The sequence below is a fragment of the Prauserella sp. PE36 genome, from assembly GCF_003311655.1.
Lineage (GTDB): Bacteria > Actinomycetota > Actinomycetes > Mycobacteriales > Pseudonocardiaceae > Prauserella_A > Prauserella_A endophytica.
In genome coordinates this window covers 113,742-171,412 of the sequence record NZ_QEQT01000064.1, presented here as the reverse complement: position 1 = coordinate 171,412, position 57,671 = coordinate 113,742, and the positions used below count along the sequence as shown (strand labels likewise).

Genomic DNA, 57,671 nt, shown 5'->3' with positions numbered 1-57,671 from the left:
CCAGTCGGCAGCGGCCTGGTCGGCCAAAGCGAGGTAGTAGGTCGCGTGGCGCAGGCGCAGCTCCTCGGTTGCGTCCTGCAGCATCAGCGCGCCGAACTCGCGAACGGTATCGAGCATCACGTACCGCGAAGCGCCCTCGAACTGGACGTGCTGCAGTACCGAGCGTTGCACCAAGGACTCGACCAGGCGGAGACCCTTCTGCCGGTCCAGATCGGCGACCGCGATCACGGCGTCGAGCGGCGCCGATCCACTGAAAACCGCGAGCCGCGACCAGAGGCGCTGTTCCTCCGGCGAGCATTGGTCCCAGCTCCACGCCAAAAGGGCTCGGAGGCTCTGGTGATGCGGGGGAAGGTCGCGGGGCCCGCTGTCGAGGAGATCGAATCGCGCCTGCAGGCCGTTGATGATCTCTGGAATCGACAGGGCGCGGGTTCGCAGCGCGGCGAGCTCAATGGCCAGCGGGAGACCATCGAGTCGGCGGCAGAGTTCGTTGACCTCGGGTGCAGCGAAGTCGATCGCGGTGTTGCTGTCCAGTGCGCGGACGCGGTCGCGGAACAACGTGGCCGCCTCAGAGAGGTCGCCTGCGGGAGCGTCCAGGCCGAGCGGGGTCACCTCGTAGACTTGTTCACCGCTGACACCGAGCGACGACCGGCTGGTGATCAGTGCGCGCATCCCGGGGCACCGGAGCAGGAGCTCGGTGATCACCGGACCCACAGCGTGTGCGAGGTGGTCGCAGTTGTCGAGTTCGAGCAGCAGGGTGCGCCGGCCGATCTGTTCCCATAGCGCTCCTGCGCTCGGTGACCCGGGCAGGACGTCGCGGATCGCGCTCTCGATCAGGTCCGGACTGGTCAGTGGCGTCAGGTCGACCAACCACACGCCGGCGTCGAATGCCCGCCCAAGGTCGGCGGCGACGGCGCGGGCGAGGCGGGTCTTCCCGACGCCCCCGACGCCGACCAGGGTCACCATGCGGGACTGTCGCATGAGGCGCCGAATCTCGCGTACCTCGACGCCACGGCCCACGAATGTCGTGATGTCGGCAGGTAGGTTTCCGCGCACCTACATCCTCCTTCGGCGCCGCATCAGCTCCCGCGGGCATGGCGAGTGCGGACAGTGTAGGCCGGACCAGGGGGCCCGAGCCAAGCCACGACTCGCGGTTACAGGGCCGCTCCGCAACGGAGTCCGTAGTTGCACTGATCTGCCAGTGGACCGGCCGCAGCACACTAGTGCGATCAGGTTTTCGGTAATCGGAGTGATACATGGACCTTGTCACCGGCACGTTCGGCGGGAAGCAGGTACGGACGTTCTTCGGCCAGGTGCCGTCGGGGGTGCTTGCCCTCGCCGCGGAGTCGCACAATGAGTCTGCGGCGATGACGATCTGTTCGTTCACAACGGTGTCGATCGAGCCTCCGCTTCTCGTGGTGTCGATCCGCCAGGAGTCGTCCACGTGGCCACTGCTGAAGCGAGCTCCACGGATCGGCGGCTCGATCCTGAGCGAGGGCCAGGCGGGCCTTGCGCGCCGGCTCTCGTCGGGTGAGCCTCGCACGCGGATTGCCGACAGTCCCGTGACCCGGCTCGACTCGGGCGCATTGCTGTTCGAGGGAGCTTCCGCATGGTTCGAGGCGGAGCTGGCCGACGAGGTCCCCGCAGGAGACCACTGCCTCGCGGTCCTTGAGATCAGCGCGATCGCGCAGCAACTGCATGCCTGGCCTTTGGTCTTTCACCGCAGCACCTTCGCCACCGTTGCCTCAGGGACGTGAACCTTGATCACGATCGATTTACGCGGGAAGATCGCCGCCGTCGTCGGCGGGACTTCGGGCATCGGCCGCGCGGCCGCCTGCCGGCTCGCCGAGGCCGGCGCGCGGGTGGTAACGCTGTCCAGGCGGGCGGTTGCGCCGGACCCGGGATGCTCGCCGGAGGCCGCCGAGCGCATCACCCACCGGCGGCTCAACATCACCGACAGCGCGGAGACTGCCGAGGTGTTCGCCGAGCTGGCCGGTACTGAGGGGCTCGACCTCGCCGTACACAGCGCCGGTGTGCTCGCCCCTGGGGCCACGTTGGATACCGACGACGAGCTGTGGCGGCGGCACATGGCGACCAACGCCGATGGGCTGTTCTTCTCGGCACGCGAGTCTCTCCGTCAGATCCGGGCGAGCGGGCGAGGCGGGAAGGTCGTCATTGTCGGTTCTGTTTCGGGACAGGTCGGCAATCCGGGATTTGCCGCGTACTGCGCGACCAAGGGGCTGGTGGTCAACCTGACCAGGCAAATGGCGCTCGACTATGCCGCCGAGGGCATCAATGTCAACTCCGTACTGCCTGGATTCACCGACACTGAGATGACGGCGATCTACGACTCCGCTACTAAGGAAGAGATCGCCGCCACGATCCCGGCGAAGGCGTGGGCCACCCCGGAGCAGATTGCGAACGCGGTGCTGTTTCTCTGCTCGCCGCTGGCCGACTACGTCCACGGCGCGAACCTCGCCGTCGACGGCGGCTACCTGGCCGGCCGACCCGCCTGAGCCCGGAAGGAGCCTTCCCATGACCCATCTTCCCGTGCGCGCGTACACCGATTCCCTCAGCTACGAGCGGGGTCAGATGATCCGGGTGCACGTCAGCGCCGAAGGTCCGGTGGACATCAGCTTGATTCGGCTGGTCAACGCCAGTGCCGACGACACGACACTTGACACGGAGGTGCCGTGGATCAACGCAGGCACCTACGACGCGTCGGTGCAGGAGACCTGCGTCGGCTCGTACCTCGTCGGAGAGCCGAGCGCAGCCTCGCCGGCTCAGTCGTCAACGGTTTCCTTCGGCGCGTTCATCTGGTCGGGCGACTTCGCGGCGGCGAGCACGCAGACTCTCGTGGCGCTTCCCGACGGGACCGCTCTCCAACTCCTTGACGGTCGGCCGGCCATCGTGTTGTCGACCGGAACGGCCCCGGTGGTTATCGGCCCTCGTCTGGAAGACCACGAGTGGCACCTGGTGGTGGCGAGTCTGGGGGACGACGCGGCGATTACCGTTGTCCCGGTCGACAGCTTGCGTGGTGCAGCAGGTCACGAGACGGCACCGTGGTGGCCGGGAGTGGCCCAGCTCACCGGTTCGGTGACGGTGGGGGCGCGCAACTCCCGGCGGGTCGCCAAGGGGGAGAACGGGGCGCACGGTCTCGCCGAAGATCACTTCAACGGCAAGATCGAGGACCCGTTCGTGACGACGGCGGTGATCACCCGCGCGGAGGCCACGGCTATCGCGCGCGGGGAGGTCCGGGTCGGTGACCTTCGGCTGATCGCCGGCTGGGATCTGTCTTTCCGTCACGGCTCCGACCCGGCGGTCGCAGCTGCTGTCGCCGACGGGCAGCCGGACGGTGTGCTAGTGAATGGTCCTGCGCGCGGAGTGACCGGGCGGCATTTCACCGGTCGCCATCTCGATTTCAACGATGCTCCGGCCGAATACGCGGCCGTGCACTTCCATTCCACGGATCTATTCGACGCCGGGTGGGACACCGTGCTTTCCGCGCCGCTGCCGGATGAACTGGTCAGCGGTGTCTACGGCATTGTGGTCCGGAACGAGCTCGGTTCCGACACGGTCCCGATCACCCTGGTCCCCCGTCCTGCCGATGCGCGGAACAAGGTGCTGGTGGTGCTGCCCACGTTCACGTATCTCGCATACGCCAACGAGGCACTCTTCAATGGCCTGGACGCCAGTGCGATGACCGACAAAGAGGTCTCCATCGAGGTCGAGGACCAGGCCCACGTCGGCGATCCGTCGTTCGGGCTGTCGGCGTACGACACACATCCCGACGGCAGCGGGGTGACCACGTCGTCGGCGCGGCGCCAGATCGTGAACATGCGCCGTGGCTACCGCATGTGGCTGGTCGACGCCGGGCGCGCGTTCTCCTCGGATATGTATCTCATCGAGTGGCTCGCGCGGCGCGGGATCGAGGCCGACGTGGTCACCGACTACGAGATCCACAGCCGCGGCGCCGGATACCTCGTGCCGTACGCCGCCGTGATTTCCGGCTCGCATCCCGAGTACACGTCGGAGGAAATGCTCGACACGCTCACGGAGTACCGGGACAGCGGCGGCGGGCTGCTGTACCTCGGCGGGAACGGATGGTACTGGGTGACCGGAGTCGCCAGCACCGGGCCGCTCGTCGTCGAGATCCGGCGTGGCCAGGCTGGAATCCGGTGCTGGGAATCGTTGCCGGGCGAAGTGACGTTGACGTCGACCGGTCTCCCCGGCGGGCTGTGGCGACATCGGGGCCGGCCGCCGCAGGCCTTGTGCGGCGTCGGGTTCGCAGCGCAGGGCTGGGGGAGTTCGGAACCGTACTACCGATCGGAAGCGGCCGCGGACCCGGAGTGGGCGTGGGTCTTCGAGGGTGTTGACGAAGAACCGATCGGCGACTATGGCGAGGTGATGGGTGGTGCGGCCGGTGACGAGATCGACCGTGCGGACCGGGCGCTGGGCACCCCATCGCACGCGGTGATCCTGGCGTCGTCTCGTGGGCACTCCAATTTCTACCAGCGCGTCATCGAAGAGATCCCAATGAACCTGCCCGAGCACGGCGGAGGCGAGCAAGACCCCGAGGTGCATGCGGACATCGTGTACTTTCGGACGCCCGGCGGCGGGGAAGTCTTCTCGACCGGGTCCATCGCATGGTCGGGCGCTCTGCTGCACAACAAGACCGAGAACGGGGTGTCCCGGATGACGGAGAACGTCCTCCGCGCTTTCGTGGCCAGGAGGTCTGGATAGGCACGCGGTGGCTCGCTACTGCCCATCGTGTCTGGGTATAGGCACAGTCAACTCGTTATCGCAGGTGATGTTCCCTCATTCCGCTGGCACACGGAGCACGTGCAGTTCGGAAGGACCAGGCCGTGTATCCCCCCGACAGAGATCACCGTCGCCGCGTCGGAACTTCGCTGCGCCCTTTGGCCACTGGATAGCTTGCCGATCTTCGGCCGCATGATCAAGTTCGAACGGCCCGGCGGGCGCGAGTCTATTCGTCCTACGACGGCGAAGGATTGCGACATCTCCCCGGCACTCCTGGGACCCGAGCCGGATCAGGTCGTACCGCACTCCGACGTCTGCCGTCACACCCAACGCACCCAGTCACCTGTAGTTTCGCTCATAAAACGATCGATCTTCCAATCGCGTGACTTCGTGTTGCAAGATATTGCAACTCTGAGGGCGCAATGCATACGGGATCGCGAGAAGCGCACCTCTGGTATGCCGACCGAGCAAGTAATGCGGTGTTGGGTATTTCGCGCGGGTACGGAGCCGGCCCTCCTGTCACCTCCCCGAGGGGACCTGCGGCTGAAGCCGCAGGTCGAGGCCTTCGTGGCACGGCACTTCGTGGGCCCCGAGATGAGGGTGGGCGAGGGCCTCGACCGCTCGCAGCCGGGGTGGGCACCACCCGCTTCGGCAAGCTGCCCGGCCACTCCGCCTACGACCTGGCCGGTTGGGCGCTGCGCGAGGCGCTCGCCGACGCGGGAATGGACGTGCGGGACATCGACGGGCTGGTCGCCAGCCGGGTCACCGGCTACGAATCCTTCGCCTCGGCCCACGGCCTGCAGCCCCGGTGGTGCGTGCCGCTACCCGCAGAGGGTCGGATGTGCGGGGCGGCGATCGAACTGGCGGCCGCCGCGCTCCGCGCCGGGCAGTGCCGGGTCGTGGCGCTGGTCTACGGCAACGACGGCCGCTCCGCGGGCGCGACCTACGGCGCCGGCGGCACCGGCTACACCGCCGCAGGGGAGGGCTACGGCACCGCGCCGGAACTGACCCGGCCCTACGGCATGACCTCCCCGGGCGCGTTCTCGGCGCTGATGTTCCAGCGGCACCGCCACCAGTACGGCACCACCGAGGAGCAACTGGCCGAGGTGGCGCTGATCTTCCGCAGGCACGCCGCCCTGAACCCGGCGGCGGTGATGCGCGACCCGCTCGACCTCGAGACCTACCTGGCCTCGCGCTACATCGTCGAACCGCTGCACCTGTTCGACTACTGCCTGATCAACGACGGAGGCGTGGCGATGATCCTCACCACCGCCGAGCGCGCCCCGGACCTGCCGCGGCCGCCGGTCTACGTCCTCGGTGCCGCCCAGCGGGCCCAGTTCCTCGGCTCCGACTTCCCGCCCGAGGACTTCTGGGCCGGGGCGATCGGCGAGGCCGGCGCGGAGTCGCTGCGCCAGGCCGGCATCGGCCGGGCCGACGTGGACGGCCTGATGCTCTACGACAACTTCAGCCCCAACGTGCTGTTCACCCTGGAAGGCCTGGGCTACTGCCCCCGCGGGGAATCCGGACACTGGATCCAGGACGGCCGGATCGGGCTGGGGGGTGAGCTCCCGGTGAACACCTCCGGCGGGCACCTGTCCGAAAGCTACCTGCAGGGGTGGGGTCTCAACGTGGAGGCCGTGCGCCAGCTGCGCGGCGAATGCGGCGCACGGCAGATCCCCGGCGCGACCCACATCCAGTACGCCTGCGCCGCGCCGCTGGTCTCCTCCGTCGTGTACGGGAGCCGGCCGTGACCACCGACACCATCGACCTCACCCCGCACCTCGCCGGCCTGGAAGCCGGGCAGCTGCGCGTGACGCGATGCCGGGCCTGCGGGGCGTCCCGCTTCCCGCCCAAGCCCGTCTGCCCGCACTGCCGCGTCCACGGCGACATCGAGTGGTTCACCGCGGCCGGCACCGGCACGGTGTGGTCGTTCGCCGTGTTCCGCAAGGCCTATTTCCCGCCACCGGGACCGCAGCCGCCGTACGTCGTCGCGGTCGTACTGATCACCGAGGGCGTCAAGATCATCAGCAACGTCACCGGCGACGACGTCCACGTCGGCCTGCCCGTGACGGCCATGTTCGAGCGCGTGAACGGCACCCCGCTGGTGCGGTTCCGGCCCGCCTGAAGGAGTCCACTGTGGATCACTACCGGCTTCTCGACCAGGACACCCTGCCCGGGGTGCTGCGTGCCCTCGGCGAGCATTTCGGCGACCACGAAGCCGTGGTCGCCGCCGACGGCCGCGCCACCTTCGCCGGCTTGCTCGGCGCATGCGAGCGGATGGCCGCCGGTTACGCGGCCGCGGGCCTGCGGCCGGGGGGACGGGTGGGCGTGCTGATGCCCAACGGGCTGCGCTGGCTCACCGCGACCCTCGGCGCGCACCTCGCCGGTCTGGTCGCGGTCCCGGTCAACACCTGGTACCGCTCCTCCGAATACGCCTACGTGATCGAGCGGGCCGGGCTGCGGGCCATCGTCACCGACGGCAAACTGTTCGGCCGCGATGTCCTCGCCGACCTGGCCCAGGCCGGGTACGGCGAGCTCTACGGCGAGTCCCGCCGCGACTACCTCGGCGCGCTCACCTGGCCGTCCGGCGCCGAGCTGCCCCCGGCCCTGCCTGCTGGTGAGCCCGTGGACGTCCCGGTCGGGCCGGACGACCTGGCGGCGATCCTGTTCACCAGCGGCAGCACCGCCAAGCCGAAACCGGTCCCGCTGCGGCACGGGCCGTTGGTCGCCAACCCGCGGGAGATCGGCCGCCGCCAGCACCTGCGCCCTGGCGACCGGTTGTGGATCTCGGCGCCGTTCTTCTTCGGCTACGGCACGGCCAACGCCCTGCCCGTCGCCCTCACCCACGCCACCACGCTCTGCCTGCAGGAACGGCTCGACGGCGACGAGGCGCTGGCCTTCATCGAGCGTGAGCGCTGCACCGTCTACTACGGACTCGCGCTGACCACCCGCGCGCTGCTGTCCGCGCCGTCGTTCGGCAAGCGCGACATCTCGTCGCTGCGCACCGGCACCTGCGGGTTCACCGCGGAGGACAAACGGCTGGTGATCGAGGAACTCGGCGTCAGCCAGGTCTGCAGCATGTACGGGCTCACCGAGGGCTACGGCCACTCCGCGGTCAGCGACGCCTTCGACCCCGTCGACGCCAAACTCCAGACGTGCGGCACCGCGTTGCCCACCCAGCGCATCCGGATCGTGGACGACGCCGGTGCGCCGTGCCCGGCCGGGGTCACCGGCGAGATCGAGCTGTCCGGCGCGGCCATCGACGGCTACCTCGACGCGCCGGAACTGGACGCCGACGCGTTCCGCGACGGCTGGTTCCGCACCGGCGACCTCGGGCGGCTCGACGAGTACGGCCGGCTGCACTTCGCCGGGCGGCGCAAGGAGATGATGAAGGTAAGGGGGATCAACATCGCCCCCGCGGAGGTCGAGGACATCCTCATCAGCCACCCGGCGGTCGACCAGGCCTTCGTCATGGGCGTGCCAGGCGATGCGGGCGAGGAGGTGATGGCCTGCGTGTTGGTGCCGCGCGACCCCGGCACCGACCGGGAGGGCCTCATCGCGGACGTGACCGCCCACATCCGCGCCCGCGCCGCCAGCTACAAGGTGCCCGGCCGGTTCCTGCTGATGGCCGCGGCCGACCTGCCGCTCACCGACACCGGCAAGGTCAGCAAGCTCAAGCTCCGCGAGGTGTTCGATGCCTGACATTCGGTTGCTCACCAGCGGGGTCGGCTTCACCGAAGGTCCCTTGTGGACCAGCGACGGCCGCCTGCTCGTGACCAGCGTGTCCCGCGGCCAGGTCCTCGAACTCGACCACCGCACCGGCGCCGTGGTGCGCCGCGTCGAGACCGGCGGGGGCCCCAACGGGCTCGCCGAGGACGAGCACGGCCGGGTGTGGGTCGCCCAGAACGGGGGATCGGTGCGGCGGAGCAGCTCGCACCGCCCGGCCGCCGCGGGACTGCAGACGCTGCTCGGCGGCACGGTCCTGGACGCGCTCACCACCGGGGTGCGCGCACCCAACGACCTGGTCCGCGGCCCGGACGGGCGGATCTGGTTCACCGACCCGGGCAGCCCCCACGAGGAGGGCCCCGGCCAGCTGTTCGCCTACGACCCGCGGGACGGCCGGCTCGAGGTGATGGCCGACGGGATCGGCTTCCCCAACGGGCTGGCCTTCGACCTCGACGGAACCCGCCTGATCGTCGCCGCCACCCGCGAACGCCGTCTGCTCGGCTACACCTGGGACGGGGCGTCCCTGCGCTTCGATGGCGTCCTCGCCGCGCTTCCCGGCGGGCCGGACGGCCTGGCGTTCGACTCCGACGGACGGCTCTACGCGGCCCTGCCCGACGCCGACCGGATCGCGGTACTCGACGCCGGTGGCACACCACGTGCCCCGATCCGCTTTCCGGACGGCACCTTTCCGACCAACCTCTGCTTCGCGGGCCCGGCCCGCGACACACTCGTCGTCACGGCGGCCAAGGGCGGCCGGGTGCTCGCTCTCGACGGCGTCGCCACCGGACCCCGGCACCTCGTGCCGTCCCACCACCGCGAGGACACACCCTGCCTGAGCTTGACCACCGAAGAGCAGTTCATCGTCGGCGCCGTCCGAGACTTCGTGGACCGCCAGGTCCGGCCGGTGACGCGGGATCTGGAGCACGACTACACCTAGCCGAGAAGCTCATCGAGGCGATGAAGGTCTTCCTCCGCCACCAAAGCGGAGTGCCCAAGGATGCTCGTCCCGGTGTGCTGGGAACAGCACCGCGGGCGCGGGGACGACAGCGTGGCCCCTGCACGAGTTGCGAGCGGGAGCGGCGGAGGAAGCTCCCGGCTTTACTTCAACACCGTTGTAGCCAAGGCACGCTCACCACGGGCGCGGAGCTTACATCCCACAGATGGTGGATCGGGTCTCCCTGTTGCTGATGCGGCCAAGTCGCAGGGAGCCATGGCTGCGCTGGTAGCAGCATCTGGAAATGGTCCGTTCGGTCTCTTGTCCAATGACTGGCTATGCCCATTGGGCGAAGGTCGGACGAATGTTGAGCGTTCTTCGATTCTGGTGTCCTCTGTTAGCGCGGAAACACGATACGAATGACGCTAGAGAAGAAGGCCTCCATCCGCCCCGGCCTCAACAACCCACCACGCGGACAGCCGAAGAAGTCCACCGTGATGGAGATCGCGCTGTCCTCGCCCCGGAGCGGCGCGTCCTGCTGTGGAGCACCGGTGCCCTGCCCGCGGAACTCAGCGCACCGCGTCGCGCCACGATGCCGGTGCGGGGCTCGTCAGCGTCCCGATGTCCAGGTCGTCCTCACCCGGTACGCGGATGCGCAGGAAGCGCATGGGTTCGGCCCCGGCCGGGACGGTGGCGTCGAAGCCGAGCCGCGCGCCAACCCCGTCGACCGTGGAAGGGTCCAGTTTGGACCCTTGGGTGCCCTGCACGACGACGAGGTCGCGGTCGGCCTGGAACCGTGTCGCCACCGCCCACTCGACCTCCGTCGGGTCAGTGACGTCGACATCGGCGTCCACCACGGTCACGTGCTTGACGTCGTAGTGCACGGCCAGTGCGGCGAGCAGGACGTTCTTCGCCTCGCCCGGCGCTGGACCGTCGACCTGCACGTACAGGTGGTACCGGCACGTGCCGCCGAGGGAAAGGTGCACGCCGGTGACGCACGGGAAATTGCGGCGCAGCTCGGAGAGGAACGAGCCTTCCCTCGGGATGCAGCCGAGCAGCAGGTGCTCCCTGCCGCCGCCGACGATGGTGTGGAACAGCGGGTCCCGGCGGTGGGTGACGGTGCTCAGCGCGATCACGTGCCGATCCGCGCGCTGCCCGTAGTACTGCGGGAACTCGCCGAACGGGCCTTCCGGCTCGCGGACGTCGGCCAGCAACTTGCCCTCCAGCACGATCTCGGCGTCGGCTGGCACCATGATGTCGCTGTCGAGGCAACGCACCACGGGCAGCGGTTCACCGCGGAGCGCTCCGGAGATCTCCAGCTCGTCCTGTCCGAGCGGCACCGCGGCCTGCGAGGCCATGAGGGTGAGCGGGTCGGCGCCGATCACGATCGCCACGTCGAGGTCTTCGCCGAAGCGTTCGCGGTTACGGAAGAACGCGAGGGTGTGCCGGGGCAGCAGCAGCGCGCCGAGCCGGTCGGGTCCGCTGACCTGGAGCCGGTGGATCGAGACGTTCTGTGTGCCCGTCTCCCGGTCACGGGTGATCAGCAGTCCCGCCGTGAGGTAGGCGCCGTGGTCGTGTTCGTTGTGGGTGGGCAGGGGCAGCAGCCGGGCGAGGTCAACGTCGGTGTGCACGACCTCCTGGCACGCGCCGTCGGTGACCGGCGCCGACGGCACCGGTTCCCGGCACGCCTGCTGGAAGCGGCCCACGAGGTCGGGCTCGGCTACTCCGGCGGCCTCGGCCATCCAGCCGCGCTGGGACAGCAGTCCCGAAACCACCGGCACCGGATGCCCGCCCGGCTTCGGGAACAGGGTGGCCTGGGTCCCGTCGAGCCGGTTCGCGACACCGGCGACGCCGAAGCGGAGATCGACTCCGCGCTCGGTGAGCGCGAGCCGTCCGGTTTCCTGCAGCCTGTCGAGCCATGTGCGCAACCGCGCACCAGGTGGAAGTGCCATGCTGTCCTCTCAGCCGAAGTTCCATGCGGTGGGATGACGGATGTCGAGCTCGCGCAGCCCTTTCGGGCCCGCGACGCCGGACTGGCCGAGCGCGGTGCGCAGCTCCTCGGTGAGCAGCGCGGCAACGTGGTCGGAGCCGGTCCTGCCCGCGGCAGCGAGCCCGAGCAGGAAGGCCCGCCCGCAGAACACCGCGTCGGCACCGAGCGCCAGCGCCTTCGCCGCGTCCAGTCCGGAGCGGATCCCGCTGTCGAAGAGCACCGTCGCGGCAGAGCCGACCGCGCGGGTGATGGCGGGCAGCACGTCGATCGCCGCGGGCGCGGCGTCGGACTGCCTGCCACCGTGATTGGACACGAGCACGCCGTCCGCGCCCGCCTGCAGCGCGCGCTCGGCGTCCCCGGGATGCAGCAAGCCCTTGATCACCAGTGCCCGTGGCCACGCCTGGCGCAGCTCGGCGATCTCGGGCCAGGTGAACCCGCCACGCAACCCGCCCTGTACGAAGCCGGCGACCTCGTCGAGCGTGGGCGAGGCGCCCACGTAGCGGCCCATGTTGGCGAACACGGGAACGCGGCTGCGCAGCGCGGCGAGCGACCAGCCGGGCGCGCTCGCCACCTGCAGCGCGGTCGAGAACGATGGGCGGAAGGGCACGACGAGGCCGTGCCGCAGGTCCCTTGGCCGCTTGGACCGCACGGGCGCGTCGACGGCGACGACGAGTGCCTCGGCTCCCGCGTCGGCGGCGCGGCGCACCAGGTCGAAGGTGACGCGGTGGTGCTCGGCGGGCAGGCCGTAGAGCTGGAACCAGGTGCGGCCGGGGGCCCGGGCGACGACCTCCTCGATGGACGCGGACGCCAGCGTGCCGGTGATGTAGGGGATGCTCGCGCGCGCGGCGGTGGCCGCGAGGTGCCGGGTCGCGTCCGGCCAGGCGAGCCCGTCGAGCCCGGCGGGGGCGATGCCAACCGGGCTCGCGTAGGTCTGGCCGAACAGGGTCGTCTCGGTGCCGACGGCTGGCAGCTCGCCGTAGCGAGGGACGATCTCGATCCCGTCGAGCGCGGCCCGGTTGCGCCGCACGCCGAGATCGTCGCCGGTGCCGCCGGCCACGAAGTCGTAGGCGAACCTGGGCAGCCGCCTGCGGGCGGCGCGTTCGACGTCGCTGAGCGAGGGCAGCCGCCGCTTCAGCGTGGCCTCCCTGCCGACGCCGCTGCCGGGCCCCCAGGCCGCGCCGCGCCGCCGCCGTAGCCGGACGGTCAGTGCTCGGGGAGTCTCGTCGCTCATGCCATCCTCTCGCGTAGGTCTCCGATGGTGTTCCAGACCGAGATCTGCCCGGGGTCGGTCACGATCTCCACGACGGCAGGGCGGTCCGCGCCCAGCGCGGCCTCCAGCGCGGCGGGGAAATCCGCGTCGGCGGCGACCCTGGCGCCGAAGGCGCCGAACGCGCACGCCAGCTCCACGAGGTCCGGGTTGCCGAGTTCCGAGCCGATGACGCGGCCGGGATACCGGCGTTCCTGATGCATCCTGATCGAGCCGTACATGTTGTTGTTGAAGACGAGAGATACCAGCGGCAGGCGCAGCCGGACCGCGGTCTCCAGCTCCTGGACCGTCATGAGGAAGCCGCCGTCGCCGGACACCGACACGACGGTGCGGTCCGGATCGGCGAGCTTCGCTCCGATCGCGGCGGGCAGCGCGTAGCCCATCGCCCCGGAGGCCGCCCCGACGTAGGTGCGGGCCAGCGGGAACCGGAAGAACGTGTGGAGCCAGCCCGCGAAGTTGCCGGCGTCGTTGGTCACCACGGCATCGGGCGGCAGTCCCGCGCGCAGCGCGCGGACGATCTGCCGGTTGTCGACGTGCCCGCCGTTCTCGGCGGGGTCCACTGTGGTCACCCGCCGGTACACCCGTTGACGTTCGTCCGCCCAGCCGGGATCGCGGCGTTCTCCCGGCTTGCCCAGCGCCCGCAATGTGGCGAGCGCGTCGGCGTGCACGGCGAGCTCGACCGGGTAGGCCTTGCCGAGCTGGCCCGGCTCGATGTCGACCTGCACGATGCGCTGGCCCGCGGCAGGGGCGGTGTAGCCCTGCGTGGTGATCTCGCCGAGCCGCGTGCCGAGCGCGACGACGAGGTCGGCCTCGCGCACCGTCGCGACCAGGTCGGGATGGGTGCCCATCTGCAGGTGACCGGCGTAGCGCGGGTGTTCGTTGGGGAACACGTCGTGGCGCCGCCACGCCGCGACCACCGGAACCTCCCATGCCTCGGCGAAGGCGACGAGGTCGTCCTCGGCCCCGCTGAGCTTCACCCCCGCCCCGGCGATCACCACGGGCCGCGCGGCGCCGAGCAGCAGCTTCCGCACCGCGGTGACGTCCTCGGGCGAGGGTGCGGGGCGCGTGCCGGCTCGGGGGAGTGCGGGCGCGGCGGCGGTCTCGTGGTCGAGAACGTCCTCCGGCAGCGACAGCACCACGGGCCCAGGGCGGCCGGTGCGGGCGAGTGTCAGTGCGCGCGCCACCGCGGGCGGAACCCGGTGCGGATCGGACTCCTCGACGGCGTGTTTCGCGACCGGGCCGAGGAACGCGGGCAGATCGGTCTCCTGGAAACCTTCCCTGCCCCGGTGGCGCGAATGGAGCTGACCCACGAGCACCAGCATCGCGGTGGAGTTCTCGCGCGCGGTGTGCACACCGATCGACAGGTTTGCCGCGCCAACTGCCCTGCCGCCGAGCACCACGCCGATGCCGCCGCTCGCGGCGGCGTGCGCCTCGGCCATGAACGCGGCGCCGCCCTCGTGCCGGGCGGGAACGAACGTGATCTCGCCGTCGGCGTAGAGCGCGTCCAGCAGGGTCGTGAAGCTCTCTGACGGCACACCGAACACGTGGCGCACGCCGTGCGCCTTGAGACTGGCGACGAGCTGCGTCGCGACGGTCGCGGTCATCGGGCGACCGGTTCCGTCGACGTGGCTTCGGCGGGTGCGTCGGCGCCGCGGCGGCGGAACAGCTGGCTGAGCGTCATCACCACGATGGGTACCGTCACCGCCACGTAGGCCTCGTCGACGCCGAACGGACTGCCGGCGAGGAACCAGCCGATGGTCGCCACGAGCGCGATCATGATCGTCCACAGTGCACCGTTACGGGTGCCGTAACGCGGCGCGTAGAACATGAGCAGCACCAGCACGGCGAGGGTGGCGCGCAGTGCCTTGGCGAGGAACGTCACCGCGAGCACGTCGGAGGCGTAGAGCGCGAGCACGATCGGCAGCAGCCCGGTCACGCCCGCCGCGACGCGGATGAACACCAGGTTCCTGCGCTCGTCCGCCTTCGGGTTGAAGTAGGGCTGGTAGAAGTCCTTGAACAGCAGGGTCGACGCGCCGATCGAGAGGGCCGCGATGGTGCCGAACATCGCACCGGCGAGCCCCGCCACGACGACACCGGCGAGCAGCGGGTCGAGGTCCACGATCAGCGAAGGCAGCGCCTGAATGCTGTCGATGTGCGGGAACAACACCGCCGTGCACACGCCGATGAACGCTGCCAGGAACCCGTAGCAGATGAGGAACAGCGACGAGTAGAAGCCGGCGCGCTGGGCCTTGACGCTGTCGCCGACCGTGGTGATGGCCTGCACGATGTACTGGGTCGCGAAGGTCGCCCCGACACCGGCGAGCATCCAGGCGAAGATCTGGGAGAGGCCGACGCCGTCGAGGGAGAACATGCCGGGTGGCAGCTTGGCGGTGAGCTCGCCGAGGCCGCCGACGCGGGTCGTGGCTACCACCACGAGCACGACGATGCCGACCAGCATGACGATGGCGTGCAGCAGGTTCGTGTAGACGACCGAGCGCATGCCGCCCACGCTGACGTAGGCGGTCGCGAGTACGCCCACGAGTGCGATGGCGAAGGACTTGTCGATGTCGAGCAGGCTGGCCAGGACGGCGCCGCCGCTGGCATAGACGGAGACGGAGACGATGAGCAGGGCGCAGATCATCACGAGCGACGTCGCGACGCGGACGCGGTTTCCGAAGTGGCTGGCGAGTGCGCCGGAGATCGTGATCTCGCCCAGTTTCCGGTACTTGCGGGCGAGCAGGAGTGAGAACAGGATGAATCCGACGCCGAGGGAGACGACGTTCCAGGCCGCCGAGATCCCGGACTCGTATGCGGCCTGCGCCGTCCCCACGCTGGCGGTGGTCCCGATGAACTCCGATCCCATGAGGAAGCCGATCACCACGGCGGGGAACACCTTACCGCCGCTGGCGAACGAGCTGGACGTCCGTGCGGACCGGCCGGACAGGAAGCTGATGGCGGCCAGTATCGCGATGTAACCGCCGACGATGAGTAGTACTAGCCACGCTGACTGCATGGATTCCTCCGGTGTCGCGTCGTTGCAACGAATGGGGACCGAGTGGGGGCCTCAGCGGAAGCCGGGCCCGTCGAGAAGGGGGTGCGCTGCCAGGAACTCCTCGTCGATGTCGACGCCGGTGCCCGGTGCGTCCAGCGGCCGTACGGTCCCGTCCTGGCCTGGGATGAACGGGGCAGAGGTGAGGTCGGTATGCAGCGCCGCGTTCGCCGACACGTCGGCCTCGAAGTAGCCCGCGTTGTCGATCGCGGCGAGGAAATGCACGGTGGCGGCCATGTTCACCCCGGTGCTCGCCGTGTGCGGGTGCACCGGCAGGTGCCACGCCGAGGCCAGCGCCGCCACCCGCAGTGCCTCGGTCAGGCCGCCCACTTTGGACAGATCCGGCTGGAGCACGCGGACGCTGCCTGCGCGCACGAGCTCGGCGAACTCGTAGCGGGTGAAATGGTTCTCGCCTGCGGCCAGCGCCACCGCGCCGCGACGAGCCAGCTCGGCGTAGCCCTCGGGGTCGTTACGGGGCAACGGTTCCTCCAGCCACCCGACATCGTGTTCGGCTAGCACGGGGAGCACCGCCAGCGCCTGTTCCCGTGTGTAGGCGGTGTTGGCGTCGGTGAGGATGGTTGTGTCCGGGTGGGCCTCGCGGACGGCCGCGACGCGCTCGGCGTCGACACCGGGGCCGTCACCGACGCGCAGCTTCACGGCACGGAACCCGCGCTCGCGAAGGCGATGCACCTCGTCGGTGAGCGCCGCCGGCGGCTGGTAGCCGAGCGCGACCCCGCCCGCGTAGGCGGGGATCGCGCGCGGGGCTCCGCCGAGGAGCCGGTGCAGTGGCCAGCCCGCCGCCTTGGCGCGGATGTCCCACAGCGCGAGGTCGATGCCGCTCATCGCGATGGCCGCGGCGGTGCCGAGACCGAGCCCACGCAGCTGTGCGCTGGCGAGCGTGCCGCCCGCCCCGGTGACGTCGGCGGCGTCGGCGCCGGTGAGCAGCGGCGCGAGCGCGGTGTTGATCAGGTGCGCCACGGTGCCCGGCGCGCGGCCGTGGTGCGACTCGCCCCAGCCGGTGATCCCGGCCTCGGTCTGCACACGCACCAGCACCGCGTCGCGCTTGACCGAGCGGCCGAAGCCGAGGTCCACCTGGGCGTGCGGCGGGGTGGGCACGGAGACACCGAACGCGGTCACCTCCGTGATGCGCAGGTCGTCGCCGGGCAGCCCCATCGCTCGTCCTCTCTGGTGGTAGCGGTCGTAGATGACCCTGCGACCGGGGCTCGTTCGCGGCAATGCGCAAAGCGTGATGGCAACGATAGGGACCGGCTATGTCGCCTTGCGCGCCCTGCGCCGCGCCGCCTCCCGCGCCGGGGGCGCCGGGAACTCACCGCGTTCGACCCGGCCGGCCACATCGCGCCAGAAGTCCAGGGCGGCGCGTTCCATGCCGAGCCCGAGTTCGAGGGTCACCATGCGGCTGGCGACATCGTCGATGTCGCTGTAGCGCTTCTGCATGGACTCGTACTCGGCGATCCGGCGTTCGTGCTGCTCGATCTGCCCCGAGGCCAGGCGCGCGACATCGGCGGGGGTGGCCAGCTCGTTGAAGAACAACTTGATCTCGGCGACGTCGCGCAGCTCGAAATGCGCGTTCACCGGTTCGCTGAGCCAGTTCCGCAGCGCGGTCTCACCTTCGCCGGTGATCGTGTAGAGCTTGCGCCTGCGCCCGTGTTGCTCTTCCTCGAGCTCCAGCAGGCCGGCGTGCTCGAGCCGCTTCGGCTCCGAGTACAGCTGCGCGTGCGGGAAGCTCCAGAAGTATCCGACGGAGCGGCCGATTGCGCGTTTGAGGTCGTAGGGCGTCGACGGACCGCGCAGGGCGATCATGCCGAGGACCACGTAGGACGTCGTGGACAGCCGGACGCTTGACATGCCCCGAAGGCTATCGTACGTTCTGGACAGTCTGAAACGGACGATTTCAATCAGATGATCGTCGACTGGTTCCCCTTCCCGTCCCCGAACTGTTGCAACGGAGAGCAGTCATGGATCTGGGCACAGCGCTGCGCTGGACCGCCGAGCGATATCCGGATCGCCGCGCCGTCGGTGGCCCCGAGCCCCTCAGCTACGCGGAATGGGACGACCGCACTGACCGGCTCGCCCGCGCGCTGGCCGAGCAGGGTGTGAGTCCCGGCGACCGGGTGGTGCTCGTGCTGTCCGGCGGGCTTGCGCTGGCCAGCCTGCACCTGGCCGCGCAGAAGCTCGGCGCCGTGTCGGTGCCGCTGTCGTTCCGGTTCGGCCCCGAGGAACTCGCCTACTGCGTCGCCGACGCCGCTCCTGTGCTGGTGATCCACGACGAGGCCAACGAGCGGCTGGTGACGGCCGCGCTGGACGCCGTGCCCGGGGTGCCGCGCCTCCGCTCGGGTCCGGGTGCGGGAACGATCGAGCAGCTCGCTGAACGCGGCGGCGCGGGCACGCCGCCGATCGCGGCCGATCCGGCCGCGACCAGCGTCATGCTCTACACCTCGGGAACCACCGGCAGGCCCAAGGGCGTCCCCCGCAGCCACTCCGCCGAGCACTACGCCGCGCTGGCCCACCTCATCCAGAGTGGACAGTCCTACTTCGACACCACACTCGGTGTCATGCCGCTGTTCCACACCATGGGCATGCGCACGCTGCTCGCGACGGTGCTCTCGGCGGGCACGTGGGTGCCACAGGCGCGGTTCGACGCGGACGAGGCGCTGGAGCTGATCACCCGCGAGCGCGTGAGCTGCCTCTACCTGGTGCCCACGATCTACTGGTCGCTGCTGCACACCGGCAGGCTCGGCGAGGCCACGTCGGTGGACAAGCTCGCCTACGCCGGCGCCGCCATGACCACAGCGCTGGCCGAGCGGCTGACGGAGACCCTGCGGCCGTCGCGGTTCGTCAACCACTTCGGCAGCACCGAGATCTACACATTCACGATCGGTCCCGACGTCCGCGCCAAGCCCGGTAGCGCGGGCAGGGCCGGGGTGTTCTCCCGCGTCCGGCTCGTCGCACCCGAGCCCGGTGCGAGCCCTGGGGACCTGGTCGCGCCGGGAGAGCAAGGGCAGCTCGCCGTGTCGATGTCGGGTCCCGAGGCGTTCGCCGGGTACTGGAACCGCCCCGACGCCGACGCCAGGTCGATCCGGGACGGCTGGTACTTCCCCGGCGACCTCGCCGTGGCCGACGAGGACGGCGACCTGTGGGTCGCCGGCCGCGTCGACGACATGATCAACTCCGGCGGCGAGAACATCTACCCCGACGAGATCGAGGACGCGCTCGTGCGCTGCCCCGTCGTGCGCGAGGTGGTCGTCGCGGGCACGGCCGACGACCGCTGGGGCCAGGCCGTCACCGCGTTCTTCGTGCCCGAGCCGGGAACCGAGCCCTCGAGCGCCGTCGAGGCGCTGTCGGAGTTCGCGCGGGACGGCGCGGGCCTTCCCTCCCTGAAACGGCCCAAACGCGTCGTCGCCGTCACCGAGATCCCGAAGTCGGCCGTGGGCAAGATCCTGCGCCGCGAGCTTGGAGCGGGGCACTACGAGGTGCTCGCCGAACATGACCTGCAGGAGCGGACATGACGCGCACCACCGCCAGGATCGAGGACCCGGCGCTGCTCACCGGCCGCGGCCGGTTCCTCGACGACCTCGACCCCTTCGCGGGCACGCTCACGGCCGCGATCGTGCGCAGCCCGCACCCGCACGCGCGGATCCGCGGCGTGGACCTCTCCCGCGCGCGCAGGCATCCCGGTGTCGCTGCCGTGGTCGGGCCCGAGGAGGTGGCCGCCGAGCTCAAGCCCTTCCCGCTGGCGGTGAAGACCCCGATGCCGTACTACCCGACGGCGGTGGACAAGGCGCGGTTCGTCGGCGAGCCGGTGGCGATCGTCGTCGCGGCGGACCGCTATGCCGCCGAGGACGCCGCGGAACTGGTGGACGTCGACTACGAGCCGCTGCCGCCCGTCGTGGAGATCGACGACGCGCTCGAGCCGGACGCGCCGCTGCTGCACGACACCGCCGACAGCAACGTCGCCACCGACCGCACGTTCACCTTCGGCGACGTGGACGAGGTCTTCGCCGGCGCCGACCGCGTCGTCGTCGGCGAGTACGACTTTCCGCGCTACTCGTCGACGCCGATGGAGTGCTATTCGGTGGTGGCCGAGTGGCAGGACGAGGCCGACGGGCCCGCGATCGAGGCGTGGGCCAACTTTCACGGACCGTTCTCGATGGTCGCCGTGCTGGCCGGGGCGTTCGGCCTGCCCGCGTCACGGATCCGGCTGCGCATCCCCGCGGACAACGGCGGCAGCTTCGGCATCAAGGCCGGGATCTACCCCTACGTCGCGCTGCTCGCGCTGGCCAGCAAGCACGCGGGAAGGCCGGTGCGCTGGACCGAGGACCGGGTGGAGCACCTGCTGGGCAGCTCGGCCGGTTCCGACCGCAGGATGCGCTTCGAGGCCGCCGTCTCGGCCGACGGTCGCGTGCGGGGCCTGCGCGCGGACCTGGTCGACAACGTGGGCGGCTACCTGCGCCCGCCCGAGCCGAGCACGCTCTACCGCTGCTTCGGCAACATCACGGGGGCGTACCGGATCGACGCCGTGTCCATCCGGTCCCGCGCGGTGGTCACCAACAAGACGCCCACAGGCCTCAACCGGGGGTTCGGCGGGCAGCAGCTCTACTTCGGCCTCGAACGGCTCATGGACGAGATCGCGCTGCGCTGTGACCTCGACCCGGGGGAGCTGCGCAGGCGCAACTTCGTCCGCGGCGCCGACTTCCCCTACGCGACGCCGACCGGAGGCATCTACGATTCCGGCGACTACCACGCGGCCCTGGACATGCTGCTGAAGAACGCCGACTACCAGGCGTTGCGGCAGGAGCAGGCGAGGGCCCGCGAGCGGGGCGAGTACCTGGGCATCGGGCTCGCCACGATCGTCGACCCCTCGGCCACCAACATCGGCTACGTCGGGCTCGCCACGCCCGCCGAGCAGCGGGCGAAGGGCCGCGGCAAGTCCGGCTCCACCGAGCACGTGCGGATCTCCGTCGACCCGAACGGGTTGGTGTCGGTGCTGCTCGGCACCGTCCCCCAGGGCCAGGGCCACGCGACGGTGGCGCAGCAGGTGGTCGCGGACGCACTCGGCCTGCCGCGCGAGCAGGTGCGGCCCGTCGTGGAGATGGACACCGCCACCACCCCGTGGACGATCAGTTCGGGCAGCTACTCGTCGCGCTTCGCGCCGCTGCTCACCAGCGCGCTCGTGGAGGCGAGCGAACGGCTCGCGGAGACCATCAAGATCGCGGGCGCGACCCTGCTCGGCGCCGACGCCTCCGCCGTCGAGCTCGCCGAGGGGGCGGCGCGGCTGCGCGCGGACCCCGCGCGGTCGGTGCCGTTCCGGCACGCCGCGGGCGTCGTGCACTGGGACCCGGGTTCGCTGCCGCCCGGCGTGCCCGCGCGGCTCTACGAGGAGGCCGCGTTCACGCCGCCCGAGTCGAAGGCGCCGAGCCGGACGGACCAGATCAACTCCAGCCTGTGCTACGGATTCGTCGCCGAACTCGCCGTGGTGCGCATCGACGCCGAGACCCGCGAGGTGCGGCTGGAGCAGGTGTTCACGGTCCACGACGCGGGCACGATCCTGAACCCGGTGCTGCTGGAGGGACAGGTGCACGGCGCGCTGGCCCACGCGCTCGGCGGCGCGCTGTACGAGGAGATGCGCTATTCCGAGGCGGGACAGCCCACCGCCACGTTCATGGACTACCTGTGCCCCACCTCGGCGGAGACGACCTACGCGCTCGACAGCGACCACCTGGAGACGCCGTCACCGCTGACCAGGCTCGGCGCCAAGGGATGCGGCGAGGGCAGCTGCATGAGCCTGCCCGTCGCCATCGCCAACGCGGTCGCCGACGCGCTGCGCCCCGAGGGCGTGGAGATCACGAGCCTGCCCCTGCACGGCAACGTCGTGCACCAGCTGCTGGAAAGCGGCGCACTCACCACGGAAAGGAAGAACTGAGCATGGCACTCACCGGAGGCGAGATCCGGCTGGAGCGCGGTCACGACGGCCGTGTCGCCTACCTGACGCTCGACCACGGCAAGTTCAACATCATCACCTGGGAGACGCGGCAGGTGATGGCCGACCGCTTCGCCGAGATCGACGCCGACGACGACGTCCAGGTCGTGGTGATCCGGGGCGAGGGCGAGCACTTCTCCTCGGGCGGTGACATCCCCGGCTTCATGGAGGTCGACCCGATCGACTTCACCGACCTCGGGCACAACGTGACCGCACCGGCGCGCAGCCCCAAGCCGGTGATCACCGCCGTCGACGGCTACTGCTTCGGCGTCGGCCTGGAGCTCGCGCTGTCCACCGACATCCGCGTGTGCACCGAGCGCAGCGAGTTCGCCCTGCCCGAGATGCGGCTCGGCATGATCCCCGGCTCCGGCGGAACCCAGCGGCTCGCGCGGCTCATCGGCCTTTCCAGGGCCAAGTACCACATCATGACCGCGAGCAGGATCAAGGCGCGGCAGGCCGGAGACTGGGGCCTCGTGGCCAATGTCGTGCCCGACCGGGCGGCGCTGGACGCCGAGGTGGAGCGCGTCGTCGGCGTGCTGCTCGGCTTCTCGCCGCTGGCCGCGCGTACCGCCAAGGAGGTGCTCGACAAGGGCGTCGACGCCCCGCTCTACTCCGGCATCGAGCTGGAGCGCAAGGCGTACTCGATGCTGCGCTCCAGCAAGGACTTCGCCGAGGGCGTCGCCGCGTTCACCGAGAAGCGCGCGCCGAAGTTCCAGGGCCGGTGACCAGCGAGTGAAGGCCGCGCCGTTCGCCTACGCCCGCCCGGCCAGCCTCGCCGAGGCGCTGGCCGAACTGGCCCGTTCCGACGGGGGAGGCAAGGTCATCTCGGGAGGGCAGTCACTGGTTCCCGTGCTCGCCATGCGCCTGGCCAGGCCGGACGTGCTCGTCGACATCAACGGGATCGCCGAGCTGGGCCGCGTCGACCGCTCGGGCGGCTTCGCCGAGATCGGCGCCACCGTGCGGCAGCGCACGGTGGAGCGGGACCCGGTGAGTGCCGAGGTTCCCTTGCTGGGCATGGCGCTGCCGTGGGTCGGCCACCGAGAGCTGCGCAGCAGGGGCACCGTGTGCGGAAGCCTCGCGCACGCCGACCCTGCGGCGGAGCTGCCCGCCGTGGCCTGCTGCCTCGACGCGTCGCTGACGCTCACCGGGCAGGACGGCGAGCGGCAGGTGGCGGCGCGGGACTTCTTCGCCGGAGCGATGATGACCGCCCTCGGTCCAGGCGACGTGCTCACGTCCGTCCGGTTCCCGCTCGCGGGGCCGGGGGACGGGTACGGATTCGCCGAGATCGCCCGCAGGCACGGCGACTTCGCGCTCGCCGGGGTCGCCGTGCACGTCAACGCCGCGGGCCGCGAGCCGAGTGCCGTGCTGACCGGTTTCGGGATCTCCGACCGGCCGGTGACGCGCTCGGTGGGCCGGGAGCTGGCCGAGGCACTCGATTCCGGTGACCTGGAGACGGCCCTGCGGTCCCGGCTCGCGGACGCGGTGCAGGACATGGTCGACACCGAGGGCGACGTGCACGCCTCCCGGGACTACCGGCGCCGGCTGTTCGGCGTGCTGGCGAGCCGCGAACTCACCAAGGCCTACACGCGGGCACGGGGAAGGGATGCCGATGACCACGAGTGAGCGCCCGCTGCGGCCCGTGCGGGCTGAAGCGGGCGAACCGGTTGAGGTGAGCTTCACCGTCAACGGCACGCCGGCGACGCTGGAGCTGCCCGCGAGGGTGACGCTGTCGGACGCGCTGCGCGACCACCTCGGTCTCACGGGCACCCACGTCGGCTGCGAGCACGGCGTGTGCGGCATGTGCACCGTGCTCGTCGACGGGCAGGCGGCGCGCGCGTGCCTGCTGTTCGCCGTGCAGCTCGACGGCGCCGACATCGTGACCGTCGAGGGCCTGGGCAAGCCGGACGCACTGCATCCGTTGCAGGAGTCGTTCGGCCGCAACCACGCGCTGCAGTGCGGGTTCTGCACGCCCGGGTTCCTCATGAGCTCCTACGACCTGCTCACCGAGAAGCCGGGTGTTCGGGCCGAGGAACTGCCCGAAGAGCTCTCCGGCGTGATCTGCCGGTGCACCGGTTACCGCAACATCGTCACCGCCGTGCGGGAGACGCAGGAGCGGTTCCCCGACGGGATGCCCACGCCGGGCAACTGCGGAGCCAGAGCGCTCGCCGGGCGCGCCACCGGCCGCGTCGGCGGAGGGCCGGACAGCGAAGCGGCCCCGGACGACGCGCCGAAGCCCGTCGAGATCGTGCTGCCCGGCGGGGAGCCGACGATCGCGGTGCGGATCACCACCGAGCTCGCGGTGGCCGTCGAGCAGGTGTGGGACGTCTTCGACGACATCCGCCTGCTCGCGCGCTGCCTGCCCGGCGCGGAGCTGACCGACGAACTCGGCGGCGACCAGTATGCGGGCAGGGCCAGGGTCTCGGTCGGACCCGTCAAGCTCGCCTTCAAGGGCGTGGCCCAGATCCTGGAGCACGACCGGGCGGCTCGCCGTCTGCGGGTGCTGGCGCAGGGCCAGGACAGCGGCGGTGCGCAGACGCAGGCCGGCATCGAGCTGCGCACGGAGCCCTCCGGCGAGGGCACGGTGCTGCACGCCGATGCCGAGGTGTACCTCACCGGCCGGATCGCGCAGTTCGGCCGCGCGCTCGCCGGCGACATCAGCAGGCGGATGTTCGAGCAGTTCGCGGCCGCCGTCGCGGAGGCGGCGACCTCCGGAGAGGCCCCGTCCGGTCCCGTGCGCGCGCCAAGCGCGTTGCGGCTGATGCTGGGCTCGCTGCTCGACCGGCTCCGCCGCCCGCGGAGAAAGGGGAGTGGTGCCGCTCGTTGACGTGGCAAAGCTCAGAACATACTGTTTCCACAGTCCGAAACATATGGTCCGGTTCGGCGGGCCGTCGGCGATCAGGAGGGTGGCATGGGCAAGACTCACGACCACCCGCGCCCTCGCTAGTCCCATGGAACTCCACCAGCTCCGGTACGTGGCGGCAGTGGCCGACGCGGGCAGCTTCACCCGCGCCGCCGAGGTGCTCTACCTCGCGCAGCCGTCGCTGTCGGTGCAGATCCGCAAGCTGGAGAAGGAACTCGGTGTCGCGCTGTTCGAACGGCTGGGCCGAAAGGTCACGCTGACCACCGCGGGTGAGGCGTTCCTCGAACACGCCCGACCCGCGCTGTTCCACCTGGAGCGCGCGCGGGACGAAGCCGTCGCGGTGCGCGACCTGCAGCGCGGCCGGCTCGCGATCGGGGCGCTGCCGAGCGTCGGGGCGACACTCCTGCCGAAGGTGCTCGCGGACTATCGCGCCGCCTACCCGGACGTCGAGCTGCGGCTGATCGAGCACAACGTCTCCGCAGAGTTCGAGCGCATGGTGCAGGTGGGCGAACTGGACCTCGCCGTGGTGCGGGCGCCGTGGGAACGGCCGGGCATCACCGGCAGGGTGCTGATCCGCGAACCGATGGTGGCGATGCTGCCGCCGGGGCACCGGCTCGCCGACCGTGCCGAGCTCGACCTCGCCGAGCTGTCCGGCGACGACTTCGTCGGCATGCAACAGGGTTCGGGCCTGCGCAGCATCATGGAGACTACGTGCCACAGGCACGGCTTCAGCCCGAAGGTGACCGTGGAGACCGAACAGCTTTCCGTGCTGTGCGGGATGGTCCGCAACGGCGTCGGCGTCTCGGTCGTGCCGCGGCTCGTCGCCTCCGGCTACGAGCCGACGGTCCGGCTGAATGATCCGCGGGAGTCCCGCGAGCTCGGCGTCGTGTGGCGCGCGGGCGGCCAGCTCGCCCCCGCCGCGCTGGCGCTGCTCGACCTGCTGCTCACCGAGGTCAGGCGGTTCGGCGCCGACACCGGCGGTAGTGACGCCACAGTGGACGGTCTCGACCTGAGCGTCTAGCCGCGGCCCAGCTCAGAAGCCATAGCCATAGCAGTTGCCTACCGCCGCGGTAGGCAACTGCCCATCGCCGCGCGTCGTGCGGCGCACTGTAATGCCTACCAGGCGCGATTCTCACAAGGAGGTGGATCATGTCGGCTCCCGCCACGGGCGGGCTCTCCCGCCGTGCCACCCTGTACGCAGCCTTCACGTCGGTTGCGGGCTGGGCGTTCGATCTGTTCGACCTGTTCATCCTGCTCTACATCGCGGGAACGGTCGGCGAGCTGATCTTCCCCGCGCACAGCCCGACACTCAGCCTCGCCGCCGTGTACGCCTCGTTCGCGGTGAGCGTGCTGCTGCGCCCCGCGGGTGCGGCGATCTTCGGCGCTGTCGCCGACCGCAGCGGGCGCAAGAAGACGATGGTGATCGTGCTCGCCGGCGTCGGGCTGTCGACCGCGGCGATGGGCGCCGTGCCGACCTACGCCGCCGCCGGGCTCGCCGCGCCGCTGCTGTTCCTGGCGCTGCGCCTGGTGCAGGGTGTGTTCGTCGGCGGGGTCGTCGCGGCCACGCACACGCTGGGCACGGAGAGCGTGCCGCCGCGCTGGCGCGGGCTGATGTCCGGGCTCGTCGGCGGTGGCGGTGCCGGGCTGGGTGCCGCGCTGGCCAGCGGGCTGTTCATCCTCGTCAACCACCTGTTCCCCGGCGACGAGTTCGACGTGTGGGGCTGGCGTGTGATGTTCTTCGCCGGGCTCGTCGCGGCGATGCTGAGCTACCTGGTGGTGCGGGGCGTCGAGGAGTCTCCGCTGTGGAAGGCCGCCCAGCGGGCGGGCCCGCCCGCGAAGGTGCGCATCAGCGACCTGGTGCGCGGTGGCCGGGGCAGGATGTTCGCGCTCAACATCGTGCTCGTCGCCGGAGCCGGGTCCCAGTACTACCTGACCTCCGGCTACCTGCCGACGTTGCTCGGTGAGGTCACCGGCGTCAGGGGCACGGTGCAGGGCGTGATCCTGCTCGTCTCCAGCCTCGGCGTGGTGGTCGCGACGATCATCGCCGGTGAACTGTCCGAGCACCTCGGCAGGCGCCGCACGATGCTGCTCTTCGGCGGCGTGAACCTGGTGGCGCTGCCGCTGCTGGTGTGGCTGATCACGAGCAGCGATCCCGGCGACACCACCGCGATCCTGTGGTACTCGATCCTGCTGGCGTTCCTGGCCAACGCCGCCTACTCGCCCGTGATGGTGTTCCTGAACGAGCGTTATCCGACGTCCTTGCGCTCTCGCGGCACGGCGGTCTGCTGGAACCTCGGCTTCATGGTCGGCGGACTCATGCCCACGTTCGTCAACCTGGCCAGCCCCGGGCTGTCCGACGTGCCCAGCAGGCTCATGGTGTTCCTCGTCGTCATGGTCGCCGTGTTCCTCGTGGCGAACGTGATCAGCCCGGAGACCAAGGGCTCCATGGAGAACGAAGAAGTCCCCAAGGCGTCCGTTCTGGACAGAGAGGAAGCCCGATGACCGCACCGGACCTGCGTGGCAAGGTCGTGTTGCTCACCGGCTGCACGGGAGATATCGGCGCCACCTACCTGCGAGCGCTCACGGCGGCCGGGGCCGACGTGGTCGCCGCCGACCTCGCCGACGGCGCGGAGCAGGCGGAGAAGGCGGACGCCGACGGGCCCGGCAGCGCGGTATTCACCCGCTGCGACATCACCGATGACTCCGATGTGGACAGAGCGGTGCGGCTGGCCGTCGACCGTTTCGGCGGCCTGGACGCTGTGGTGAACAACGCCGCGGTCTACAAGGCGCTCGGCCACAAGCGCCCGCTGGAGGAGCTCACCGCGCAGGACTGGGACACGGTGCTGCGCGTCAACGTGCGCGGCACGTGGCAGGTGATCCGGGCGGCACTGCCGGCCCTGCGGGCACGGGGCGGCGGTCGCATCGTCAACGTCGCCTCCGTGGTCACACGCACCGGTGCCGCCGGGTTCGCGCACTACGTCGCCTCGAAGGCCGCGGTGGAGGGGCTCACGAGGGCCGCGGCCAGGGAGCTCGGCCGCGACGGCATCGGCGTCAACGCCGTCTCGCCGGGCCTTGTCGACGACGAGGCGACCCGCACGATCAACGACGACGGCTACGTCGCGAACGCCGCCGCGAGCCGCTCGCTGCCGAGGGCGATGCGGCCCGACGATCTGGTGGGCGCGGTGCTGTGGCTCGTGAGCGACGCCAGCGCGTTCGTGTCCGGGCAGACCGTGGTCGTGGATGGCGGCGGGGTGTTCGTGTGATGGGCACAGAGTGGAAGATCCCGCAGGACGCGACCCCGGCCGACCCGGCGACCCTGCGTGTGCTGGGTGAGGTCACCGCGGTCACGCCGGGGGAGCTCGACCAGGCCGTGCACACGGCCGACCAGGCGATGCGGGGCAGCTGGCCGGTGGACGCGAAGCTGCGGCAGGTCGCGCTCTGGCGCTGGGCGGACCTGCTCGCCGAGCACGCCGACGAACTGGTCTCCGCGCTCGTCGCCGAAAGTGGCAAACCGGTCCGCGAGGCACGCATCGAGGTCGCGGGCGCCGTTGACTCTCTGCGCTACAACGCCGGGCTCACCCGGCTGGTCAACGGCAGGGCCGGGACCCTTCCGGACGGCTCGCAAGCACACCTGGTGCGGGAGCCGGTGGGGGTCACCGCCCTGATCGTGCCGTGGAACTGGCCGCTGCTGCTGCTCCTGCGGGACCTGGCGCCCGCGCTCGCGGCCGGCGTGACCACGCTGGTGAAACCCGCTCCGCAGACCACGCTGGTCACCCAGCGGGCCGTCGGGCTCGCGCACGAGGCGGGTATCGGCGAGGACGTGGTGCGGGTCGTCGCCGGGGACGGGCTCGTCGGCGAGGCGCTCGTGACGCATCCGCTCGTCCGGGCCGTCGCGTTCACCGGCTCGACCGAGGTGGGCGCGGCGATCCGCTCCTCGGCCGCGCCCGACATGACCCGTACCCTGCTGGAACTCGGCGGCAAGGCGGCGATGACGGTGTTCGCCGACGCCGACGTGGACGCCGCGGCCGAGACGGCGGCGATGGCGTCGGTGATCACCACCGGACAGATGTGCATGGCCTGCACGCGGCTGCTCGTGCAGCGCGGCGCGTTCGACCGGGTTCGCGACCGCGTGGTCGACGTGCTGCGGTCGCTGCGTGCCGGTGACCCGCGCGACGAGAACACCGACCTCGGCCCGCTCATCTCCGCACCCGCGCTGGAGCGGTTCACCGGGTACGTCGACCTGGCGCGCACCGGGGCGAGGCTGCTCACCGGTGGCGAGCGCGCCGACGCCGACGGTCTGCCGGGGCACTTCGTCACCCCGGCGGCGGTCACCGGCGCCGCGCTGGACTCGCCGCTGGTGCAGCACGACCTGTTCGGCCCGCTGCTCAGTATCGAGCCGTTCGACGACGAGGAGGACGCCGTCCGGCTCGCGAACGCGACGCCCTACGGGCTCGCGGCGGCGCTGTGGACGAGTGACCTGCACCGGGCGTGGCGGGTGTCGCGCCGGCTGCGCGCGGGCACGGTCTGGGTGAACGGCTACAACCGCTCGTACGCGGAGATGCCCAGCGGAGGCCACGGCGCCTCCGGCCTCGGCCGAACCCGCGGTGTCGAGGGCATCGAACAGTTCACCGAGCTCAAGCACGTCCACTTCGGAGCAGGGAGGTAGGCACATGGAAGAGGAGCGGTTCCCGCCCAGGATCGTCGTGGGCATCAGCGGCGCCTCGGGCGTGCTCTACGGCGTCCGCGCCCTGGAGCTGTTGTCCCAGCTCGGCGTCGAGACGCACCTCGTGTTCACGAAGGCGGCCCGCGCGACGCTTGCCCAGGAGACCGACTTGAGCGTCGCCGACGTAAAGGCGCTCGCCGACCAGGTCTATTCCGAGCACGACCTCGGCGCCGCCATCTCCAGCGGATCGTTCCCCACCGACGGCATGCTCGTGGCGCCCTGCAGCATCAAGTCGCTGTCCGGAATCGCCAACAGCTACGACGACACCCTGCTGGTGCGCGCGGCCGACGTGACGCTGAAGGAGCGGCGGCCGCTGGTGCTGATGGTGCGCGAGACGCCGCTGCATGCTGGACACCTCCGGCTGCTGGCCCAGGCGTGCGACGTCGGCGCCACGATCATGCCGCCCGTGCCCGCGTTCTACACGCGGCCCGGCTCGCTCGAGGAGATGATCACCCAGACCGTCGGCAGGGCACTCGACGCCCTGCGCCTGCCGCACCCGGCGACGGCCCGCTGGACGGCGGAGTCGCGCGGCTGACCCACGTGCTCGCCTCCCCTTGTACCGTGCATTTGGTACAAGGGGAGGCGGCCCGGTGGCCTGGGACAACACGCTGGCCGTGGCCCGGGTTCTGGACTTGTCCGGCCACGCGATCCTTGTTGCTGCTGTGGCCCGGTGAGCGGCAGGGGCGGCGGCTGCTGCGGCGCTGGAGTGTCGACCGACCGTCCGATGAGGACGCCCCGGGTCTGGTATCCGTGGGTGTTCTTCCTGATGCCCGTGCTGAGCCAGCACCGTGCTGCTGGGCGGGCTGCTCGCGCTGTGGCCGGCCAGGTCGGCCAGCAGGCAGGCGGTCGTGCGCCGGCGACGGATCGCCGCGGTGGCCCCGGCCTGGGTGCTCGTGCTGCTCGGGATCGCGGCGGTGGGTGGCCTCGCGCCACGGCGTGGAGGGCAGTGGGCGGCGTTCGGCGTGACCGCGGCGTGCGCGCTCGTCGCCGTCGTCGTCATCGTGCTGGCCCTCGGCGGGCGATCCTGCGGTCGACCGCGGTGCGTGGGCGAGGATGCGGTCGGTCAGGTCGATGGTGGCCAGGTACCACCAGAACACCCAGTCGAGGGAGACCAGGTCGTGATCCGCCTGCTGTGACGCGTTCTGATGCCGGATTCCCAAGCGGTTCGCGATCTGGAAGAGGGCTTCTTCGTCCTTGTTGGGCAGCTGTCCTTGATCCGATTCGACGCTCCTCGAGGATGTCGGCCAGCGTGACAACGGCGGCGGATTTGATCGCCGCCCTCGCCGTCGTCGCGGGAAGTCGTCGCGTGGAACAGTTCCGTTCGCTCATCGGCGGGTGCGGTGACCATGCGCCCGGTGTCGATCGAAAACTCAGAGGCTTGGTTACAAGTCACTACTTCTCCTGAAGCCGATCATCGCTGTGACTACTCCTAGACCAGCGAGAACACCGATGGCGGCGAAGGCGGTGTGGAAGCCGTCGAGGCCCGTTCCCGCGACGAGGACTGTCGCGACGACGGCCACGCCTGCCGCGGCACCGATCTCACGCGTCGTTTCGATCAGGCCCGAGGCGACTCCCGACTCCGCCTCGGTGACGCCGGACAACGCGCCGATCTGCAGCGAGGGGACACAGAGCCCGAAGCCGATTCCGGCGAGCAGGAACGCCGGAAGCAGGCCAATGAGGTAGTCGCCGTCGGCGGAGACCTGAGTGAGCCACGCCATCGCGATGGCCAACAGTGTCAGACCGGTTACCAGCATGCGGCGGACGCTCATGACGGCGGTGAGGCGGCCCGCGGCGGATGCGGTTCCGAATTCGGTCATTGTCGTGGCCAGCCATGCGAGACCTGTTTCCATTGGCGAGTAACCGAGTCCCTGCTGCATCAAGAGCGACCCGAGGAAGATGAACGAGAAGAACGCACCGAAGGCGAGCAACGCGGTGAGGTTCGCCGCGACGAGTGTGCGGTTCCTCAGTGTTCTGCCCGGCACCAACGGGGCGGGTGAACGCCTCTCGATCAACACGAACGCGGCCATCAGCGCACCTGCCGCGAGAAACCATGCCAATGTGGAGACGGAGGCCCATCCGTGGGTGGCGGCGTGGTGGAGCGCGTAGACGGATGTCAGCAGTCCACCGGTCGCCGCGCTCGCCCCCGCGACGTCGAGCCGCCCGGACCGGCCACGGGCAACATCGGCATTGAGGCAGGTGATGGCGAGCGCGACGAGCACGAGGCCGACAGGAACGTTGATGAAGAACGCCCACCGCCAGCCAGGGCCGGCGGCGATGAGACCGCTCGCGACGACGCCCACCGTTCCGGCCGCTCCGCCGACGGCTGCGAAGATGCCGAAGGCCCGGTTGCGTTCCCGCCCCTCCTGGAACGTGGCAGCCACCAGCGAGAGCGCGGCCGGCGCGATGAGTGCCCCGCCCAGCCCCTGAAGGCCGCGCGCGGTGATCAGCACGCCGCCGTGCTGCGCCAGGCCCGCCACGAGCGACGCAGTGGTGAACAGGCTGAGGCCGGCGAGAAAGATGCGGCGTCGTCCCAGCAGGTCGGTCATCCGGCCGCCGACGAGGAGGAATCCGCCGATGACCAGGCCGTAGGCAACGACCACCCACTGCACGGTGCCTTGGCTGACGCCGAGGTCTCGCTGGATCGAGGGCAGGGCCACGTTCACGATGGCGATGTCGAGGCCCACCATTGCCTGGGCCGCGCATGCCAGGCCGAGCACGAGCCCTTGGCGAGTATCCGTCGCCTTCCGGCGCGCGACGGTGTTCACGAGATTCATGGCTGGACTTCCCTTCGACCCGCGCCGGATCAGCGGTGGTAGCTCGGCATGGGCTGGCCGACGCCGGTGGTGATCAGCTGCGGCAGGCTCTTGGTGATATAGAAGGTCCAGCCGGCCGAGCACGCTTCGAAACAAGCGGATTCGGCCGAGGTGAGACCCTCATGTGTGAAACGCACCGTCGTGCCCTGATCCGTGACACCGATGTCGAAGACGACGGTGGTGCCAGTCCACTCGTCGGGGTCGTCGACGAAGGTCAGCAGGGAGTCCACGCAGTGCCAGACCATCCGCCTGCCTGGCACGACCTCGGTGAGCTGAAACCGGGCGAAACGGATGCCCTTCTTGGCTCGGGCGGTCTCACCGGCGTATTCGCAGTCGTCGGTGAATACGAACTCATCGTGCAGCGCGGCCGAATGGCCGATGAGGTTCTCGCTCCACCACCCACGCACGTTGGTGACGGCCTCGAAGACCTCCTCCGGCGTCCGGTCGACGGTCATGGTGGCGGTCAGGTACTCGGTGTTCGACATGGGTTCTCACTTCTCTCCGTTTGGCGGCTTTGCCCACCGACGAAGGAGAACGCCCAGGATCGACATCGGCGCTGAAGAACTTGAGAAAAATCTAGGACAGACGTGAAGACGCTGGTCAGAGGCTATGAAGACGTGCCTTCAGGTAACGACGCTCGGCGTCGGTCGGCGCCAGTTCCAGCGCTTCCTCGTAGGCCGTGGCTGCCTCGGTGAGGCGGCCTTCCCTGCGGAGGAGGTCGGCCCGGGTGGCGGGCAGGAGATAGTAGCCGTCGAGTCGGCCGGACTCGGCGAGCTTGTCGACGAGCGCGAGCCCCGCGGAGATGCCCTCGGCCATCGCTACCGCCACGGCGCGATTGAGGTCCACGACGGGAGACGGCGCCAGCCGCGCGAGCTCGGCGTAGAGTGCGGCGATCTGGGGCCAGTCGGTAGCGTCCGCGTCCGGAGCGGTGCTGTGACAGGCGGCTATCGCAGCCTGCACCTGGTACGGCCCGAAGCTCCGCATGGCCAGCGCTTCGTCGAGTGTCGCGACACCTTCGGCGATCAGCGCGTGATCCCACAGGGACCGATCCTGGTTTTCCAGCGTGACCAGGACGCCGTCCACGGTGCGACTCGCGCGACGGGCCTCCAGCAGCAACATCAACGCCAGCAGGCCGCGCACCTCGGGCTCGCCGGGCATCAGCCGGACGAGCGTCCGTGCGAGGTGAATCCCCTCGGCGGCCAGCGCCCTTCGCCCGTCCTGCTCGTCGTAGCCCTCGTTGAAGATCAGGTACAGCACCGCGAGGACAGCGGTCAGCCGCTGTGGCAGGAGCTCCGCGGGTGGGACCCGATACGGGATCCCTGCCTCGACGATCTTGCGCTTGGCGCGCACCAGGCGTTGCGCCATCGTCGGCTCGGCGGTCAGGAACGCCTTGGCGATCTCACCCGTGCTCAATCCCGCCAGCGTGCGCAACGTGAGGGCGACGCGGGCCTGGAACGGCAGCGCGGGATGACAGCACGTGAAGATGAGCCGCAGCCGCTCGTCCGGAATCTCCTCAGACGCGGGCTCGATCGGCACCCGCTCCAGCACAGCGAGCTCCCGCACCTTCGCCGCGCCCTTCGTGTCCCGCCGCAGCTGGTCGATCGCCCGGTGACGGGCCGCGGTCGTGAGCCACGCACCCGGACGGGACGGAACGCCGTCGCGCGTCCACGTCGCCAACGCGGCGGCGAACGCCTCCTGCGCGCAGTCCTCAGCCAGGTCCCAGTTCCCGGTCAGCCCGATCAGCGTGGCGACCACCTGGCCCCACTCGTCCCGGTACGCCGCGTCGACCGCGGCACGAACCGTCTCCGGTGCGGTCACTCCCATACGGGGCGGACCTCGATACAACCCCGGCTCGCGTAGGGGTGCAGCGCCGCGAGCGCGAGCGCGTCGTCGAGATCGGCACACTCGACAATGTCGATACCGCCGACGAAGTCCTTCGTCTCCGCGAACGGGCCGTCGGACACCATCGTCTCGCCGTCCCGCACGCGGACTGTCGTCGCGGCCGCCACCGGCCGCAGCCGCGCGCCGCCGAGGCTGCCTCCCCGCCGGTCCACCTCCGCGTCGTACGCCTGGAACGCCGGGTCCGCCCTTATCTCCTCCATGGACGGCGATGTCGTCTCGTCGTCACAGATCAGGAACACATACTTCATGGGCTACATGATGCCCGAACCGGCGCGGGCGTCATCGGCACTGCGGGAATCGACCATCACCTGGATCGCAGACAGCGGTGCACCCAGCCAGCACGCGGAATCACCCTCGCGGCTCCTCCGGGACTGTTCCAACTTCGGTGTCTCTGGCCGACACGCCGGGCCGAGGTCCGGCGGGATGGGCACTGTGAGTGATGACGTCGGACGCTGTGAGTCCGCGCAAGCCGAGAACGTGCTGGAAACGGCGCTGAACGAGGAAATGACCAAGTACCTCGGACACGAGAAGAATCAGGCGGATCCGGGTCGGGACTCGATTAAAGTGCGGAAACGGTGCGAGGACAGCGCAGCCCATTGTGTGTAGCCCACATAGGACAGTCCGGTCGTTCCGACACGACCGTTCGCCCACGGCTGGTTCACGATCCACTCGATCGTGTCGTAACCGTCGAGGGCTTCGTTGACCCACGGGACAGTATCGCCTTCGGAGCGGAACTTGCCGCGGCGATCCTGCGCGGCCAGTGCGTACCCTCGCTCGAGGAGCGCCTCAGCGAAGACGTCGACGCGGATGATCCCGCCGTTCTTGCCATAGGGCAGGCGCGTCAGCACGACCGGTACGGGGCCGTCGGCGTCCGGCAGGTACACGTCGGTCGCCAGCCGCACGCCGTCGCGCATCCGAACCATGTACTGCTGGGCCGATCGCTCAGCCGGACCCGGTGGGATGTGCGTGAACGACATCGGTGCCGGCCTGGGATCGATCGATTCGTTCTTCGGCCACCACGCGCGCATCGTTCGGTCGAGTCGAGTACCGGCTGCCCGGCCCCGGTCACCTGTGTCGTGCGGCCCATGCGGCGATCTGGGCGCGGGTGGTGAAGCCGAGCTTGGTGAGGATGTGTTGCACGTGGTTCTCGGCGGTGCGCTCGGAGATGTGTGTGGCGGCGGCGATCTGCCGATTCGTCAGGCCTTGGGACACGAGGGCGGCGATCTCGCGTTCCCTGCGGGTGAGTGGACCTGGCGTGTGGCCGGTCAGGGCGCGGGTCAGCTCCTGGGCACGGTTCAGCAGCGGAGCCATGCCGAGTGTGCGCGCGGTGGCCGCGGCCTGGGTGGCGAGCGCGCTCGCTTCGTCGCGGTCGCCGGGACGGCGCCTTCGGGCGAGGGTGCGGGCGAGGTCGTACCGAGCTATGGCCGCGAACGGTGGTGAGCCGGCGCGTTCGTTGCTCTCGATGGCGAGTCGCAGATGCCGCACCGCCTCGTCGGTGCGGCCCAACGCCGCTGCCGCGACGCCGAGTGGGCCGTGCGCGGAACCCGCCGTGGCGATGACGCCCGCGCCGCCGCAGCAGAACAGGTCGGCCCAGGGCGCGAGCGAGCGGTACGCGGTGTCGAGCATCTTCCGGTCGCCGAACGCCTCGGCGAGCTCGATCGTCCCGGTGACCGCGGGCAGCAGTAGGAATTCGGGAAGCACGTCGAGTGGAGTGGCCACGGCATATTCTCGCCGGGCTTCCTCTTCGCGTCCCGCGTACCAGTGGACCACCGCGGTCATTCCGTGCAGGGTCGGGATGTGCTCCCAGCCGTCGAGGGGATGGCTGTCCGTCTCGTCGGCGAACCCGGTCAGGACGCCCAGTATCGCCAGGTACCCCTGCGAGGGCAGCAGCGCGCCGGGGTGGTCGCCGCGCTTGGCCAGCGTCAGTGCTTGCTCGCCGTGGAACCGTGCCGCGTCGAACCGGCCACGGGCGAACGCGATCGCGCCCCGGCAACGAGACTCGTGCCATGTCCCGAGCGGGAGTCGCAGCCGCTGCACTACTGCACCCAGCGGCCCGAGTTCCGCCTCGGCGCCGTCGAGGTCCCCGAGTTGCATCATGGCGTCGATCCGCCAGAGCCTGCCCCAAAGTTGCGCGGTGCTGTCATGGTCGGTGAGCCCGCGCGCCACCAGCCGGTCGCCGAGAGCCAGTCGTTCCCGGACGCCGTCCGGGCCGCCGCGCGCGAGTTGGCGGGCGTTGAGGGCGCTGTGCAGCGCGTGCCGGTCGCCGAGACGTTCGGCCATGGCCATGGCGGCCTGGGACAACTCGCCGGAAGCTCGCCGGTCTTGCGGACTCTGATACGCCGACATCAGGACGTCCACCGACAGCTGCGCCAGCAGCCGGGCTCGCAGGTCCGAATCCTCCTCCGGCAGCAGGGCCAGTGCCTCTTCGCAGAGTGCGCGCTCCTCGGTCACCCAGGTGAGGTCGTTGGTGCCCTCGAGAACCAGTGCCGCCCGCGCCAGCAGCGGGCCGTCGACAAGCTCCCGCGCCAGCCGGGCGGCTTCGAGCACCGTGTCGCGGGCGGCGCTCATGCGGTACGCGCGCAGCAGTGCCGTCGCCCGGGCTATGTGCAACTCGCACCGGTCTTCCGGGTCCGAGGTGGTCTCCGCCGCCCGCCCGAACAGGCCGGCCGCCTCATCCCACGCGCATTGTTCCATCGCCGCGTGCGCCGCGCGTGCCGCCCACAGCGCCGCCTGTTCGGCGTCGCCGAGCGGAAGCGACTCCAGCCAGTGGTGGGCCAGCGCGGCGGGCCGCGACTCCGCGCCCGGCCTTTGCTGCAGGTACTCGGCCATCTTGCGGTGCACGTCGAGCCGGATCGAGCGGGGCACTTCCGACCGTGCCGCCTCGCGGACCAGGTCGTGGGTGAACTCCCACCTGTCGGGGCGTAGTACGCCGGCGGCGGCCGCGTCGTCCAGCGCGCCGAGCACGTCCTCCCGGTCCCGGCCGGTGACATGCGCGAGGCCCGCCACGTCCACTGCCGAGCCGAGCACCGCGGCCGTGCCCACCACGGTGCGCGCGCACTCTCCGAGAGTGGACAGCCTGACACGCACCGCATCCCGGACACCGTCGGGCAGTGCCCGCGCGGGGTCGGCTCCGTCCGTGTCCTGGACCAGGGCGTCCGCGAGCTCGCCGACGAAGAACGGGTTGCCCTGGCTGCGTCGGCTCACCGCGGCCACGACCTCGGCGGACACTGGCGCACCGGTGGTGGCGGCCAGCTGTGCGGCAACCTGCTCCTCGGTCAGGCCGACCAGCCGCAGGCGGCTGACCGTGTACTCCCTGGCCAGCTCGCCCAGCGCCTGCTTGACCGCCTCCCGGTGCCCGATCTCGGTGTCGCGGTAGGTGGCGACGAGTGCCAGCCGGGTGGTGCCGACCGCCCGGACAAGGTGCACCAGCAGGCGTAGCGACGACGCGTCGGCCCACTGGAGGTCGTCGAGCACGACGAGCAGTCCGGTGTTCTCGGCGGCCGCGGTGAGGTGCGCCGTGACCGCTTCGAACACGCGGAAGCGTTGCTGGGCCCGCACCTCCGCGGACGCGGGGTCGAGAGCAGAGCCCGTACTGGTCAGCTCCGGCCACGGATCACCGGAATCCGCCGCGAGCGCGCGGACCACCAGCCGGAAGGGCCAGAACGGCGGGCTGCCCTCGTCGTCGACAGCCCGGCCCCACGCCGTGGGCATGCCCAGCCTCGCCGCCATCCGCGCCGCCTCCCCGGCGAGGCGAGTTTTGCCGATCCCCGGCTCGCCCGCGACGAGGACGACCTGCCCATGTCCCGCGTGCGCGGCTTCCAGCCGGACGCGGAGCAGGTCGCACTCGTGCTCGCGCCCTACCAGGGTGGTGGGGTCGTGCTGCGTGGTGTGCCCCCTCGGGGACGGCCGGCGCCGGGTGGACGCCGTGTCCGCTCACTGTATTCCGGAATCGGCTCTGTGTGACCTCGTTGCCGGCGCAGGAGCCACATGGCGGGTGGCCAGAAGCCCACCCAGAGGCAGGACAGGTAGGCGGCGGTGTAGGCGTCGGGCCAGGATCGACGGGCGGTCATCACGGTCTCCTCGCATCGCGGGCCAGCGGCACCGCCTCAGCGTGGCCCGCCCGGCCGAGGCGGCCATCCGGCGAACTACTCAGCACCGGTACTCACCGGGCCCCGGCGTTCCGGCCGGGTGGGCGGGCTGAGTACCCGTCGTGAGTACTTCCCCGGACGCGCCGGGGGCCCCTGGCGACTGACGATCCCCGGCATGACCGTTACCAGATCCAGCACCGAACGCGGCAGGCTCACCGTCCTCCGGCCGAGCCGCCTTTTCGACGGCGTGGGTTCAGCTCTCGTCGAGGACCCCGTCGTGGTCCTCGACGGCACCACGATCGTGGCCGTCGACCACGCCGGCTGCTTTCCGGCGATGGAACACGCGGACATCGTCCACCTCGACGGAGCGACCCTCGTGCCCGGGTTGATCGACACCCATGTGCACCTGTGCTTCGACGCGGGCCACGACGTCGTGGGCGGCCTCGCCCGTCGGGACCGGGCAGCGGCTCTGGCCGCGATGGCACGTGCCGCGCGGATCGCACTGTCCGCGGGCGTCACCACGGTGCGCGACCTCGGCGACCTCGACTACTTGTCCCTGACATTGCGTGAGAGCGACCACGGCGGCCCGCTGCCCACCATCGTCGCCGCAGGGCCGCCGATCACCAGCCCCGGCGGCCACTGTCACTTCCTGGGTGGGGAGGCGGCGGGTGTCGACGGTGTCCGCCGAGCGGTGCGCGCGCACGCCGAGCGCGGTGTCGACGTCATCAAAGTCATGGCCAGCGGGGGCCATCTCACCCCGGGCAGTCATCCGCACGAGGCCCAGTTCGCCACCGATGAACTGCGGGCAATCGTGGACGAGGCCCACCGGTTCAGCCTGCCGGTCACCGCCCACGCGCACAGCACGGGCGCCATCGCCGACGCCGTCGCCGCGGGTGTCGACGGCCTCGAGCATGTCAGCTTCCAGACCGCGACGGGTGTCGTGCCCGCCCCGAGGGGGCTAGTGGCCGCGATCGCCGATCGCAGGATCGACGTAGGCGCCACGCTCGGCTTCGTCGCGCACCCCGGCGTGGAGCCGCCGCCCGCGCTGCGGGCCGCCCTGCCGATGCTGCGGGAGAACCTCCGCAGGCTGATCGACGCGGGAGCACCGGTCGTGATCGGCACCGACGCCGGCATCGCGCCCATCAAGCCCCATGACGTGCTCCCTCGGGCCCTCATCGACCTCGCCGAGTTGGGGCCGACCTCAGTCCAGGCACTGCGGACAGTGACTTCGCACGCCGCGGGCGTGCTTGGGCTGGCCCACCGCAAGGGCAGGCTCGCGCCTGGTTACGACGCCGATCTCCTCGCCGTCGACGGTGATCCGCTGGCCGACCTCTCCGCCCTGTGCCGGGTCCGCGCCGTCTACGCCAAGGGCGTAGCCGTACCCATCCAGGCCACCACGGAAGAAAGGCGACTCTCATGAGCACCAGAACCCTCGACCATGCGCCGTCGCGCCCACCAGCGGCCCTCCCGCGCTACGCGATGGCCGCGTGCGCCGTGCTCGCCCCTGCGCTGACCATCGCCGGATTACTCGCCCACACCGACACGGCCTGGCTCGAAGGCCGCGAGCTCGTTGAGGCAATCGCCGCCGACCCCGGCGCCTTCACTGCCGACACCTGGCTGGGGCCGATCGCGACACTGCTCTGGGTTCCCGCGATCCTCGCCGTCGGGCGCGTGGCCCGCGCCCGCGCCGGGGGCATCGGCCTGATCGGCCTGATACTTGCCTTCGCACTGGCGCTCCCGCTGGCCGCCGAGCAGAACCAGCTCGCCTACCTCGCGGTACGCGGCGGTCTCGACGTCGACGCCACCACAGCGCTGCTGGACGCCGCGGGCACGGGCGCGGCCGCACTGTTCGGCTGGAGCTTCCTGGTCGGTCTCCTCGGGCTCGTCCTGCTCGGTGCCGCGATCCTGCGCGGCCGCTCCGCCCCGTGGTGGACCGGTGTGACCCTCATCGTGGCCGCCGTCGGGATGGTGCCGTCGTGGCAGTCCGGCTCGATCATCGCGATCGTCGCGACGTGGACGATCCTGCTGATCGGCTTCGCCGGCTGTGCCGCGACACTGGCCACCCACCCCGGCGCTCGCGAATAGCGCCGCCAGGACCGGTCGGCGTGGATCCCGTCCCGCGCCGGCCGGTCCTGAAGGCGACCTGCCCGGGCGTGACTGTTGCGTGCGGGGCCAGTCGCACGGCGGCTCAGCCCTTGGCCGTGTCTGACAATCCCGGTGCCGGCTGCGCGGGCCCAGTGCGGCGCCTCGCTGCGTTGTCGGAAGGCCCAAGTACGGTCCGCCTGGCAGCGGATCGTCCACAGTGGTCTGATGCCTCAGCGGGACGTGGACGCGTGGTGGGCGGTCAGCTGTGCTGGGCGTGGCGACCACCAGGAACCACGAAACACTCACCCCGCGACCCGGCCCGATGCGGCTGGGTTCAGGTCGCCGCTTTGCGTGCCGCTCCGACGAAGGGGAAACCGCCCAGGCACCGTTCGCTACGGCCGGTGCCGTGCAGTCCGCGCCGGTCAGTTACTCGGCGAACTCGGCGGCTTCGAACCGACTCCCACGCGGGTGCGTGGTCAGCGTGCGCATGGCCCACGCATTCAGCATCCGGCGGGGCACCTCCTCGAACAGCAGGAGAGCACCTGGCGGGAGTGTGCGCCGATCTCGGCGATTGCGGCGTGCCCGCCGGACGCGTGGTGAATGCTCCCGAAGTCGACTGCCGGGTCGACCCCCTCGTCCGGCTGCGCGATCTCGCAGACGTCACCCACGGAACAGCGGCACCCCACAGTTCGGCAGGTTGGTCAGGTTAGGCTCCTCGGCCGAGTGGGAGGCTTTCCGCAGTGCCGACACGTCCTCGTAGCGGGTGAGCAACCAGAACCGAGTGGATGCTCGAAGGCGGGTGCGCTCGCGCGCAGCCGGGCGCAGCGCGGGGTACGGGTCGTCGGCGAACAGGTCGATGACGTGTCGTCGGCCATGACTCAGCCTAGGCTCCGGAAATGCCACCGGTGCCGCCCGAGCAGGTGGCCAGAGGCGATCGCACTGGGCCGATTGGGTTTCCCGATCGCCGCGGGGTCTGTTCACCGTCCGTATACGAACCGCTGTTGCACTGAACGCCGTTCGGTGGAAAGGCACCGATGCGAGGGAAAGGTGCGGTAGCGGTTGTGAGCCGGATTCAACTTCAGGGGCTGACCCGGCGCTTCGGCGCGGTGACGGCCGTTGATGACATAGGGCTGGACGTCGCAGACGGCGAGTTCCTCGTTCTGCTGGGACCGAGTGGTTGTGGCAAGTCGACCCTGCTCCGCATGATCGCCGGTCTCCTCCAGCCCAGTGAGGGCAGGCTGTGGCTCGACGACACCGACATCACGCACCTGCCGCCGCAGCGGCGCGACGTGGCGATGGTGTTCCAGAGCTACGCGCTCTACCCACATCTGTCCGTGGCCCGCAACATCGGGTTCCCGTTACGCACGAGGAAACGTCCGCGCGCCGAGATCAAGGCGAAGGTGGCCGAGGTGGCCGCCACCCTCGGCCTCACCGACCTGCTCGACCGCAAGCCCAGGGAACTGTCCGGCGGCCAGCGGCAACGGGTCGCGCTCGGCAGGGCGCTCGTGCGAGACCCCGGTGCCTTCCTCATGGACGAGCCATTGTCCAATTTGGATGCGAAGCTGCGCGCGGGCACACGGGCCGAGATCGCGGAGCTGCACCGGAGGCTGCGGGCCACGACGGTGTACGTCACCCACGACCAGGTCGAGGCCATGACCATGGCCACGCGCATCGCGCTGTTGAACGAGGGCAGGCTCGAGCAGCTCGGGACACCGTCCGAGGTTTACGACGCGCCCGCGTCGGTGTTCGCCGCGACGTTCCTCGGCTCGCCCTCCATGAACGTCGTCGACGCGACCGTGCGCGCCGTGGACGGCGCGTTGGTCGCCGAGGCCGAAGGGCTTCGCTTGTCACTCGGCATCGACGCGGACATCCCGGACCGGCCAGTGCGGCTCGGTGTCCGGCCCGAGCACCTGACTCTCACCTCCTCCGGAGGCCAGGGAATCCGGGCCATCGTCACGGCGGTCGAGAACCTGGGCAGCGAGGAGGTCGCCCATTGCGACACCGGTGTCTCCGTGCGCGGTCCACGCCCGCTCGGGGTCGTCCCCGGCGAGGCCGTCACCCTGTCCGCCCGGCCGGGCCACCTGCACCTGTTCGACCACGACAGCGGCCGCAGGCTCGCCTGGCAGGCCGCGTCGGTCCCGCAACCCGTCTGATCGTCCCCGCACAGAAAGAGGAATCCCCTCATGAAAAGGACCCTGCTCGCGGCCTGCGCCGCGACGCTCCTGCTGGCCACCTCGGCCTGCGGGCTGGGCACCGAGAGCACCGGCTCGCAGGCATCGGTGAGCCGCGTTCCCGAGCTGAAGCCGGACCAGAAGGTGTCGATCGTCTTCGAGAGCTACAACTTCGGTCAGGCCGGGGCGTGGACCGATACGTTCAACGAGCTGATCGCCGCGTTCGAGAAGGAGCACCCGAACATCTCGGTGACGGCGCAGAAGCCGCAGGGCAACAGCGCGAACCCGGCGACCGACACGATCTCCAGCCTGCAGAGCCAGCTCACCGCGGGCAGTCCGCCCGACGTCGTGCAGCTCGGCTTCTCCGACCTCGACTTCACCGTCAACCAGCTCAAAGCGCTGCCGCTGGACGACCTGGTCGGCAAGGACACCGTGCAGGCCAACTTCGACGGTGAGGAGTACCCCTACGCGGAGTCGGCGCGCACGCTCGGCGACTGGAAGGGCAAGACCTACGGCGTGCCGTTCGTGTTCTCCACGCCGATGCTCTACTACAACAAGCAGCTGTTCACACAGGCCGGTCTCGACCCCGAGCACCCGCCCGCCACCTGGGCCGAGGTCCGCGACGCTGCCAAGGCCATCAAGGACATGACGGGCAAGGACGGCGCCTATGTGGACTGCCTGACCAAGGCCGCCAAGGACTGGTGCTTCCAGGCTCTCGTGCGCTCGGCCGGCGGCAGGGTGATCTCCGAGGACCGCTCGAAGCTGACGTTCGCCGACCCACCGTCGGTCGAGGTCGTGCGCAGCATGCAGGACATGGTGAGAACCGGTGTCATGCCCAACCGCACGCAGATGCAGGCTGTCGAGTCGTTCGCCCGTGGCGACCTCGGCATGATCCTGGAGTCCAGCGCGATCCAGGGCACGTTCCTGAAGGGGGCCGGGGACAAGTGGGAACTCGGCGCCGCAGCGATGCCGAGCTTCGAGGGCAGGCAGGCCATCCCGACCAACTCCGGTGCCGCACTGTTCGTGTTCTCCCAGGGCCAGGCCAAGCAGCGGGCGGCGTGGGAGCTGATCGAGTTCCTCACCAGCGAGCGCGCCTACACGACGATCGCGACCAAGATCGGCTACCTGCCGCTGCGTACCGGGCTCGTGAACGACCCCGACGGCCTCGAGAAGTGGGCCGACGAGAACCCGTACCTCGAGCCGAACCTGAAGCAGTTGGAGCACCTGGAGCCGTGGGTTTCGATGCCCGGCGCGAGCTACCTGCAGATCCGCGACGGGATGATGCAGGCAGTGGAGAACGCCGTGTACCAGGGCGCGAATCCCGCCGACTCGTTGCGGTCCGCGCAGGAGGAGGCGTCCGCGCTGCTTCCGGGCGGAGGGAAGTGAGCGTGGGCACCGGGCCGGATCTCACCCTGGTGCAGCTGACCGATACTCACCTGCTGCCCGAGGGAGCGCTGATGCACGACGTGGTCGACACGGCGGCGAACCTCGTCGCGGCGCTGGAGATGATCGAGCGGTCGGATCTGCCGGTGGCGGCTCTGCTGCTCACCGGCGACCTCGCCGACAACGGCGCTCCCTCCGCCTATCGCAGACTGCGGGAGGCGGTGGAGCCCGCCGCCCTGCGGCTCGGCGCAAAGGTGATCTACACGTTGGGCAACCACGACGAGCGCGGCGCCTTCCGCGCCGAAGTACTCGGCGAGGAGCCATCGACGGCGGACTACAACACGGTGACCATGGTCGGCGGCCTGCGCGTCGTGTCGCTGGACAGCAGTGAGCCGGGGCAGCACGACGGGCATCTGTCCGGTGAGCAGCTCGACTGGCTGGCCGACGTGCTCGCCCACCCCGCGCCGTCAGGCACCGTGCTGGTGTGTCACCACCCGCCGCTGCCCTCGCCGGTGCCGACCGTGCACCTGCTGCGGTTGCGTGGCGCGGAACGGCTGGCCGGGGTGGTCGCGGGCAGCGACGTCCGGCTCGTCGTGACGGGGCACGCCCACCACGCGGGCTGCGGGGCGCTGGGCGGCGTGCCGGTGTGGGTCGGGCCCGCACTGGCCTACGGCGTCGCGGCGGTGCCGCCGAAGGGGAGGCTGAGGGCGGGCGCGGACGCGGCGTTCAGCCGCATCGACGTCTTCGGCGAGCAGGTCGTCGCCACCGCGGTGCCGCTGTCGCGGGCCGAGGGCGTGTACGACGTCGCGGCCGCCGAGCGGGTGCGGCTGGTGCGTGAGGTCGTCGGCGCATGGTGAGCGGCGCCTTCGTGGAGGTCCCTGCACCCGTGCGCGGCCGGGAGGCGTGCGCGGCGGGCATGACGGACACTGTGCCCGCCTCCCCGGCGCCGTGGCAGCGGGTGCGCCGCATCGCGCCGCCCTACCTCTACCTCCTGCCGGCCGTGGTGCTGCTCATCGTGTGGACCTACCAGCCACTGGCCCAGACGTTCGTGCTCTCGACCTACTCGTGGAACCTCGTGCCGAGCACACCGATGGTCGACGTCGGGCTCGGCAACTACGAGCGGTTGCTCAGCTCGCCGGAGCTCGGCCGTTCGGTCTGGCGCACGGTGGTCGTGATCCTCGGGATGCTGCCGTTCACGCTCGTGATCCCGGTGGCGGTCGCGCTGCTCACGCGGCGGGTGCGTGGCCGGGCGCAGGGCGTTTACCGGGCCCTGGTGTTCGCGCCGATGCTCGTCGCGCCGGTGGCCGGTGCCGCGGTCTGGCAGTGGCTATTGGACCCCTCCGCCGGCGCCGTCAACCGTGTGCTCGGCACCGACGTGAACTGGCTCAACACCGCGGGGACCGCGCAGCTGTCGATCATCGTGATCACCGGCTGGCACGTCGTCGGGTTCGCCGTGCTCGTGGTGACGGCGGGGCTGGCGGGGATCAATCCCGACTACGCCGCCGCGGCGCAGGTCGACGGAGCCTCGCGAAGCCAGGTGACGCGCTGGATCACGGTGCCGCTGCTCTCGCCGACACTGGCGTTCCTGGTGCTGATGACTGTGCTGCTGTCGGCGCAGTGGACGTTCCCGCTGATCGACACCCTGACCCAGGGCGGGCCGGTCGGGTCGACCACCAACCTCTACTACCTGCTCTGGGAGTACGGCTTCCGCAGCCACGACGCGGGCCTGGCCGCCGCGGCCGGTGTGCTGTTCTTCCTCGGCTTCATTGTGGTGGCCGCGCTGCTGACGCGACTCGCGGAAAGGCTGAGCCACCATGACGACTGACGAGGTGGCGGGGGAGTCGTCCCGGGGAAGGCGGCTCGGCGGGCACGTCGTGCTCGGGGTGCTGAGCCTGGCGTGCGTGTTCCCGATCTACTGGCTCTACGCGACGTCGCTGCGCGCGCCGCAGGACGTGTACTCGCTGTCGGTGCTGCCCTGGCCGTTGTCCACGGCGAGCTACACGGAGGCGTTCGCGAAGAACGACGTACTGGGCATGCTGTTCAACACCGGGGTCATCGCGGTGTTGAGTGCCCTGGGACAGTTGCTCGTGGCGTTGCTCGCCGCCTACGCATTCGCGGCATGGCGATTCCCACTGCAACGGCTGCTGTACCTGATGTTCGTCGGCACGTGGCTGGTGCCGTTCCAGGCGACGATGCTGCCCAACTACGTGCTGCTGTCGCGGCTGGGCTTGCTGGAGACCCTCGCCGGGGTGATCATCCCGACCCTGTGTTCGGCGCTCGGCGTGCTGTTGCTGCGGGAGCACCTGAACGGCTTCCCGAAGGAGCTGCTCGACGCGGCGCGCATGGACGGCCGTTCGTCGTGGAGTACGTTGTGGACGGTCGTGGTGCCGGCGCTGCGGCCCGCGCTGGCCGCGCTGGGTATCCTGCTGGCGATCAGCGCGTGGAACGAGTACTTCTGGCCGGCGATGGTCCTGCAGCGGAGCAACGCCGTGGTGCAGCTCGGGCTGCGCAGTTTCATGGGCACCGAGGGCAACGACTGGGGCCCGCTGATGGCCACGGCCGGCCTGGCGTGCCTTCCGGTGTTCGTGCTCTACCTCGTCCTGCAGCGGCACATCGTGAACGCCTTCGTGCGCTCGGGTCTCAAGTAGGCGTGCCGGGCAGGCAGGCGAGGAAGGCGTCCACCAGCGGGTTCTGCCCGTCCGCCCACACGGCGTAGAGGTCGAGCATCGGGACGGGGTCGTACAGGGCGACCGAGGTGGTGCGGGGGCTGCCGGGACTGCCGCCGAAGGCGCCCCGCGCCGCTGAGGCGAACCCGACGACCGGCTTGATGGCCGTGAGGATCGCCGTGGCGCCGGGGTCGTCGACTTCGTCGGCGATGGTGAGCTGGATGCCGCTGCTCTGGGCGGCGGAGAGGATGGTGTCGTACATCGCGGCCGACTGCGCGCGGTTGAACAGCACGCAGGACTCGTCGGCGAGTTCCCCGAACGGTACGCGCTGACGGCCCGCCCAGCGGTGTTTCTCGCCGACGATGGCGACCAGCGGGACGCGCAGCAGGCGGCGGCTGCGCAGGGTCGTCGAGTTCGGCCTGCCGTACACCATCGCCACGTCGAGCTTGCCATCGGCGAGCGCCGCCAGCTGCGGTCCGGTGCGCATCTCGAACATCTCGACGTCGACGGCGGGTCGGCGGCTGTCCAGCGCGGTGAGTGCGCCGGGAAGGACACGCTGTCCCGCGGGGAAGTTGTACCCGATACGCAGGGTGCCCGCACTGCCCGTCGCGGCGGCACGGGCCGCTTTTCCCGCCTGGTCCACCCTGGCCACGATGTCGCGGGCGAGGTCGAGGAACGCCTCACCCGCCGGGGTCAGCCGCACCTCGTGCGAGTTGCGCGCGACCAGTTCGACGCCGACGGCGCGTTCCAGCCTGCGCAAGTGCTGGCTCAGCGACGGCTGGGCCAGGTGCAGACTCGCCGCGGCGCGGCCGAAGTGCAGTTCTTCGGCGATCGCGAGAAACGAGACCAAATGGCGCAGTTCCACGTCCGAACGGTAGCCACGGTGTGCGAGCACCCGGTGAACACCGGGCGTCGAAGTGGCGTCGTGGGCCGGACGTTTGGGACGGGGCCGAGCCCGATGACGAAGTCCTGCACGCGATCGAGAGGACGGGAAGCACGCCAGGACAGGCCGGCCTGCTCGACCTGTCCGCCGAGCTCGGCAACCCTCGGCCCGGCACCGCGGTCTACTGCTGCGGACCGGAACCACTGCTCGCCGCGGTCGAACGCGCCTGCGCGGCGTGGCCGGCGGGAATACTGCACGTCGAACGGTTCTTCGCCCGGCCGGACGTCGCCCTCGGCGGAGTCCCCGATCACCGGGACAGCGTGCTCACGGAGAGCGAACGCGCGGGCAGTCGGTCGCTGATTGCGGCAGTCGCAGTCGACCAGCAGATCCCGGATCTCGAGGCTCGCCCGCGCGGCGTCGCGGGGCGCTGTCGCGGTCGGCTGCCGAGCGAGCCGTGACCGTCGGGGAGGTGGCCCGTGTGCCCAGACGGTCCGCCGATTCTTACGCGTTCTTGATGCCTCGTCGCCTTTCGGGGCATTGCGCCCGCGTTGAACACCTGTTTAACCTGCTGGGGTGTCATCGGACAGCGGACCAGGCCGTCGCCGTGACGGGGAACTGGCCACCGTCGACCGCATCCGCGACGCTGCCATCGAGCGCTTTGGTCGCGACGGCTTCGGCGCGGGCCTGCGGGCCATCGCCGCCGACGCGGGCGTAGCGGCGGGCCTGGTCGTGCATTACTTCGGGTCGAAGCAAGGTTTGCGGCGAGCGTGCGACGAGCATGTGCTGTCCATCATTCGCCACGAGAAGACCAAAGCGCTGACCGACGGCAGCGGCTCGATGATGTTCGCCCAGCTGGCCGAGGTGGAGCGGTTCGCTCCGTACCTGCTGTACCTGCTGCGTAGCCTGCAGGCGGGCGGAGAACTGGCCGGCGCGTTGATCGAGCAGATGACGGCCGATGCGGAGCAGTACCTGGCGGAGGGCGAGGCGGCCGGGGTGGTCCGGCCGAGCCGGGACCGGGCAGCGCGTGCCCGTTACCTTGCCTATCAATCCACGGGCGGCATGCTGTTGTGGTTCACGTTGCACGGCTCGAGCGGCGACCCGGAGTCCTTCCGGCGGTTGTTCCGCCAGTACGTCGACGAAATCACCCCAGCCGCCGTGGAGCTGTTCAGCCAGGGCCTGCTGATCGACCGGTCGATGCTAGACGCCTTCCTGATGTACGTGCCGGATCCCCCGGCGCAGGACTGACCGGCGACTTCCGGTCGGCTCACTCCATCACCTCACCCTGATCTCACCACCCGGTGCTGCTCAGTACGGCCCTGGGTTCTCACGCGAGGAAAACCATGAGCACTGCCATTGATATTCGCCAGATCGTCAAGACCTTCGGCCACGTCACCGCCCTGGACGGCCTCGATCTCACCGTGCAGACCGGCCAGGTGCACGGGTTCCTCGGCCCGAACGGAGCCGGAAAGTCCACGACCATCCGTATTCTGCTCGGCTTGCTGCGAGCCGACTCCGGTACCGCCCGGTTGCTCGGCCGGGACCCGTGGGCTGATGCGGTCGCCCTGCACCGCAGGCTCGCCTACGTACCCGGTGACGTCGAACTGTGGCCGAACCTCACCGGCGGCGAGGCCATCGATCTCTTCTCCCGACTGCGAGGAGGCGTCGCTCCGGCGCGCCGTGACGAGCTGTGCGAGCGGTTCGATCTCGACCCGAGCAAGAAGGGCCGCACCTACTCGAAGGGCAACAGGCAGAAGGTCGCCCTCATCGCAGCGCTGGCCAGCGACGTCGAGCTCCTCGTGCTGGATGAGCCGACCGCTGGCCTGGATCCCTTGATGGAGGCGGTGTTCCAGGACTGCATCCGCGAGGTCAAGGCCGCCGGCCGCACCGTCTTGCTTTCCAGCCACATCCTGGCCCAGGTGGAGGCACTCGCCGACCAGATCTCCATTATCCGCCAGGGCCGCATCGTGGAGACCGGGTCGCTCGCGCAGCTGCGCCACCTGACCAGGACCTCCGTCGAGGTCATGACGGACCGGTCGACGACCGTACTGGCGGATCTGCCCGGCGTGCACAACCTGCGTTCCACCAACGGATACACACAGTTCGAAGTGGACGGTGAACATCTCGCCACCGTCGTCCGGCGGCTGGGCGAACTCGGCGTGCACGGGCTGACCGCGCACCCACCGACACTCGAACAGTTGCTGTTGCGCCATTACGGCGACCAGCTCGGCCACGACGACGCCAAGGCGGTGACCCGATGAGCACCACCCTCGAACGGCCGCCTTCGCGCGCCGGCACCGAGAGCGCAACGCTGGCGGGCACCGGCACTCTGGTGCGGTTCATGCTGCGCCGGGACCGGATCCGGTTCCCCGCCTGGACGGTGGGCTTGCCGTTGCTGATGGCCTACTTCGCCGTCGCTCTGGAAAGCCTCGCCGGTACCCCCGAGGATCTGCAGGCGCTCACCTCGTTCACCTCCAGCCCGGCCGGCGCGCTGTTCGGCGGTCCGGGCTTCGGTTTCGACCAGCTCACCCTCGAGCGGTTCCTCGTCGGGCAGTACGGGCTCTACATACTCGTCGGCGCAGGCCTCATGGGCCTGCTCACCGTCGTGAGACACACCAGGGCCGAGGAACACACCGGCCGAGCGGAGCTGGTCAGGGCGAACGTCGTCGGCCGCCACGCCCAGCTCACCGCCGCGCTGGTCCTGACAACACTGATGGCGGTGCTGGCCACGGTGCTCATCGCCCTGGTCATGACCAGCCGCGGCTACGACGCCGGTGGGTCGCTGCTGTTCGGCGCCTCGGCCGGTGCCGTCGTGGTGGCGTTCGGCGCCATCGGGGCCGTCACCGCCCAGCTGTCGGAATACCCGCGGGCGGCGGCCGGTTTCGCCGGAGCCCTGCTCGGCACGGCTTTCGTCCTGCGCGGCCTCGGCGACATGGCAGCCGTTCAGGGCAGCGGACCGTCCTGGCTGTCCTGGCTGTCCCCGATCGGCTGGTCGCAGCAGACCGCCCCCTACACCCACGACGACTGGTGGCCCCTGGCACTCTGCCTCGTCTTCAGCGCAGCCGTGACGGCCGCCGGGTACGCGCTCTCGGCACGCCGCGACTTCGGCGCGGGCCTGATCCCACCGCGGCCCGGTTCGCCCAGGGCGGCCGCATGGCTGAGCGGCCCGCTCGCGCTCTCGTTCCGCCTGCAACGCGCCGGACTCATCGGCTGGAGCCTGGCGCTGCTGGTCGGCGGCGTCGCCTACGGCTCGTTCACCCAGCCGCTGCTCGAGGGGTTCCAGGACGCGCCCGAAGACCTGCTCGCGGTCATGGGTGGGTCAGAGAACATGCTCGCCGGATATCTCGGTCTGATGGGCTTTTTCATGGCGCTGGTGGTCACCATCTTCGTCATCCTCGCCGTCCATGGGCTGCGCGGCGAGGAAACCGAGGGCCGGGCCGAACCGGTTCTGGCCACGGCGGTCGGCCGATCCGCGTGGATCGGCAGCTACCTGCTCGTGTCGGCCATCGGCGCGCCGTGGCTGCTGCTGGTGGCGGGCCTGGGCATGGGGCTCGGCGCCGCCGTCAGCACGGGGGACAGCGGCCTGGTCGCCGACCTCGTCGGCGGTCACCTCGCCCACACGCCCGCCGTGTGGCTCGTGCTCGCCATCGCCGCACTGCTCTACGCGGCGGTGCCGCGCGCGCTGCCGGCGGCCTGGGCGGTACTGGGATACGGACTCATCGCCGGTATGTTCGCACCGATGCTGAACCTGCCCGACGAGGTCATCAGGATCTCCCCGTTCGAGCACATCGGCGACTACCCACGCGACGACATCTCGATCACGGCCGTGCTCATCCTCACCCTGCTCGCCGCCGCAGGCGCCGCCGCTGCCATCGCCCGGTTCCGACGCCGCGACCTGGTGACGACCGCATGACAGATGCGTCGGACGTCGAGCCGTCTCCACGGACCCGGTATGCGGGACCGGCTCGCGTTGCTGGTTGACCGGCGTCTCGCGGTGTCGCGGGTCCAGCTGACTTCGTCCGGGCCGCCGTCGTGGTTGCGCCATCGTGGCGGTCTGCCTCGATCATCGCGATCGGCGCGACGTGGACGATCCTGCTGATCGGCTTCGCCGGCTGTGCCGCGACACTGGCCCTGCACCCGGACGCGCGGTACAGCGCACGTCCGTGCAGGTCGCCTTCATGACCGTCCGGCGTGGGACGGGAATCCACGCCGGAACCGGTCCTGGCGGGCTGTCGCGGCCGGGGCCGGTCGCACGGCGGCTCAGGCCTGCCTCCTCGGCATCGAGCGGCGGCGTTGCCGTGTCGATGTCGGGCCGTACGCAGGGGTTCCGACCGCACATCGGCGTGCATGGCCTCTGCCACCTCGCCAGACCCGTCGGCGGCAGGCCGGCCGACCGGCCAGTCCTCCGTGGCGCTGGTCGGTGACCCGCCGCTGCAGAAGGCCAAGCGGGATTGGGATCCGTTGAACAGCTTCCACCACACTCTCTCCGTGCGGGCGGCCGACGACTGAGCCTCACGCCGTGATGTGCCAGCTGCGGGCGTGCTCGTACTGGTGGTACAAGCGGGCGAAGGTGCCCTCGGCATCGCGCAGCTCGGCCGGGGTGCCGATCTCGGCGATCCTGCCGCCGTCCAGCGCGATCACCTGGTCTGCCGTGGCGAGCGTGGTGGGCCGGTGGGCGATCACGATCACCGTGCGTCCAGGGTCGTCGGAAAGGGCCGCGATGGCCTGGCTGATCGCGCTCTCGTTCTCCGGGTCGAGCGCCGAGGCCGCCTCGTCGATGAGTACGATCGGCGCTCGCTTGAGGAAGGCGCGGGCGATGGAGACCCGTTGCCGCTCGCCGCCGGAGAGCTGCGCGCCGGCCTCGCCGACGCGCGTCTGCCAGCCACCGGGCAGCCGTTCGATCACCTCGTCCAGCCGGGCGTGCCGCGCCGCGTCCTCCAGTTCCTCCCAGGTGGCGTCCGGCCGGGCGATCCGCAGGTTCTCCTCGATGGTGGTGTCGAAGAGGTAGACGTCCTGGAACACGATGGCGATGTTCTCCAAGAGGACCGGGTGATCCAGTTCGCGCACGTCGACGGTGCCGACGCGCACATTGCCCGAGTCGATGTCGAAGAACCGGGCGATGAGCCGGGTGACCGTGGTCTTTCCGGAGCCGGACGGCCCGACCAGCGCCGTGGTCGTGCCGGGCGGGCAGCGGAACGACACCTCGGACAGCGCGGGTTTCTCGCCCGCGTCCGGGCCCCCGTAGGAGAAGGTCACGTCGGCGAACTCGATGCTGGCGTCCTCGAGCCGGCGAACCGGGTTCGGGCTGTGCGGCAGCGAAGGGGTGCGCAGGACGGACTCGACCCGCTCGCTGAGGTAGTCCATCGCGCCGAGACCCGAGGCGTGGTCCACCATCGCGCCGAGCGGTTCGAGGAATCGGACGGCCAGCACCAGCAGGGCGATGGTGTCCGGAATGGACAATGTTCCGCTGAGCAGGAACTGCACGCCGAACACGAGGACGGCAACGTACCCGGCCATCACCACACCGCTGTAGGACAGGTCCGGAAACAGCATCCGGTGCAGGCCGCGGCGGTAGCGGTGGCGGTGGTCGTCGAGCGCGTCGCGCATGCGGACGCTGCCGGTGGTGGCGTGGCCGGCCGCGCGCAGCACGGGCTGGGCCTGGCCGAACTCGATCGCCCGGCTGGCGACCTCGTTAGCGGCGATCTCCATGTCGTCCGACACAGCGGCGACGGTGCGCCAGGAGCGGCCCAGCGCGACCAGCGCGATGGGCAGGGTGACCAGCAGGAGCAGCGCGAGGCGCCAGTCCACCACGAAGGTGACCCCGATGATGGTGGCCGGCACGAGCGTGCAGGTGATGGCCGGACCCCCGATCGTCGCGGTCAGCTGGGAGAGGGTACCGGCGACACTGGTGACGGTGCGGGAGAACTGGCCCTTCTTGTCGGCGGTGAACCAGCCGAGCGGCAGCGTGGTCACGTGCCGCATCAGGTGGTGCCGGAGTTGCACCGCCAGCTTCATGGCCGCCGCGAACCCGACCGGGGTCGCGATCACGCTGAGTACGGCGTAGGCGACGAGGCCGATCGCGCCGGTGATCAGCCAGGGGGTGGCGGCGGCGAAGTCGGGCTCGGGCTGCAGCAGGGCCCGCAGGATCGGCACCAGCAAGCCGAGCAGCAGTCCCTGCAGTACCGCGAGGGCGGCGGTCAGCGACCACAACTGGACCAGCAGGCCGGGGTGTGGCCAGAGCCGGTAAAGCCGACGGATCATGCGGTGTCTCCGTTCTGCTGTGCGCGCCACATGCGGGCGTACAGCCCGCCGGAGGCGAGGAGTTCGTGGTGGGTTCCGGACTCGGCGACGCTGCCCTCGTCGAGCACGAGGATCTGGTCGGCGGCGGCGATGGTGTGCAACCGGTGCGCGATGACGATCACCGTCTTGCCGGCCACCAACTCCGACAACGCGTCCTGCACCGCGGTCTCACTGTCCGGGTCCAGCGAGGCGGTGGCCTCGTCCAGCACCACGATCGGCGCCCCGGACAGGATCGCGCGGGCGATGGTCAACCGCTGCCGCTCCCCGCCGGACAGCCCACCCTTGCCGCTGTCCAGCACAGTGTCGTAGCCGTGCGGCAACTGCTCGATCACCGGATGGATCTGGGCGGCCTTGGCCGCCTGGCGAACCTCGTCGTCGGTGGCGTCGGGCCGGCCGATCCGGATGTTCTCGGTCACCGTGTCCCGCAACAACACCACGTCCTGGAACACCAGCGACATCGACGAGAGCAGGGTCTTCGAGGAGATCTCCCGCACGTCCACCCCGCCGATCCGGATCGCGCCCCCGGTCACGTCGTAGAACCGCGGCAGCAGGCTGGCCACAGTGGACTTGCCCGCGCCGGAGGGGCCGACGATGGCGGTGACCGTGCCCGGCTCACACACCGCGCTGACTCCGTCCAGCGCGTTGGTCACCCCGTCATAGGAGAACGACACCCGATCCAACTCCACCCGATACCCCCGCGGCTCCCTCGGCTGTTCCGGCTCCGGCAGCGGCGGCTTGGACAGCAGCCGGTCGAGGTTGCCCGCGGACACGCGTGCCATGCGCACGCCCTGCGCGCCGTGGATCATCGGGGTGAACGAGGTCGGCAGGCCGATGCCGACGATCAGGAACGGCAACAGGTCGGGGACCGTCAGCCAGCCCGCGCCGACGAAGCCGAGCCCGGCGGCCATCACCACGCCCAGCACCGCCATCTCCGAGCCGAGCACCCGGTTCATCGCGGAGCTGGCCCGGTTTCCCGCCAGCCAGGCCCGGTAGGCCGCGGTGTGCTCGCGCATGGCGTCGTCGAAGCGACCCAGCACCTTGCCCTCGGTGCCGCCGAACGCCTTGACCACGGTGATCCCGTCGACGTACTCGACACTGGCGGCGCTGATCTGCCCCTCGGCGGCGAGCAGTCGCGACATGTGGGCCGGCAGCGAGCGCATGGCGAGCCGGTAGGTGATCACCGCTGCCACCGGGATGGCGACGGTTATCAGCGCCATCCGCCAGTCCACGAACACGAGGTAGCCGATGCCGACGGTCAGCGCCGCGGCCGCGCCGACCAGCGCTCCCAGGGCATGCGCGATCAACTCGTGCATCTCCTCGATGTCACTGGTCATCGCCTTCTTCACCTGGCCGGAACCGGCCGATCGGAACCAGCCGAGCGGCACGACGCCGAGGCGCCGCACGATCTGGACCCGGAGGTGGTGCAGCATCTCCGCGTCGGCCTTGTGTCCCACGTGGGTGCACAACCCGAGCAGCAGCAGGCGCAGCAACGCGCCACCGGCCCCGATGCCGGCCCAGGTCCACGCCGTCCCGGCCACAGACCCGAGGCTCGGCGCGCCGAGCACCGCCCGCGCGATCTCCGCGATGGCGACGAACGGGGCGAACCCGGCCGCCGCTGCCACCGCCGACAGCACGGCGGTGGTGACCAGGTGCGGCCGTACCGGCCGCAGCATGTTCGCCGCGTCCCGGATCGGCAACATGCGCGGGGCCTCGGTTTCCTGGTTGTCCGGTGGCGCGGGAGGGTCCGGCCGCACTGCCTCCGTGGTCGTCATAAGCCTTCCTCGTCTTACTGATTGGGTCGCGCCGCCAGTGCCTTACGGTGACTGACCGACGGTCAGTCAATGTAAGGCTAGTCTAACCTAAGGTCAACTCCCGGCCGGGTGGTGTGCTCCCGAAGAAAAGCGAGCCCCCGGCTGTCACAGGCGCAGGCTCGATTGCGCTCTGGTCCCGCTATGCCGGAGCCCGTGGTATCCGGAGTGACGGCATGATCATCCTGCGGGGCGGTAGGCCTCTTCCCGGCCCAGATCGAAAACTCGATCTGGGCAGCGAAGTCCTCTCGTCACACTTCATCCTCGAACCAGAACGAAGAGGGCGGTGGACGAACTCACCGTCTGCATTGAACAAGAGGTCATCGGGTCTTCAGTACACATTCAGCTGGAAAACCCGGGCGCGCTTCCGCAAAGCCCACGCAAGCTCAAACGGCTCTACGATCTCCGATCACAACCTCGGTGATGGCGGCGCCGTGATGGCGCCGGAACTCGCGCGGAGACATGCCGAACTGTGCCTTGAACGTTCGGGCGAAGTGCGACGCGTCGTGGAACCCAAAGCGACTGCGAATCGCCGACACCGGTTCGTCCGCCAGGAGCGGATCAGTCAACTCCCGGGCGCAGCGCTCGAGCCTGCGGGCGCGAATCCAAGCAGCCACAGTGGTCCCATGTCGCTGGAATGCCTTCTGCAGGTGCCGAGGCGAGACGTGCAGGGCAAGGGCGACACTGGTGGTGTCGAGTTCCTCCTCTCCAAGCCGTTGGTCGATCAATCGGCGAGCTGAGGAGAAGATCGCATGCGAGCTGGCGGTCCTCGCAGGGGACGGGAGTTCGGCGAGCACAGCGCCGACCAGTTCAACAAACGCGCTCTCGACCATTCGAATGGAGGCGCCGCCCATTAAGCCCGAACGACTCATCTCCGCCATCATATGAGTAAGGAGCCGTGCTGGCATCGAACGACCGCTGATCCGCAGCGCGGTGAGTTGACCGATCTCTGCCTGCGGAAATGCGATCAGGGCTCGCGGAACCATGGCGACCCGCATTGCGAATGGCTCGTCGAAGGCGAGTGTGTACGGCTCGCTGGTGTCATAGATCACGAGGTCGCCGGGGAAAAGTGTCGCTGTCCGGGCACCTTGATCCACCCGCCCCATCCCTCGCAGCTGAAGGCTGAGTTTGACCGCGCGCGGGTCGCTACGGGCGATGCTGGCTACGCTTCGCTCCACGGTCACACGGCGCCCGGAAACGTCGCTCACCTGAACCGATCGGTAGGCGACCGACGAAAGCGTCCCCCGGAAATCACGAGCATCGCTTGCCGACTGGGTGCGAGCCGTGAGCGGTACGAACCCCTGGGAGATCACATCGTTCCACTCGAGTAGCCCGACAGGAGGCGCGGGTGCGTCACGAGTCTCTCGATCCACCATGTCACCCTCCGGTACACGGGCTGCTTGTGGGCGCTTGCCTACCAGATGGTAGACAGTGTCGAGAGATTAGCCCCGCGTATACTCACACCGCAACCGCGTCGGTGCCTTTCACCAGCCGGCCACCGATCCAAACCTGCTCGACCACAGTCGGATCAGCGAGTCGGTGGACCTCCGTCAGGGGGTTGATCGACAGCGCGATCATGTCCGCGTCGTATCCGGTGACGAGCTGGCCAGTCAACGGTGCCTGCGGTCCGAGCGTTGCTGGCCCCACGGCCGTCGCCGATCGGATCGCCGCGAGCGGGCTCATTCCGAGTCGTACCAACCGTTTCAGCTCAGCACCATGAGAACCCCAGCTCACCGGACTGGCTCCGAAGGCGTGGCTTGTCACCGCATCCGTTCCAAGAGCGACCTCAACTCCACGCTCGATCGCCCGCGCGATCGACTCGTTGTGCCGGGCCGCCGTCCGTTGTAGGGCGCTTCGCGCTTCGTCCGCAAGCCCCGGAATGCTAGTGAAATGTTCGACAACCCCGCATGTTGGCACAAGGATCGTTCCGGTCTCCCGCATCGCGTCGCACGCTTCGTCGTCGAGGTCGCTGCCGTGTTCAATGGTCCGAACCCCCGCTTGGACCGCAGCGAGGATGCCAGGACGCCCTACCGCGTGGGCCGCGACGATGCGATCCGCGAGCCCGGCGGTCTCGACGATCGCCCTGAGCTCCTCCGGCGTGAACTGCAGCTGACTTGGATTGTCGATGAGTGTGCCCATCGTGCCAGATGCGCACACCTTGATCAGTCGCGCAGATCGGCGCAGTTGCTCGCGCACCGCTCTCACGCAGTCCGAAACACCATCGCAGATCCTCGATTCGATTCGCACCCCGGGATCGCGCTCGCCAACCA

Annotated in this window: 48 protein-coding genes (2 of these 48 cut by a window edge); 30 read left to right on the top strand and 18 right to left on the bottom strand. The window is 70.2% G+C overall.

Translation table 11 applies throughout. The annotated features are described in order from the left end of the window. A protein-coding gene (locus tag DI005_RS17920) for a LuxR C-terminal-related transcriptional regulator (protein ID WP_158559830.1) crosses the window boundary here: on the bottom strand, positions 1 to 963 show its beginning. Its footprint begins 1,248 nt before the window's first position; 963 of the gene's 2,211 nt are visible here — the first part of the coding sequence; the start codon lies at positions 961 to 963; its stop codon lies beyond the left edge, outside the window. A 290-nt stretch (positions 964 to 1,253) separates the two neighbouring features. On the opposite strand from DI005_RS17920, the gene DI005_RS17915 reads away from it, so the two are divergent. The 7 genes from DI005_RS17915 to DI005_RS17885 all read left to right on the top strand — a co-directional run bounded on the left by DI005_RS17915 (position 1,254) and on the right by DI005_RS17885 (position 9,421). Further along, complete coding sequence (locus DI005_RS17915) at positions 1,254 to 1,754, top strand: flavin reductase family protein (protein WP_112273866.1); 501 nt, start codon at positions 1,254 to 1,256, stop codon at positions 1,752 to 1,754. Positions 1,755 to 1,757: 3 nt separating this feature from the next. After that, positions 1,758 to 2,513: an SDR family NAD(P)-dependent oxidoreductase gene (locus tag DI005_RS17910; protein WP_199542915.1), complete on the top strand. Its 756-nt coding sequence runs from the start codon at positions 1,758 to 1,760 to the stop codon at positions 2,511 to 2,513. A gap of 19 nt (positions 2,514 to 2,532) precedes the next feature. Then, positions 2,533 to 4,740 carry a N,N-dimethylformamidase beta subunit family domain-containing protein gene (locus tag DI005_RS17905; RefSeq protein ID WP_113642885.1) on the top strand — a complete coding sequence of 736 codons (2,208 nt, stop codon included), beginning with the start codon at positions 2,533 to 2,535 and terminating at the stop codon, positions 4,738 to 4,740. A gap of 650 nt (positions 4,741 to 5,390) precedes the next feature. Further along, complete coding sequence (locus DI005_RS17900; protein ID WP_113642884.1) at positions 5,391 to 6,509, top strand: thiolase family protein; 1,119 nt, start codon at positions 5,391 to 5,393, stop codon at positions 6,507 to 6,509. Beyond that, complete coding sequence (locus DI005_RS17895) at positions 6,506 to 6,883, top strand: Zn-ribbon domain-containing OB-fold protein (protein WP_113642883.1); 378 nt, start codon at positions 6,506 to 6,508, stop codon at positions 6,881 to 6,883. Before DI005_RS17900 ends, DI005_RS17895 begins: the two co-directional genes overlap by 4 nt. 11 nt (positions 6,884 to 6,894) lie before the next feature. Then, the gene (locus DI005_RS17890; protein WP_113642882.1) at positions 6,895 to 8,460 is read left to right on the top strand and encodes a class I adenylate-forming enzyme family protein; all 1,566 of its coding nucleotides are present in this window, start codon (positions 6,895 to 6,897) and stop codon (positions 8,458 to 8,460) included. Next, positions 8,453 to 9,421 carry an SMP-30/gluconolactonase/LRE family protein gene (locus tag DI005_RS17885; protein ID WP_113642881.1) on the top strand — a complete coding sequence of 323 codons (969 nt, stop codon included), beginning with the start codon at positions 8,453 to 8,455 and terminating at the stop codon, positions 9,419 to 9,421. Before DI005_RS17890 ends, DI005_RS17885 begins: the two co-directional genes overlap by 8 nt. Before the next feature lie 566 nt (positions 9,422 to 9,987). Here DI005_RS17885 and DI005_RS17880 read toward each other — a convergent pair. From DI005_RS17880 to DI005_RS17855, 6 genes are read right to left on the bottom strand one after another with little or no spacing between them, the layout of a single operon-like run. Beyond that, a complete protein-coding gene (locus DI005_RS17880; protein ID WP_113642880.1) occupies positions 9,988 to 11,370 on the bottom strand; it encodes a UbiD family decarboxylase in 1,383 nt (460 codons plus the stop codon). A gap of 9 nt (positions 11,371 to 11,379) precedes the next feature. Then, complete coding sequence (locus DI005_RS17875) at positions 11,380 to 12,639, bottom strand: alpha-hydroxy acid oxidase (protein ID WP_113642879.1); 1,260 nt, start codon at positions 12,637 to 12,639, stop codon at positions 11,380 to 11,382. Beyond that, positions 12,636 to 14,279, bottom strand: a complete 1,644-nt coding sequence (locus tag DI005_RS17870; RefSeq protein WP_113642878.1) for a thiamine pyrophosphate-dependent enzyme — start codon at positions 14,277 to 14,279, stop codon at positions 12,636 to 12,638. Before DI005_RS17870 ends, DI005_RS17875 begins: the two co-directional genes overlap by 4 nt. Further along, complete coding sequence (locus DI005_RS17865; RefSeq protein WP_112273826.1) at positions 14,276 to 15,688, bottom strand: sodium:solute symporter; 1,413 nt, start codon at positions 15,686 to 15,688, stop codon at positions 14,276 to 14,278. The genes DI005_RS17870 and DI005_RS17865 overlap by 4 nt, the downstream gene beginning before the upstream one ends. A gap of 51 nt (positions 15,689 to 15,739) precedes the next feature. Continuing rightward, on the bottom strand, positions 15,740 to 16,960 hold the full coding sequence (locus tag DI005_RS17860) for a mandelate racemase/muconate lactonizing enzyme family protein (RefSeq protein WP_199542912.1): 1,221 nt from the start codon (positions 16,958 to 16,960) through the stop codon (positions 15,740 to 15,742). 33 nt (positions 16,961 to 16,993) lie between these two features. Continuing rightward, complete coding sequence (locus DI005_RS17855) at positions 16,994 to 17,590, bottom strand: PadR family transcriptional regulator (protein WP_112273824.1); 597 nt, start codon at positions 17,588 to 17,590, stop codon at positions 16,994 to 16,996. A gap of 110 nt (positions 17,591 to 17,700) precedes the next feature. Here DI005_RS17855 and DI005_RS17850 point away from each other — a divergent pair, with 110 nt between their 5' ends. The 11 genes from DI005_RS17850 to DI005_RS17800 all read left to right on the top strand — a co-directional run bounded on the left by DI005_RS17850 (position 17,701) and on the right by DI005_RS17800 (position 30,441). Next, positions 17,701 to 19,251 carry an AMP-binding protein gene (locus tag DI005_RS17850; protein ID WP_113642877.1) on the top strand — a complete coding sequence of 517 codons (1,551 nt, stop codon included), beginning with the start codon at positions 17,701 to 17,703 and terminating at the stop codon, positions 19,249 to 19,251. Next, the gene (locus DI005_RS17845) at positions 19,248 to 21,665 is read left to right on the top strand and encodes a xanthine dehydrogenase family protein molybdopterin-binding subunit (protein ID WP_113642876.1); all 2,418 of its coding nucleotides are present in this window, start codon (positions 19,248 to 19,250) and stop codon (positions 21,663 to 21,665) included. Before DI005_RS17850 ends, DI005_RS17845 begins: the two co-directional genes overlap by 4 nt. Positions 21,666 to 21,667: 2 nt before the next feature. Next, entirely contained in the window at positions 21,668 to 22,447 is a 780-nt protein-coding gene (locus DI005_RS17840) for an enoyl-CoA hydratase/isomerase family protein (RefSeq protein WP_113642875.1), read from the top strand. 7 nt (positions 22,448 to 22,454) lie between these two features. Beyond that, positions 22,455 to 23,345, top strand: coding sequence for a xanthine dehydrogenase family protein subunit M (locus DI005_RS17835; RefSeq protein ID WP_113642874.1), 891 nt, complete (start codon positions 22,455 to 22,457; stop codon positions 23,343 to 23,345). Beyond that, entirely contained in the window at positions 23,332 to 24,546 is a 1,215-nt protein-coding gene (locus DI005_RS17830) for a 2Fe-2S iron-sulfur cluster-binding protein (protein ID WP_113642873.1), read from the top strand. The genes DI005_RS17835 and DI005_RS17830 overlap by 14 nt, the downstream gene beginning before the upstream one ends. Before the next feature lie 124 nt (positions 24,547 to 24,670). Then, positions 24,671 to 25,603 (top strand): LysR family transcriptional regulator, encoded by a 933-nt coding sequence (locus tag DI005_RS17825; protein WP_158559829.1) that lies wholly within the window; start codon positions 24,671 to 24,673, stop codon positions 25,601 to 25,603. A 128-nt stretch (positions 25,604 to 25,731) separates the two neighbouring features. Then, entirely contained in the window at positions 25,732 to 27,084 is a 1,353-nt protein-coding gene (locus DI005_RS17820) for an MFS transporter (protein ID WP_113642871.1), read from the top strand. Further along, positions 27,081 to 27,845: an SDR family NAD(P)-dependent oxidoreductase gene (locus tag DI005_RS17815; RefSeq protein WP_112273808.1), complete on the top strand. Its 765-nt coding sequence runs from the start codon at positions 27,081 to 27,083 to the stop codon at positions 27,843 to 27,845. The genes DI005_RS17820 and DI005_RS17815 overlap by 4 nt, the downstream gene beginning before the upstream one ends. Further along, positions 27,845 to 29,248, top strand: coding sequence for an aldehyde dehydrogenase (locus tag DI005_RS17810; RefSeq protein ID WP_113642870.1), 1,404 nt, complete (start codon positions 27,845 to 27,847; stop codon positions 29,246 to 29,248). Before DI005_RS17815 ends, DI005_RS17810 begins: the two co-directional genes overlap by 1 nt. 4 nt (positions 29,249 to 29,252) lie before the next feature. Next, the gene (locus DI005_RS17805; protein ID WP_112273804.1) at positions 29,253 to 29,840 is read left to right on the top strand and encodes a UbiX family flavin prenyltransferase; all 588 of its coding nucleotides are present in this window, start codon (positions 29,253 to 29,255) and stop codon (positions 29,838 to 29,840) included. A gap of 253 nt (positions 29,841 to 30,093) precedes the next feature. Continuing rightward, positions 30,094 to 30,441, top strand: coding sequence for a hypothetical protein (locus DI005_RS17800; protein WP_113642869.1), 348 nt, complete (start codon positions 30,094 to 30,096; stop codon positions 30,439 to 30,441). Between the two features lie 246 nt (positions 30,442 to 30,687). On the opposite strand, the gene DI005_RS17795 is transcribed toward DI005_RS17800, so the two are convergent. From DI005_RS17795 to DI005_RS17770, 6 genes are all read right to left on the bottom strand, one after another. After that, a complete protein-coding gene (locus DI005_RS17795) occupies positions 30,688 to 32,079 on the bottom strand; it encodes an MFS transporter (protein WP_233520180.1) in 1,392 nt (463 codons plus the stop codon). Positions 32,080 to 32,108: 29 nt separating this feature from the next. Beyond that, entirely contained in the window at positions 32,109 to 32,603 is a 495-nt protein-coding gene (locus tag DI005_RS17790; RefSeq protein ID WP_113642868.1) for an SRPBCC domain-containing protein, read from the bottom strand. A 115-nt stretch (positions 32,604 to 32,718) separates the two neighbouring features. Next, the gene (locus DI005_RS17785) at positions 32,719 to 33,942 is read right to left on the bottom strand and encodes an RNA polymerase sigma factor (RefSeq protein WP_199542910.1); all 1,224 of its coding nucleotides are present in this window, start codon (positions 33,940 to 33,942) and stop codon (positions 32,719 to 32,721) included. After that, positions 33,933 to 34,268: a YciI family protein gene (locus DI005_RS17780; RefSeq protein WP_110339643.1), complete on the bottom strand. Its 336-nt coding sequence runs from the start codon at positions 34,266 to 34,268 to the stop codon at positions 33,933 to 33,935. Before DI005_RS17780 ends, DI005_RS17785 begins: the two co-directional genes overlap by 10 nt. A 285-nt stretch (positions 34,269 to 34,553) precedes the next feature. Then, complete coding sequence (locus tag DI005_RS17775; RefSeq protein ID WP_199542908.1) at positions 34,554 to 34,934, bottom strand: CocE/NonD family hydrolase; 381 nt, start codon at positions 34,932 to 34,934, stop codon at positions 34,554 to 34,556. Positions 34,935 to 35,085: 151 nt separating this feature from the next. Continuing rightward, on the bottom strand, positions 35,086 to 37,884 hold the full coding sequence (locus tag DI005_RS17770; protein ID WP_255565717.1) for an AAA family ATPase: 2,799 nt from the start codon (positions 37,882 to 37,884) through the stop codon (positions 35,086 to 35,088). A gap of 399 nt (positions 37,885 to 38,283) precedes the next feature. Here DI005_RS17770 and DI005_RS17765 point away from each other — a divergent pair, with 399 nt between their 5' ends. The 7 genes from DI005_RS17765 (at position 38,284) to DI005_RS17735 (ending at position 46,395) form a co-directional block, all read left to right on the top strand. Next, positions 38,284 to 39,528: an amidohydrolase family protein gene (locus DI005_RS17765; RefSeq protein WP_113642865.1), complete on the top strand. Its 1,245-nt coding sequence runs from the start codon at positions 38,284 to 38,286 to the stop codon at positions 39,526 to 39,528. Continuing rightward, on the top strand, positions 39,525 to 40,193 hold the full coding sequence (locus tag DI005_RS17760) for a hypothetical protein (RefSeq protein WP_112273792.1): 669 nt from the start codon (positions 39,525 to 39,527) through the stop codon (positions 40,191 to 40,193). The genes DI005_RS17765 and DI005_RS17760 overlap by 4 nt, the downstream gene beginning before the upstream one ends. Before the next feature lie 1,061 nt (positions 40,194 to 41,254). Continuing rightward, on the top strand, positions 41,255 to 42,346 hold the full coding sequence (locus DI005_RS17755; protein WP_113642864.1) for an ABC transporter ATP-binding protein: 1,092 nt from the start codon (positions 41,255 to 41,257) through the stop codon (positions 42,344 to 42,346). A gap of 30 nt (positions 42,347 to 42,376) precedes the next feature. Continuing rightward, positions 42,377 to 43,750, top strand: a complete 1,374-nt coding sequence (locus DI005_RS17750) for an ABC transporter substrate-binding protein (RefSeq protein ID WP_113642863.1) — start codon at positions 42,377 to 42,379, stop codon at positions 43,748 to 43,750. Further along, the gene (locus DI005_RS17745; RefSeq protein WP_113642862.1) at positions 43,747 to 44,604 is read left to right on the top strand and encodes a metallophosphoesterase; all 858 of its coding nucleotides are present in this window, start codon (positions 43,747 to 43,749) and stop codon (positions 44,602 to 44,604) included. Before DI005_RS17750 ends, DI005_RS17745 begins: the two co-directional genes overlap by 4 nt. Beyond that, positions 44,598 to 45,572, top strand: coding sequence for a carbohydrate ABC transporter permease (locus DI005_RS17740; protein WP_233520179.1), 975 nt, complete (start codon positions 44,598 to 44,600; stop codon positions 45,570 to 45,572). The genes DI005_RS17745 and DI005_RS17740 overlap by 7 nt, the downstream gene beginning before the upstream one ends. Further along, positions 45,562 to 46,395 carry a carbohydrate ABC transporter permease gene (locus DI005_RS17735; RefSeq protein ID WP_113642861.1) on the top strand — a complete coding sequence of 278 codons (834 nt, stop codon included), beginning with the start codon at positions 45,562 to 45,564 and terminating at the stop codon, positions 46,393 to 46,395. The genes DI005_RS17740 and DI005_RS17735 overlap by 11 nt, the downstream gene beginning before the upstream one ends. Here DI005_RS17735 and DI005_RS17730 read toward each other — a convergent pair. Beyond that, the gene (locus tag DI005_RS17730) at positions 46,388 to 47,278 is read right to left on the bottom strand and encodes a LysR substrate-binding domain-containing protein (RefSeq protein WP_112273781.1); all 891 of its coding nucleotides are present in this window, start codon (positions 47,276 to 47,278) and stop codon (positions 46,388 to 46,390) included. The two genes, DI005_RS17735 and DI005_RS17730, sit on opposite strands and share 8 nt — an antisense overlap. Positions 47,279 to 47,298: 20 nt before the next feature. Here DI005_RS17730 and DI005_RS38995 point away from each other — a divergent pair, with 20 nt between their 5' ends. From DI005_RS38995 to DI005_RS38220, 5 genes are all read left to right on the top strand, one after another. Continuing rightward, positions 47,299 to 47,754, top strand: a complete 456-nt coding sequence (locus DI005_RS38995) for a hypothetical protein (RefSeq protein ID WP_369973597.1) — start codon at positions 47,299 to 47,301, stop codon at positions 47,752 to 47,754. Between the two features lie 115 nt (positions 47,755 to 47,869). Beyond that, entirely contained in the window at positions 47,870 to 48,541 is a 672-nt protein-coding gene (locus tag DI005_RS17720; protein ID WP_112273779.1) for a TetR/AcrR family transcriptional regulator, read from the top strand. Positions 48,542 to 48,636: 95 nt separating this feature from the next. Further along, complete coding sequence (locus tag DI005_RS17715) at positions 48,637 to 49,554, top strand: ABC transporter ATP-binding protein (protein ID WP_113642860.1); 918 nt, start codon at positions 48,637 to 48,639, stop codon at positions 49,552 to 49,554. After that, entirely contained in the window at positions 49,551 to 51,206 is a 1,656-nt protein-coding gene (locus tag DI005_RS17710; RefSeq protein ID WP_113642859.1) for an ABC transporter permease, read from the top strand. The genes DI005_RS17715 and DI005_RS17710 overlap by 4 nt, the downstream gene beginning before the upstream one ends. Positions 51,207 to 51,640: 434 nt before the next feature. Beyond that, the gene (locus DI005_RS38220) at positions 51,641 to 51,802 is read left to right on the top strand and encodes a BBE domain-containing protein (RefSeq protein ID WP_158303134.1); all 162 of its coding nucleotides are present in this window, start codon (positions 51,641 to 51,643) and stop codon (positions 51,800 to 51,802) included. A 3-nt stretch (positions 51,803 to 51,805) separates the two neighbouring features. On the opposite strand, the gene DI005_RS17705 is transcribed toward DI005_RS38220, so the two are convergent. The 4 genes from DI005_RS17705 to DI005_RS17690 form a co-directional block, all read right to left on the bottom strand. After that, the gene (locus DI005_RS17705; protein ID WP_113642858.1) at positions 51,806 to 53,554 is read right to left on the bottom strand and encodes an ABC transporter ATP-binding protein; all 1,749 of its coding nucleotides are present in this window, start codon (positions 53,552 to 53,554) and stop codon (positions 51,806 to 51,808) included. After that, entirely contained in the window at positions 53,551 to 55,365 is a 1,815-nt protein-coding gene (locus DI005_RS17700) for an ABC transporter ATP-binding protein (RefSeq protein ID WP_113642857.1), read from the bottom strand. The genes DI005_RS17705 and DI005_RS17700 overlap by 4 nt, the downstream gene beginning before the upstream one ends. Positions 55,366 to 55,787: 422 nt before the next feature. Next, positions 55,788 to 56,777 (bottom strand): helix-turn-helix domain-containing protein, encoded by a 990-nt coding sequence (locus DI005_RS17695; protein ID WP_112273768.1) that lies wholly within the window; start codon positions 56,775 to 56,777, stop codon positions 55,788 to 55,790. Between the two features lie 82 nt (positions 56,778 to 56,859). Next, on the bottom strand, positions 56,860 to 57,671 hold the 3' portion of the coding sequence (locus DI005_RS17690) for an amidohydrolase family protein (protein WP_233520178.1). The gene runs 379 nt beyond the window's last position; the window shows 812 of its 1,191 coding nt (coding positions 380-1,191); its start codon lies off the right edge, out of view — the gene reads right to left on this strand; its stop codon occupies positions 56,860 to 56,862.

Coding starts and splice junctions, on each gene's coding strand:
- DI005_RS17915 (WP_112273866.1), top strand. CDS start 1,254: ATGGACCTTGTCACCGGCACGTTCGGCGGGAAGCAGGTACGGACGTTC.
- DI005_RS17905 (WP_113642885.1), top strand. CDS start 2,533: ATGACCCATCTTCCCGTGCGCGCGTACACCGATTCCCTCAGCTACGAG.
- DI005_RS17885 (WP_113642881.1), top strand. CDS start 8,453: ATGCCTGACATTCGGTTGCTCACCAGCGGGGTCGGCTTCACCGAAGGT.
- DI005_RS17880 (WP_113642880.1), bottom strand. CDS start 11,370: ATGGCACTTCCACCTGGTGCGCGGTTGCGCACATGGCTCGACAGGCTG.
- DI005_RS17875 (WP_113642879.1), bottom strand. CDS start 12,639: ATGAGCGACGAGACTCCCCGAGCACTGACCGTCCGGCTACGGCGGCGG.
- DI005_RS17870 (WP_113642878.1), bottom strand. CDS start 14,279: ATGACCGCGACCGTCGCGACGCAGCTCGTCGCCAGTCTCAAGGCGCAC.
- DI005_RS17865 (WP_112273826.1), bottom strand. CDS start 15,688: ATGCAGTCAGCGTGGCTAGTACTACTCATCGTCGGCGGTTACATCGCG.
- DI005_RS17855 (WP_112273824.1), bottom strand. CDS start 17,590: ATGTCAAGCGTCCGGCTGTCCACGACGTCCTACGTGGTCCTCGGCATG.
- DI005_RS17850 (WP_113642877.1), top strand. CDS start 17,701: ATGGATCTGGGCACAGCGCTGCGCTGGACCGCCGAGCGATATCCGGAT.
- DI005_RS17845 (WP_113642876.1), top strand. CDS start 19,248: ATGACGCGCACCACCGCCAGGATCGAGGACCCGGCGCTGCTCACCGGC.
- DI005_RS17840 (WP_113642875.1), top strand. CDS start 21,668: ATGGCACTCACCGGAGGCGAGATCCGGCTGGAGCGCGGTCACGACGGC.
- DI005_RS17830 (WP_113642873.1), top strand. CDS start 23,332: ATGACCACGAGTGAGCGCCCGCTGCGGCCCGTGCGGGCTGAAGCGGGC.
- DI005_RS17825 (WP_158559829.1), top strand. CDS start 24,671: ATGGAACTCCACCAGCTCCGGTACGTGGCGGCAGTGGCCGACGCGGGC.
- DI005_RS17820 (WP_113642871.1), top strand. CDS start 25,732: ATGTCGGCTCCCGCCACGGGCGGGCTCTCCCGCCGTGCCACCCTGTAC.
- DI005_RS17815 (WP_112273808.1), top strand. CDS start 27,081: ATGACCGCACCGGACCTGCGTGGCAAGGTCGTGTTGCTCACCGGCTGC.
- DI005_RS17810 (WP_113642870.1), top strand. CDS start 27,845: ATGGGCACAGAGTGGAAGATCCCGCAGGACGCGACCCCGGCCGACCCG.
- DI005_RS17805 (WP_112273804.1), top strand. CDS start 29,253: ATGGAAGAGGAGCGGTTCCCGCCCAGGATCGTCGTGGGCATCAGCGGC.
- DI005_RS17795 (WP_233520180.1), bottom strand. CDS start 32,079: ATGAATCTCGTGAACACCGTCGCGCGCCGGAAGGCGACGGATACTCGC.
- DI005_RS17790 (WP_113642868.1), bottom strand. CDS start 32,603: ATGTCGAACACCGAGTACCTGACCGCCACCATGACCGTCGACCGGACG.
- DI005_RS17785 (WP_199542910.1), bottom strand. CDS start 33,942: ATGGGAGTGACCGCACCGGAGACGGTTCGTGCCGCGGTCGACGCGGCG.
- DI005_RS17780 (WP_110339643.1), bottom strand. CDS start 34,268: ATGAAGTATGTGTTCCTGATCTGTGACGACGAGACGACATCGCCGTCC.
- DI005_RS17775 (WP_199542908.1), bottom strand. CDS start 34,934: ATGCGCGACGGCGTGCGGCTGGCGACCGACGTGTACCTGCCGGACGCC.
- DI005_RS17765 (WP_113642865.1), top strand. CDS start 38,284: ATGACCGTTACCAGATCCAGCACCGAACGCGGCAGGCTCACCGTCCTC.
- DI005_RS17760 (WP_112273792.1), top strand. CDS start 39,525: ATGAGCACCAGAACCCTCGACCATGCGCCGTCGCGCCCACCAGCGGCC.
- DI005_RS17750 (WP_113642863.1), top strand. CDS start 42,377: ATGAAAAGGACCCTGCTCGCGGCCTGCGCCGCGACGCTCCTGCTGGCC.
- DI005_RS17740 (WP_233520179.1), top strand. CDS start 44,598: ATGGTGAGCGGCGCCTTCGTGGAGGTCCCTGCACCCGTGCGCGGCCGG.
- DI005_RS17735 (WP_113642861.1), top strand. CDS start 45,562: ATGACGACTGACGAGGTGGCGGGGGAGTCGTCCCGGGGAAGGCGGCTC.
- DI005_RS17715 (WP_113642860.1), top strand. CDS start 48,637: ATGAGCACTGCCATTGATATTCGCCAGATCGTCAAGACCTTCGGCCAC.
- DI005_RS17710 (WP_113642859.1), top strand. CDS start 49,551: ATGAGCACCACCCTCGAACGGCCGCCTTCGCGCGCCGGCACCGAGAGC.
- DI005_RS38220 (WP_158303134.1), top strand. CDS start 51,641: ATGGCCTCTGCCACCTCGCCAGACCCGTCGGCGGCAGGCCGGCCGACC.
- DI005_RS17705 (WP_113642858.1), bottom strand. CDS start 53,554: ATGATCCGTCGGCTTTACCGGCTCTGGCCACACCCCGGCCTGCTGGTC.
- DI005_RS17700 (WP_113642857.1), bottom strand. CDS start 55,365: ATGACGACCACGGAGGCAGTGCGGCCGGACCCTCCCGCGCCACCGGAC.
- DI005_RS17695 (WP_112273768.1), bottom strand. CDS start 56,777: ATGGTGGATCGAGAGACTCGTGACGCACCCGCGCCTCCTGTCGGGCTA.